Source organism: Streptomyces sp. NPDC002088 (assembly GCF_040296605.1).
GTDB lineage: Bacteria > Actinomycetota > Actinomycetes > Streptomycetales > Streptomycetaceae > Streptomyces.
Map to the genome: position 1 here is coordinate 284,501 of NZ_JBEOXO010000009.1, position 56,880 is coordinate 341,380.

50 protein-coding genes and 1 pseudogene (2 of these 51 only partly in view) are annotated in these 56,880 nt (G+C 71.2%); 25 read left to right on the plus strand and 26 right to left on the minus strand.

The genetic code is table 11. The features are described from left to right. A protein-coding gene (locus ABT114_RS21815; protein ID WP_351144461.1) for a D-alanyl-D-alanine carboxypeptidase crosses the window boundary here: on the plus strand, positions 1-167 show its 3' end. Its footprint begins 2,431 nt before the window's first position; only the last 167 of its 2,598 coding nucleotides appear in the window; its start codon lies off the left edge, out of view; the stop codon is at positions 165-167. A gap of 194 nt (positions 168-361) precedes the next feature. Then, entirely contained in the window at positions 362-2,266 is a 1,905-nt protein-coding gene (locus ABT114_RS21820) for a DUF8823 domain-containing protein (protein WP_351144462.1), read from the plus strand. 41 nt (positions 2,267-2,307) lie between these two features. On the opposite strand, the gene ABT114_RS21825 is transcribed toward ABT114_RS21820, so the two are convergent. After that, positions 2,308-3,147 carry a hypothetical protein gene (locus ABT114_RS21825; RefSeq protein ID WP_351144463.1) on the minus strand — a complete coding sequence of 280 codons (840 nt, stop codon included), beginning with the start codon at positions 3,145-3,147 and terminating at the stop codon, positions 2,308-2,310. Between the two features lie 77 nt (positions 3,148-3,224). Between ABT114_RS21825 and ABT114_RS21830 the strand changes: the two genes are divergently transcribed. Together ABT114_RS21830 and ABT114_RS21835 are read left to right on the plus strand one after the other, a co-directional pair. Further along, on the plus strand, positions 3,225-4,016 hold the full coding sequence (locus ABT114_RS21830) for an SDR family oxidoreductase (protein ID WP_351144464.1): 792 nt from the start codon (positions 3,225-3,227) through the stop codon (positions 4,014-4,016). Between the two features lie 159 nt (positions 4,017-4,175). After that, positions 4,176-5,756, plus strand: coding sequence for a sodium:solute symporter family protein (locus ABT114_RS21835; RefSeq protein WP_351144465.1), 1,581 nt, complete (start codon positions 4,176-4,178; stop codon positions 5,754-5,756). A gap of 27 nt (positions 5,757-5,783) precedes the next feature. Here ABT114_RS21835 and ABT114_RS21840 read toward each other — a convergent pair whose 3' ends face one another. Further along, positions 5,784-6,902, minus strand: coding sequence for an ADP-ribosylglycohydrolase family protein (locus tag ABT114_RS21840; protein ID WP_351144466.1), 1,119 nt, complete (start codon positions 6,900-6,902; stop codon positions 5,784-5,786). Between the two features lie 245 nt (positions 6,903-7,147). On the opposite strand from ABT114_RS21840, the gene ABT114_RS21845 reads away from it, so the two are divergent. Beyond that, a complete protein-coding gene (locus ABT114_RS21845; protein ID WP_351144467.1) occupies positions 7,148-7,678 on the plus strand; it encodes a DUF2165 domain-containing protein in 531 nt (176 codons plus the stop codon). 20 nt (positions 7,679-7,698) lie between these two features. Here the strand turns inward: ABT114_RS21845 and ABT114_RS21850 are convergent, their stop codons facing one another. The 3 genes from ABT114_RS21850 to ABT114_RS21860 form a co-directional block, all read right to left on the minus strand. Then, the gene (locus tag ABT114_RS21850; RefSeq protein ID WP_502988357.1) at positions 7,699-8,268 is read right to left on the minus strand and encodes a hypothetical protein; all 570 of its coding nucleotides are present in this window, start codon (positions 8,266-8,268) and stop codon (positions 7,699-7,701) included. A gap of 66 nt (positions 8,269-8,334) precedes the next feature. Continuing rightward, positions 8,335-10,929, minus strand: a complete 2,595-nt coding sequence (locus ABT114_RS21855; protein WP_351144469.1) for a bifunctional FO biosynthesis protein CofGH — start codon at positions 10,927-10,929, stop codon at positions 8,335-8,337. Positions 10,930-10,998: 69 nt separating this feature from the next. Beyond that, positions 10,999-11,874, minus strand: a complete 876-nt coding sequence (locus tag ABT114_RS21860) for an LLM class F420-dependent oxidoreductase (RefSeq protein WP_351144470.1) — start codon at positions 11,872-11,874, stop codon at positions 10,999-11,001. A 90-nt stretch (positions 11,875-11,964) separates the two neighbouring features. On the opposite strand from ABT114_RS21860, the gene ABT114_RS21865 reads away from it, so the two are divergent. Beyond that, positions 11,965-13,485, plus strand: a complete 1,521-nt coding sequence (locus ABT114_RS21865; protein WP_351144471.1) for a CehA/McbA family metallohydrolase — start codon at positions 11,965-11,967, stop codon at positions 13,483-13,485. Here ABT114_RS21865 and ABT114_RS21870 read toward each other — a convergent pair. Further along, positions 13,479-14,309, minus strand: coding sequence for an endonuclease/exonuclease/phosphatase family protein (locus tag ABT114_RS21870; protein ID WP_351144472.1), 831 nt, complete (start codon positions 14,307-14,309; stop codon positions 13,479-13,481). The genes ABT114_RS21865 and ABT114_RS21870 overlap by 7 nt on opposite strands. Positions 14,310-14,396: 87 nt before the next feature. Between ABT114_RS21870 and ABT114_RS21875 the strand changes: the two genes are divergently transcribed. Beyond that, positions 14,397-14,792, plus strand: coding sequence for a nitroreductase family deazaflavin-dependent oxidoreductase (locus ABT114_RS21875; protein WP_351144473.1), 396 nt, complete (start codon positions 14,397-14,399; stop codon positions 14,790-14,792). Positions 14,793-14,934: 142 nt separating this feature from the next. Here ABT114_RS21875 and ABT114_RS21880 read toward each other — a convergent pair whose 3' ends face one another. The 6 genes from ABT114_RS21880 to ABT114_RS21905 all read right to left on the minus strand — a co-directional run bounded on the left by ABT114_RS21880 (position 14,935) and on the right by ABT114_RS21905 (position 22,365). Then, positions 14,935-16,422 carry an aldehyde dehydrogenase family protein gene (locus ABT114_RS21880; RefSeq protein WP_351144474.1) on the minus strand — a complete coding sequence of 496 codons (1,488 nt, stop codon included), beginning with the start codon at positions 16,420-16,422 and terminating at the stop codon, positions 14,935-14,937. Continuing rightward, positions 16,422-18,152 carry an N-acyl-D-amino-acid deacylase family protein gene (locus ABT114_RS21885; RefSeq protein ID WP_351144475.1) on the minus strand — a complete coding sequence of 577 codons (1,731 nt, stop codon included), beginning with the start codon at positions 18,150-18,152 and terminating at the stop codon, positions 16,422-16,424. Before ABT114_RS21885 ends, ABT114_RS21880 begins: the two co-directional genes overlap by 1 nt. 13 nt (positions 18,153-18,165) lie before the next feature. Next, a complete protein-coding gene (locus ABT114_RS21890) occupies positions 18,166-19,284 on the minus strand; it encodes an LLM class flavin-dependent oxidoreductase (RefSeq protein WP_351144476.1) in 1,119 nt (372 codons plus the stop codon). Between the two features lie 109 nt (positions 19,285-19,393). Further along, complete coding sequence (locus tag ABT114_RS21895) at positions 19,394-20,164, minus strand: SDR family NAD(P)-dependent oxidoreductase (RefSeq protein ID WP_351144477.1); 771 nt, start codon at positions 20,162-20,164, stop codon at positions 19,394-19,396. Positions 20,165-20,200: 36 nt separating this feature from the next. Beyond that, entirely contained in the window at positions 20,201-21,127 is a 927-nt protein-coding gene (locus ABT114_RS21900) for an LLM class F420-dependent oxidoreductase (RefSeq protein ID WP_351144478.1), read from the minus strand. Further along, complete coding sequence (locus ABT114_RS21905) at positions 21,124-22,365, minus strand: amidohydrolase family protein (RefSeq protein ID WP_351144479.1); 1,242 nt, start codon at positions 22,363-22,365, stop codon at positions 21,124-21,126. Before ABT114_RS21905 ends, ABT114_RS21900 begins: the two co-directional genes overlap by 4 nt. Before the next feature lie 219 nt (positions 22,366-22,584). Between ABT114_RS21905 and afsR the strand changes: the two genes are divergently transcribed. From afsR to ABT114_RS50600, 4 genes and pseudogenes are all read left to right on the plus strand, one after another. Further along, positions 22,585-25,536: an SARP-family global regulator AfsR gene (gene afsR, locus ABT114_RS21910; protein ID WP_351144480.1), complete on the plus strand. Its 2,952-nt coding sequence runs from the start codon at positions 22,585-22,587 to the stop codon at positions 25,534-25,536. 207 nt (positions 25,537-25,743) lie between these two features. Next, positions 25,744-25,932 (plus strand): regulatory protein AfsS, encoded by a 189-nt coding sequence (gene afsS / locus ABT114_RS21915; RefSeq protein WP_351144481.1) that lies wholly within the window; start codon positions 25,744-25,746, stop codon positions 25,930-25,932. Positions 25,933-26,113: 181 nt separating this feature from the next. Then, a complete protein-coding gene (locus ABT114_RS21920; protein ID WP_351144482.1) occupies positions 26,114-26,269 on the plus strand; it encodes a hypothetical protein in 156 nt (51 codons plus the stop codon). An 86-nt stretch (positions 26,270-26,355) separates the two neighbouring features. After that, positions 26,356-26,637, plus strand: a pseudogene (locus ABT114_RS50600) (helix-turn-helix domain-containing protein); the annotation flags it as partial. A gap of 138 nt (positions 26,638-26,775) precedes the next feature. Here the strand turns inward: ABT114_RS50600 and ABT114_RS21925 are convergent. After that, the gene (locus ABT114_RS21925) at positions 26,776-28,374 is read right to left on the minus strand and encodes a FadD3 family acyl-CoA ligase (RefSeq protein WP_351144540.1); all 1,599 of its coding nucleotides are present in this window, start codon (positions 28,372-28,374) and stop codon (positions 26,776-26,778) included. Positions 28,375-28,474: 100 nt separating this feature from the next. Between ABT114_RS21925 and ABT114_RS21930 the strand changes: the two genes are divergently transcribed. The 3 genes from ABT114_RS21930 to ABT114_RS21940 are packed head-to-tail and all read left to right on the plus strand — an operon-like array spanning position 28,475 to position 30,873. Further along, positions 28,475-29,653, plus strand: a complete 1,179-nt coding sequence (locus ABT114_RS21930) for a lipid-transfer protein (RefSeq protein ID WP_351144483.1) — start codon at positions 28,475-28,477, stop codon at positions 29,651-29,653. A gap of 24 nt (positions 29,654-29,677) precedes the next feature. Next, positions 29,678-30,094 carry a Zn-ribbon domain-containing OB-fold protein gene (locus ABT114_RS21935; protein ID WP_351144484.1) on the plus strand — a complete coding sequence of 139 codons (417 nt, stop codon included), beginning with the start codon at positions 29,678-29,680 and terminating at the stop codon, positions 30,092-30,094. Beyond that, positions 30,091-30,873, plus strand: a complete 783-nt coding sequence (locus ABT114_RS21940; RefSeq protein WP_351144485.1) for an enoyl-CoA hydratase/isomerase family protein — start codon at positions 30,091-30,093, stop codon at positions 30,871-30,873. The genes ABT114_RS21935 and ABT114_RS21940 overlap by 4 nt, the downstream gene beginning before the upstream one ends. 230 nt (positions 30,874-31,103) lie before the next feature. Here the strand turns inward: ABT114_RS21940 and ABT114_RS21945 are convergent, their stop codons facing one another. Further along, complete coding sequence (locus ABT114_RS21945) at positions 31,104-33,449, minus strand: outer membrane protein assembly factor BamB family protein (RefSeq protein ID WP_351144486.1); 2,346 nt, start codon at positions 33,447-33,449, stop codon at positions 31,104-31,106. Positions 33,450-33,628: 179 nt separating this feature from the next. Next, positions 33,629-34,363 (minus strand): AfsK-binding protein KbpA, encoded by a 735-nt coding sequence (gene kbpA, locus ABT114_RS21950; RefSeq protein WP_351144487.1) that lies wholly within the window; start codon positions 34,361-34,363, stop codon positions 33,629-33,631. A 135-nt stretch (positions 34,364-34,498) separates the two neighbouring features. Here kbpA and ABT114_RS21955 point away from each other — a divergent pair, with 135 nt between their 5' ends. Beyond that, on the plus strand, positions 34,499-35,134 hold the full coding sequence (locus ABT114_RS21955) for a TetR family transcriptional regulator (protein ID WP_351144541.1): 636 nt from the start codon (positions 34,499-34,501) through the stop codon (positions 35,132-35,134). A 133-nt stretch (positions 35,135-35,267) separates the two neighbouring features. On the opposite strand, the gene ABT114_RS21960 is transcribed toward ABT114_RS21955, so the two are convergent. Next, complete coding sequence (locus tag ABT114_RS21960) at positions 35,268-35,723, minus strand: nitroreductase family deazaflavin-dependent oxidoreductase (protein WP_351144542.1); 456 nt, start codon at positions 35,721-35,723, stop codon at positions 35,268-35,270. A gap of 17 nt (positions 35,724-35,740) precedes the next feature. Then, entirely contained in the window at positions 35,741-36,931 is a 1,191-nt protein-coding gene (locus ABT114_RS21965) for an acyl-CoA dehydrogenase family protein (RefSeq protein WP_351144488.1), read from the minus strand. A gap of 114 nt (positions 36,932-37,045) precedes the next feature. Here ABT114_RS21965 and ABT114_RS21970 point away from each other — a divergent pair, with 114 nt between their 5' ends. Continuing rightward, positions 37,046-38,221, plus strand: coding sequence for a thiolase C-terminal domain-containing protein (locus ABT114_RS21970; RefSeq protein WP_351144489.1), 1,176 nt, complete (start codon positions 37,046-37,048; stop codon positions 38,219-38,221). A 190-nt stretch (positions 38,222-38,411) separates the two neighbouring features. Here the strand turns inward: ABT114_RS21970 and ABT114_RS21975 are convergent, their stop codons facing one another. From ABT114_RS21975 to ABT114_RS21985, 3 genes are read right to left on the minus strand one after another with little or no spacing between them, the layout of a single operon-like run. Beyond that, positions 38,412-39,740, minus strand: coding sequence for a hypothetical protein (locus ABT114_RS21975; RefSeq protein WP_351144490.1), 1,329 nt, complete (start codon positions 39,738-39,740; stop codon positions 38,412-38,414). Beyond that, entirely contained in the window at positions 39,737-39,922 is a 186-nt protein-coding gene (locus ABT114_RS21980) for a DUF397 domain-containing protein (RefSeq protein WP_351144491.1), read from the minus strand. The genes ABT114_RS21975 and ABT114_RS21980 overlap by 4 nt, the downstream gene beginning before the upstream one ends. Continuing rightward, the gene (locus ABT114_RS21985) at positions 39,919-40,146 is read right to left on the minus strand and encodes a Scr1 family TA system antitoxin-like transcriptional regulator (RefSeq protein WP_351144492.1); all 228 of its coding nucleotides are present in this window, start codon (positions 40,144-40,146) and stop codon (positions 39,919-39,921) included. The genes ABT114_RS21980 and ABT114_RS21985 overlap by 4 nt, the downstream gene beginning before the upstream one ends. 117 nt (positions 40,147-40,263) lie before the next feature. Between ABT114_RS21985 and ABT114_RS21990 the strand changes: the two genes are divergently transcribed. Next, positions 40,264-40,935 (plus strand): pyridoxine/pyridoxamine 5'-phosphate oxidase, encoded by a 672-nt coding sequence (locus ABT114_RS21990; RefSeq protein WP_351144493.1) that lies wholly within the window; start codon positions 40,264-40,266, stop codon positions 40,933-40,935. A 15-nt stretch (positions 40,936-40,950) separates the two neighbouring features. Here the strand turns inward: ABT114_RS21990 and ABT114_RS21995 are convergent, their stop codons facing one another. From ABT114_RS21995 to ABT114_RS22010, 4 genes are all read right to left on the minus strand, one after another. Further along, positions 40,951-41,817, minus strand: a complete 867-nt coding sequence (locus ABT114_RS21995; protein WP_351144494.1) for a GNAT family N-acetyltransferase — start codon at positions 41,815-41,817, stop codon at positions 40,951-40,953. After that, positions 41,814-42,416, minus strand: coding sequence for a GNAT family N-acetyltransferase (locus tag ABT114_RS22000; RefSeq protein WP_351144495.1), 603 nt, complete (start codon positions 42,414-42,416; stop codon positions 41,814-41,816). The genes ABT114_RS21995 and ABT114_RS22000 overlap by 4 nt, the downstream gene beginning before the upstream one ends. Positions 42,417-42,518: 102 nt before the next feature. After that, positions 42,519-42,929 carry a Zn-ribbon domain-containing OB-fold protein gene (locus ABT114_RS22005; protein ID WP_351144496.1) on the minus strand — a complete coding sequence of 137 codons (411 nt, stop codon included), beginning with the start codon at positions 42,927-42,929 and terminating at the stop codon, positions 42,519-42,521. A gap of 56 nt (positions 42,930-42,985) precedes the next feature. After that, positions 42,986-43,438, minus strand: a complete 453-nt coding sequence (locus ABT114_RS22010; RefSeq protein WP_351144497.1) for a DoxX family protein — start codon at positions 43,436-43,438, stop codon at positions 42,986-42,988. Between the two features lie 287 nt (positions 43,439-43,725). On the opposite strand from ABT114_RS22010, the gene ABT114_RS22015 reads away from it, so the two are divergent. From ABT114_RS22015 to ABT114_RS22045, 7 genes are all read left to right on the plus strand, one after another. Then, positions 43,726-45,333, plus strand: coding sequence for a subtype B tannase (locus ABT114_RS22015; protein ID WP_351144543.1), 1,608 nt, complete (start codon positions 43,726-43,728; stop codon positions 45,331-45,333). 268 nt (positions 45,334-45,601) lie between these two features. Continuing rightward, the gene (locus ABT114_RS22020; RefSeq protein ID WP_351144498.1) at positions 45,602-46,873 is read left to right on the plus strand and encodes a flavin-containing monooxygenase; all 1,272 of its coding nucleotides are present in this window, start codon (positions 45,602-45,604) and stop codon (positions 46,871-46,873) included. A gap of 305 nt (positions 46,874-47,178) precedes the next feature. Then, the gene (locus ABT114_RS22025) at positions 47,179-49,230 is read left to right on the plus strand and encodes a recombinase family protein (protein ID WP_351144499.1); all 2,052 of its coding nucleotides are present in this window, start codon (positions 47,179-47,181) and stop codon (positions 49,228-49,230) included. Positions 49,231-49,232: 2 nt separating this feature from the next. Then, a complete protein-coding gene (locus ABT114_RS22030) occupies positions 49,233-49,553 on the plus strand; it encodes an FAD-dependent oxidoreductase (RefSeq protein WP_351144544.1) in 321 nt (106 codons plus the stop codon). Positions 49,554-49,662: 109 nt separating this feature from the next. Continuing rightward, entirely contained in the window at positions 49,663-51,888 is a 2,226-nt protein-coding gene (locus tag ABT114_RS22035) for an acetate--CoA ligase family protein (RefSeq protein WP_351144500.1), read from the plus strand. Position 51,889: 1 nt separating this feature from the next. Further along, positions 51,890-52,681, plus strand: a complete 792-nt coding sequence (locus tag ABT114_RS22040; RefSeq protein ID WP_351144501.1) for an enoyl-CoA hydratase/isomerase family protein — start codon at positions 51,890-51,892, stop codon at positions 52,679-52,681. 100 nt (positions 52,682-52,781) lie between these two features. Next, complete coding sequence (locus ABT114_RS22045) at positions 52,782-53,417, plus strand: flavin reductase family protein (RefSeq protein ID WP_351144545.1); 636 nt, start codon at positions 52,782-52,784, stop codon at positions 53,415-53,417. A 3-nt stretch (positions 53,418-53,420) separates the two neighbouring features. Here the strand turns inward: ABT114_RS22045 and ABT114_RS22050 are convergent, their stop codons facing one another. Beyond that, positions 53,421-54,731 carry an MFS transporter gene (locus tag ABT114_RS22050; RefSeq protein WP_351144502.1) on the minus strand — a complete coding sequence of 437 codons (1,311 nt, stop codon included), beginning with the start codon at positions 54,729-54,731 and terminating at the stop codon, positions 53,421-53,423. 71 nt (positions 54,732-54,802) lie between these two features. Here ABT114_RS22050 and ABT114_RS22055 point away from each other — a divergent pair, with 71 nt between their 5' ends. Then, positions 54,803-55,840: a GlxA family transcriptional regulator gene (locus tag ABT114_RS22055; RefSeq protein ID WP_351144503.1), complete on the plus strand. Its 1,038-nt coding sequence runs from the start codon at positions 54,803-54,805 to the stop codon at positions 55,838-55,840. Here ABT114_RS22055 and ABT114_RS22060 read toward each other — a convergent pair. Beyond that, on the minus strand, positions 55,730-56,880 hold the 3' portion of the coding sequence (locus tag ABT114_RS22060; protein ID WP_351144504.1) for an MFS transporter. The gene runs 130 nt beyond the window's last position; 1,151 of the gene's 1,281 nt are visible here — the last part of the coding sequence; the start codon falls outside the window, past its right edge — the gene reads right to left on this strand; its stop codon occupies positions 55,730-55,732. The two genes, ABT114_RS22055 and ABT114_RS22060, sit on opposite strands and share 111 nt — an antisense overlap.

A 56,880-nucleotide genomic window follows, 5' to 3' on the forward strand; every position in this document is an offset into this window, starting at 1 on the left:
AGCTGACCTTCGACTCCGGTGACGTACCGCATGCCGCGAAGGCCGGCACCCAGGTGGGCACGCTCACCGTCGGCGACGGCTCGGGCGACGCGGTCGAGGTTCCCGTGGCCCTGCAGACGGACCTGGCCGAACCGGGCTTCACGAGCAAGCTGACACGTCTCGGCTGATCGCGCCCGTCGCGCGCCCCTCAACTCCGTACCAGCGCACCCCGTCGTGTGGCACCCGCCCGGGAGCCCACCGGCGGGGTGCGTGCTAGCGTCACGAAACAGGACAGGTCGCCTGTCGCGGGAACGCCGCCGTGAAGCCGGGGAGAACGGGTCGCGGCCGGGAACAGAAGACGGGACACGGGGAGTGCCTTCAGGTGACCACAGCGGAGCCGACACGCGCCGACGACACCGGTCCGGGAACGGACGGCCGGAGAGCGGACGGCCCGGGAGCGGACGCCGCTCCGGGAACGGACGCCGGCCCGCGAATACCACTGCCTGAACCCAGGACGAGCGACCTCCGCGGCAACGGCGGCAACGGCGGGGGCACCCGGATACGCACCGCCGCCCACGCCCTCCAGCAGCGTCTGCTCCAGCACCCCGTCCTGTCCGTCACCGCCCTCGCCGGCGTCCTGCACATCGTCTGGTTCTTCACGTTCGCGAACAGCGGCGGGGACCTCGCGGCGCAGGACGCGTGGGCCGAGTTCGTCGGCCGTCATCCGGACTCGGCGTACAACCTCGCCTGGTACGGCGGGATGCACGCGGTGTCGTACAGCGTGGTGTCGCCGTATCTGATGTCGGTGCTCGGCGTCCGTACGACGATGATGATCGCCGGGACGTTGTCGGCCGGGCTGCTGACCCTGGTCCTCCTGCGCAGCCGGTCGGTCCGCAACCCCCTGTGGGCCTCGCTGGCCGGTGTCTTCGCTCTCCTCTGCAACGCGGCTTCCGGGCGCGTGACGTTCGGGCTCGGCAACATGTTCGCGCTGGCCGCGGTCGCCGTCGTGTTCTGCTGGCCGTACCGATGGCGCTACAAGCGGTGGGCGAAGGCGCTGTGCGCGGCGCCCCTCGCCGCGCTCGCCACGATGGGCTCGCCGGTGGCGGGGCTCTTCGTGGGCATCGTCGCCGTCGCGCTGTTCCTGCAGAAGCGGCGGCCGGGCGCGTGGGCGCTGGGCCTCGCCCCGACGGCGGTCGTCGCCCTCTCCGCCTGGCTGTTCCCCTTCTCCGGCACCCAGCCGATGTCCTTCGGCTCGGCGTCCCTGCCGCTGCTGTTCTCGGCGATCATCTTCGCCGTCGTTCCGCGCGAGTGGAAGACCGTCCGGATCACGGCCGCGGTGTACGGGCTCGCAGTGCTGCTGGTGTGGCTGATCAGCTCGCAGATCGGCTCCAACATCACCCGTTTGGCGATGCTGTTCGCGGGCGTGACCCTGGTGGCGGCCCTGCCCTTCGCGGTCCCGCGCTCACGCAAGTGGTACGCGATCGTGGTGGCGTTCGTCGGCTTCGTCGGCTGGATCGGCTTCAAGTCGGTCGACGACATCATCCACACGACCCCGGCGGCGTCCTGGGCGCGCGAGCTGGCGCCCCTGGTGAACCAGCTCCAGGAGGTCGGCGCCGAGAAGGGCCGGGTGGAGGTCGTACCGGCCCGCTCCCACCGCGAGGCCTCCGCCCTCGCCCCGTACGTCAACCTGGCCCGCGGCTGGAACCGTCAGGCCGACATGGAGCGCAACCCCCTCTTCTACGACGACACGCTCAACTCCGCGAACTACCACGAGTGGCTCCAGCGGTGGGCCGTGCACTTCGTCGTCGTACCCAAGGACGAGCCCGACGGTGACGGCGGGCAGCGCGAGCGTGAGCTGGTGCAGCGCGGGCTGCCGTATCTGAAGCAGGTCTGGGGCGACGCCAACTGGCAGCTGTTCCAGGTGACCGACCCGGCGCCGCTCGCCGAGCCGAACGCCGTCGTCGACAAGGCCGAGCAGGTCGAGCTGACGATCGAGGTGGAGAAGGCGGGCCGCATCCTCATCCGCATCCCGTACTCGCCGTGGCTGAGCATCGTCGACGCCGACGGCAAGAAGCTCAAGCCGCCGCAGGAGACGGAGGCGTCCAAGCACCGGGCCGAGGACACGCCGAAGACGTACGACAACGTCAACGGCTGCCTGATGGAGACGGAGGAGGACGCGGAGGGCGACAGGTGGACGGCGCTGCTGGCGCCGAAGCCGGGGACGTACCGGTTGGCGGCGCCGTATCAGCTGCCGCGGGGCACTCCGTGTCCGGACGAGTTGAAGTGACCGTGCCGTGGATCGGCGTGGATCGGCGTGGATCGGCGTGATCAACGCAGTTGGTCGACGTACCGGTCCGTGCCCGGCACCGTGGGGATGAAGGGTGCCACCAGCTCCACCGTCCCCAGCCCCGACTCGCTGACCGCCGCGTCGAGGTCGGTGAAGTGGTCCTCCCAGCACTCCCGTGGATCCGTCTCCAGGAACCACAGCAGGGTCAGCCGGGTGTCGACGCCCTCGACCTGCTTGACGTAGGTCATGCGGTCGCCGGGGAGGGGGGTCGGGCGGAAGACGGTCACCATGGCGGCCGGGGAGCCCGCGATCCGCCTGGGCAGGTGGCGGGTGCGGAGCCAGTCCACCAGTTCGGCGCGCCGCTCCGCCGCCCCGGTGTCGACCACCTGCACCACCAGGCCCGCGTAGGGGTGGTCGAGGGCGTGGTAGTTCCTGGGACCGGCCGCTCCGTCGCGGTACACCGTCGTCTCGTGGTCCTGGAACGCCGTGAAGACGTGCGTACGGTCGTGGTAGACGCGGGCGTCCCGGTTGAGACGCTTGTTGATCGCGACGGTCCACTTCATGTGCTCGTCGTAGCGGCCGGAGGTGATCCAGTACGTCGAGAGGTAGCAGCCGGCGGTCACCGGCTGGGCGATCGCCGACTTCTCGGGGTAGCGCAGGAGTTGCAGATCCCGGGTCGCGACCCAGCGGCGGCCGGCGTACATCCAGGGCATGGCCATCGCGCCGGCGTAGTAGTGGTCGTCCTCGTACCAGCGGTTGTAGGCGTATTCGTGGCCCGGGTGCGGCTCGACCATGGTGATCAGGGCGTGGCCGGGGCGGACGCCGTACGGTCCTACGGCGGCCAGTTCGGCGTACGTCTCGCTGCGGGTCTCCTCGCTCATGCTCTTCCCCTTCCTGGGCGGCTCGCCCATACTCTGACGCTCCGTCAGTTAATGCGCCAGGGTCAGGGAGGGCTCTCATGTCACTGCTCGCGGGCAAGACCGTCGTCGTGTCGGGGGTGGGGGCCGGTCTCGGCCATCAGGTCGCCGCCGCCGTGGTACGGGACGGCGGGAACGCGGTCCTCGGGGCGCGCACCGAGGCGAACCTCGCCAAGAGCGCCGCCGAGATCGATCCGGACGGAGCGCACACGGTGTACCGGGCCACCGACATCACCGACGAGGGACAGTGCGAGGCGCTGGCCGAGCTGGCGTCGGAGCGGTTCGGGGGGATCGACGCCGTGGTGCACGTGGCGGCCTGGGACTCCTACTTCGGCGGCCTCGAGGATGCGGACTTCGCGACCTGGCAGTCGGTGCTCGACGTGAACCTGCTGGGCTCGCTGCGGATGACGCGGGCGTGTCTGCCGGGGCTGAAGGCGGGCAGGGGTGGCGGCTCGGTGGTGTTCATCGGGACGCAGTCGGCGGTGGCGGCCCCGTCGCAGGTGCGGCAGGCCGCGTACGCCGCCTCGAAGGGGGCGCTGACGAGCGCGATGTACTCGCTGGCGCGGGAGCTGGGGCCCTACCGAATCCGGGTCAACACCGTACTGCCGGGCTGGATGTGGGGGCCGCCGGTGCAGGCGTACGTGCAGTTCACCGCGCAGACGGAGGGCGTGCCGGAGGGCGAGGTGCTCGCGCGGCTGACCGGGCGGATGGCGCTGCCGGAGCTGGCGTCGGACGGGGACGTGGCAAACGCGGCGGTGTTCCTGGCGTCCGACCGGGCGCGGGCGATCACAGGGCAGTCGCTGCTGGTCAACGCGGGGGAGCTGATGCGCTGAGGGCCCCCTTCCAGCAACGAGAGGTTCACATACATAAATCCAGGTCATCCGAAAGAACGAATTTACTTCCCCTTGACCTACCCCATCCTTGCCGTGCACATGCCCGCGAACCCAGAGTTCACATGCCTGACCCTGGCGACGGACTCTGGAAGGGGGCACATGAACGGTTTCGACTGGGCCGTGCTCGTCGGCTATTTCGGCGTGATGGTCGCGATCGGCATCTGGTCGCACAAGCGCGTGGACAACGTCAGCGACTTCTTCACCGCCGGCGGGAAGATGCCCTGGTGGCTCTCCGGCATCTCGCACCACATGTCGGGCTACAGCGCGGTGATGTTCACCGGGTACGCGGGCATCGCCTACACCTACGGCGTGACGTCCTTCGTGACGTGGTCCTTCCCGATCGCGCTCGGCATCGCCATCGGGTCGAAGCTGTTCGCGCCGCGCATCAACCGGCTGCGGTCGCGGCTGCATGTGGCCTCTCCGCTGGAGTACCTGAAGAACCGTTACAACCTGCCCACGCAGCAGGCGCTGGCCTGGTCCGGCATGCTGCTGAAGATCGTGGACGTGGGCGCGAAGTGGGCGGCGATCGCGACCCTGCTGTCCGTCTTCACCGGGGTGTCGCTGAACCAGGGCATCCTGATCACCGGTGCGATCACGGCCGTGTACTGCACGATCGGCGGCCTGTGGGCGGACGCGCTGACCGAACTGGGGCAGTTCATCATCCAGTTGCTGGCCGGCGTGTCGATGTTCGTCGCGGTGGTGCTGAAGCTGAACGACAAGGGGATCGGGTTCTTCGGCGCCTGGGACGAGCCGGCGCTGCACGGCCACGGCAAGCCGCTGGTCGGCCCGTACGGCACGGTGTTCCTGCTCGCCTTCCTCTTCATCAAGCTCTTCGAGTACAACGGCGGCATGCTCAACCAGGCCCAGCGTTACATGGCCACGGCCGGCCCGCGGGAGGCCGAACGCTCGGCCCGCCTGTCCGCCGTCCTGTGGCTGGTGTGGCCGGTCGTCCTCTTCTTCCCCATGTGGATGTCACCGCTGCTGGTCACCGCGCAGAAGCCGGACGGCTCCGACTCCTACGGCCTGATGACCGAACAGCTGCTGCCACACGGCTTGTTGGGCCTGGTCATCGTCGGCTTCTTCTCGCACACGATGGCCATGTGCTCGTCCGACGCCAACGCGATCGCGGCCGTGTTCACGCGGGACGTGGCGCCGGTGCTGTCGTCGAGGGCACGGGAGTGGGGCGAGCGGTCGGGCCTGATCGCCGCGCGGGTCACGACGGTGGTGTTCCTCGGCCTGTCGATGGCGGTGGCCACACAGGTCAACTCCCCCACCTTCAAGGACATCATCACGGTCGTCATCAAGTGGGTGGCCGGCCTGATGGGACCGATCGCGATCCCGATGATGCTCGGCCTGCTGCGCCCGTTCCGCCGCTCCGGCCCGACGGCCGCGCTCACCAGCTGGGCGATGGGCCTGCTGGCCTTCTGGCTGGTCAACTACCCGATCAGCTGGAACGTCGACGGCGGGGTGCCGTTGCAGTACCAGGTGTCGGTCCCGCTGGTGGTGTCCCTGGTCCTCTACATCCTGATCGGCTTCGTGAAGCCGGAGGACACCCCGGAGCGGCTGGCCATCATCGAGCGGGTCAACTCGGACGGGGACGGTGCGGCGGCCGCGGCACCGGTGCCGGCTCCGGCGAGCGGAGGTGTCGGTACGGCGGTGAAGGACGACGCCGGCCTGTGAGGTCGAGGTGAGATGACAGCCGGGGGCTCAGGCCCCTCGCGGGTACCGCGCCAGCCACCCCGGGGACGCCCCCGCCGGGCCGTGCAGCGCGGGCCCCTGGGTCATCTCCATCGCGAAGTCGTCGGCGAGTTCCAGGATCGTGGGACGGCCCTCCAGCTCGGCCAGCCAGGCCGGGGGGAGGGCCGTTTCGCCGTGCAGGGCACCGAGGATCCCGCCGGCCAGGGCGCCCGCGGACCCGGACGGACCGCCCTGGTTCACGGCAAGGCGCAGCCCGTGCCGGACGTCCTCCCCGACCAGCGCACAGTAGACGGCGACAGCCAGCAGCCCCTCCGCCGTACCGTCGCCCGCCAGCTCCTCCACCCTCCCCGGTGTCGGAATCCCCTGCCGCACCGCGCCCAGCGCATGCTGCAACGCGCTGGAGACCGACTGGTGTCCGGGGCGTGCGGCGAGCAGCGCGAGCGCATGCTGCACGGCCCCGTCGAGGCTCTCGCCCCGGGCGAGCCCGTGCACGATCACGGCGTACGCGCCGGCCGAGAGGCAGGCGGCGGGATGCCCATGGGTCTGCGCCGCGCACTCCACGGCAAGCTGCACGACCAACTGCGGCTCCCAGCCCACCAGCAGCCCGAAGGGCGCCGAACGGGCGGCCGCCTCCGGACCGGACTCGCCGGGGTTCTTGGGCGCCTCCAGTGTGCCCATGGTCTCGTCGCCGAGGCCCAGCAGCAGGGCCCGGGCGGGGTCTCGTCGCGCATACAGCCACTCCTCGCGCGCGAGCCACCCGTCGTCCTTGCGGCGCTCGTCGGGCCCCCAGTCGCGCTGGGTCGCGGCCCAGCGCAGATACGCCCGGTGCAGGTCGGTCGGCGGATGCCAGGCCCCGGTGTCGCGCCGTACCTGCGCCCGTATCAGCCCGTCCACCGTGAACAGCGTGAGCTGCGTGAGATGCGTGACGGCACCGCGCCGCCCGTAGGCAGGCGCCAGATCGACGACGCCCTCCGCCCCGTGGGCCTCCCGGATCCCGTCGATCCCGAGCCCGTCGACCGGCGCCCCCAGCGCGTCCCCGAGGGCCGCGCCGAGCAACGTGCCCCGCACCCGCCCACGAAAGTCCTGCTGCTCGGCACGGCCCCAGACAGCGCCGGTCGTCGCACCCACCAAGACCTCCCGCAGCACCGTCCGTATGTACGACAGCTCAGCACTGTAATCGACCTGGAACGGGCGGATCAGGGGCGGATCGGTATGCGGGGAGTGACCTGAGTGGTCCTTTGCGGTCAGTTTTCGGCTGGAACAGGTGACATGACGGACAGGGCACACATGGCGCGAATGCCGGGGCGTGCAGGGCGCGAATCTGGCTCAATGGCGACGCGAGGCGGCTGCCCCGGACGGGAAGAATCATGAGCATGACCACCCCCACCTCTCACACCCCCACCTCCCGCACCCTCGCCCTCACCGCCACCCTCCTCACCGCCACCGTCGCCCTCTACACCGCCCTGGTCGCCTTCGGGAACATCACCGACTTCGGGACCAACCAGCAGTTCGTACGGCATGTTCTGGCCATGGACACGACGTTCAAGGACGACGACCTGATGTGGCGGGCCGTCACCAGCAAGGGGCTTCAGGACGCGGCGTATGTCGCGATCATCGCGTGGGAGACGGCCGCGGCACTCGTACTCGTCGCCGGGACCTGGTTCTGGGGGCGACGGGACTACGGCCGGGCGCGGCGCTTCTCCACGTACGGGCTGCTGATGCTCATGCTGCTCTTCGGCGCCGGGTTCATCGCGATCGGCGGGGAGTGGTTCGCGATGTGGCAGTCGGAGGACTGGAACGGGCTGGACGCCGCGACCCGCGCCTTCCTGTTCAGCGGGGTCGTGCTGCTCGTCGTCCAGCTGCCGTTGCGTGAGCACGGGCAGGAGACGGACGGCGCTCTCTGACCGGCGCTATGTGACCGGCGCTATGTGACGACGGTCACCTTCGTGCCCGTCGCCCCGAACGCCCACAGCGCCGTGCCGTCGGCCTTCGGCATGCGGATGCCGCCCGTCTGGGTGCCCGAGGCGGGCGGCGGCGAGGAGCCGTCCACGGCGTTGGAGAAGGCGACGTTGACGCCGGACGCGGCGGCGAAGTAGATGATGTGCTCGATCTGGACGCCGTCGGAGCCGGTGGTGGCGTCCTTGCGGACCGAGACGGTGTAGGTACCCGTGGCGGGGCTGACCGTGCCCGGCCAGACCGTGAAGGTGCGGCTCGTGGTGTTGCTCGCGTCGACCAGCCAGACGCGCCGCTGCCCGAGGGAGTAGACGATCCGGCGCCCGGTGCCCGAGCCGTCGGGCACCGCGGCGGTCTTCGTGGGCTTGGGCGTGGGGTGCGCGCTCGCCGACGCCGAGGCGCTCGGGCGGGACGACGCCTTGGCCACGGGGCGCGAACCCTGGTCCGCCTGCATGGCCAGGACGGTGACCACGGCGATCGCCCCGGCCGTCAGGCCGGTGACCCAGGCCCACGAGGGAAGCCGTCGGGCAGGCACGGGCACGCATCTCCTCAGTCTCCGACCCCCGACGCCGGGGGTCGGATCATCGTACTGCGGGCTCTCCGGAGGTCAGTCCAGTACCGGCAGCAGCTCCGGCAGATGCCCGTCCGACGCGCGCGCCGCCCGCTGCCGTTCCTCCGGCACCTCCCCGTACAGGGTGGTGCGCGGCTTCGCCGGCCGGCCGGCCGCCTCCGCCACCGCGATCAGGTCCTTGACCGACTTGTAGGAGCCGTAGGAGGAGCCCGCCATGCGCGAGATCGTCTCCTCCATCAGCGTGCCGCCGAGGTCGTTCGCCCCGGAGCGGAGCATCTCCGCCGCACCCTCCGTGCCCAGCTTCACCCAGCTGGTCTGGATGTTCGGGATGTGCGGGTGCAGCAGCAGCCTCGCCATCGCCGTCACCGCGCGGTTGTCCCGCATGGACGGACCCGGGCGGGCGATTCCGGCCAGGTACACCGGTGCGTTCGTGTGGATGAACGGGAGCGTCACGAACTCCGTGAAACCGCCCGTCCGCTGCTGCATCCCCGCCAGCGTGCGCAGGTGGCCCAGCCAGTGCCGGGGCTGGTCCACATGGCCGTACATCATCGTCGAGGAAGAGCGGATGCCCAGCTCGTGCGCCGTGGACACCACCTCGATCCACGTCGCCGTCGGCAGCTTGCCCTTCGTCAGGACCCAGCGGACCTCGTCGTCGAGGATCTCCGCCGCCGTGCCGGGGATGGAGTCCAGACCGGCTTCCTTCGCCGCGCTCAGCCACTCCCGGATCGACATCCCCGTACGCGTCGCGCCGTTCACCACCTCCATGGGCGAGAAGGCGTGGACGTGCATGCCGGGGACGCGCTCCTTGACCGCCTTCGCGATGTCGAAGTACGCCGTGCCCGGGAGGTCGGGGTGGATGCCACCCTGCATGCAGACCTCCACCGCGCCCACCTCCCACGCCTGCTGCGCGCGGTCCGCGACCTGGTCGAGGGAGAGCGTGTAGGCGTCGGCGTCCGTGCGGCGCTGGGCGAAGGCGCAGAAGCGGCAGCCGGTGTAGCAGACGTTGGTGAAGTTGATGTTCCTCGTCACGATGTACGTGACGTCGTCGCCGACCATCGACTTGCGGACGTCGTCCGCCACCCCGCACAGCGCGTCCAGCGCCGGGCCGTCCGCGTGCAGCAGGGCCAGCGCCTCGTCGTCCGTCAGCTTCGTCGGGTCGTCGGCCGCCGTCGCCAGGGCCGCGCGTACGTCCGTGTCGATGCGCTCCGGTGCCATGCCGGGCGCGGCCGCCTCGCGCAGGGCGCCCCAGTCGCCGTAGACCTCGTCGAAGTCGTCGCGCCGGTCGGACGTACGGCCGTCGGTGTCGATGGTGTGGTGCAGATCCGTACGGCCGGACGCGACGAATGCCTCCTCCGGCTCCTGCCAGGGGTGCCCCTCGACCACCGCGTCCGGCAGGGCGAGGCCCGTCTCCGGGTCCGCCAGCGCCCGTACGTGCGGCAGCAGCCGCGGGTCCAGCCAGGGCTCGCCGCGCCGCACGAACTCCGGGTAGACACAGAGGCGTTCGCGCAGTTCGAAACCGGCCGCCGCGGACTTCTCGGCGAGTTCCTCGATCTGCGGCCAGGGGCGTTCGGGGTTGACGTGGTCGATGGTGAGCGGGGAGACCCCGCCCCAGTCGTCGATGCCGGCGCCGATGAGCCGCTCGTACTCCGAGTCGACGAGGTTCGGCGGGGCCTGGAGGCAGGCGGACGGGCCCATGATGTGGCGGGCGACGGCCACCGTGGCGATGAGTTCGTCCAGTTCCGCGTCCGGCATGCCGCGCATCGCCGTGTCCGGCTTGGCGCGGAAGTTCTGGATGATCAGTTCCTGGATGCCGTGGTAGGCCCGCGAGATCCTGCGGAGCGCGAACAGGGACTCCGCGCGCTCCTCGTACGTCTCGCCGATCCCGATCAGGAGCCCTGACGTGAAGGGGACGGAGGAGCGGCCCGCATCTTCCAGGACGCGCAGCCGGACGGCCGGTTCCTTGTCCGGGGAGCCGTGGTGCGGGCCGCCGGGCTCGGACCACAGGCGGGTCGCGGTGGTCTCCAGCATCATGCCCATGCTGGGCGCGACGGGCTTGAGGCGCTGGAAGTCGGTCCAGGTCATGACGCCCGGGTTGAGGTGCGGGAGCAGGCCCGTCTCCTCCAGGATGCGGATCGAGATCGCCCGGACGTACGCGATGGTGTCGTCGTAGCCGTGCGCGTCGAGCCACTCGCGCGCCTCCGGCCAGCGGTCCTCGGGCTTGTCGCCGAGGGTGATGAGGGCTTCCTTGCAGCCGAGGGCGGCGCCGCGACGGGCCACGTCGAGCACCTCGTCGGGCGACATGAACATTCCGTGGCCGGCGCGGCGCAGCTTGCCGGGGACGGTGACGAAGGTGCAGTAGTGGCACTTGTCCCGGCACAGCCGGGTGAGGGGGATGAAGACGCTCTTCGAGTAGGTGATGACGCCGGCCCGGCCGGCCGCTTCGAGGCCCGCGTCCCGCACCCGGGCGGCGGACGCGGCGAGGTCCTCGAGGGCCTCGCCGCGGGCCTGGAGCAGCACCGCCGCCTCGCCGACATCGAGGGCGACGCCGTCCCGGGCCCGTTTGAGGGCGCGACGCATGGAGTTCTCGGTGGGGCCGGTGGGGCCGGTTCCGGAGGTCGCGGGAGTCGTCATCCTTCGAGCATACGATCGCGTTGATCAGGCCGGACAAGCGATGCCCGAATCGCCGCCGGCCGCCGATCGTTACACGGTGTCACTTGAAGCGCGGGTTCCGGCCACGTGGTCCGCGTACCCGTCGAGCAGCCGCAGCACCTCCGCCTCCCCGGCCGACGGCAGCTGCACCACGACCTCCTCGATGCCGAGTTCGGCGTAGTGCGCGAGCTTGCCCGGGCTGGGGTGGACGGCGTACGGCACGACCTGGAGCGCGGCCGGGTCGCGGCCCGCGTCGGCCCAGGCGGCGCGCAGCAGCGGGAGATTCTCGGTCAGGCCGCGGCCGCCGATCGGCAGCCAGCCGTCGGCGAACTCGCTGATGTGCGCGAACAGCTTCGGCCCGGCCGCCCCGCCGACGAGCGTGCGGGGCCCGACGACCGGCCCGCGCGGCTTCTGTACCGGCTTGGGGTGGGCGTGGCTGGCCCGCACACTCCCGAACTGTCCTTCGTAGGCCGTCGGTTCCTCCGCCCACAGCGCCCGCATCAGCGCCATCCGGTCCCGCACCAGCTCGCGACGCGTCCGCCACTCCACTCCATGGTCGGCGGCCTCCTCGACGTTCCAGCCGTAGCCGAGGCCGAGGGTGAGGCGCCCGCCGGAGAGGTGGTCGACGGTCGCGATCTGCTTGGCGAGATCGATCGGGTCGTGCTGGGCGACGAGCGTGATACCCGTGCCCAGCCCCAGGCGCTCGGTGACGGCGGCCGCCTGCCCGAGCGCGACGAAGGCGTCGAGGGTACGGCCGTACTCGCGGGGCAGCTCGCCGCCCGCCGGGTACGGGGTGACCCGCTCGACCGGGATGTGCGTGTGCTCGGGCAGATAGAGCCCGGCGAACCCGCGCTGCTCCAGCTCACGGGCGAGCCGGGTGGGGGTGATGGTCTCGTCGGTGAGGAAGATCGTGACGGCGATACGCATGTCCGAATCTCTACCCCGCCCCGGCCCGAATGTCCATACCGACCGGTCGGGATCATGCCGTGTCACTCACGACACCTTGGGAGCAGCAGCATGTGCGAGGACAGCCACAGCCAAACCGCCGGAATCGGAAGACGCGCCCTGTTCGTGACGGGCGCGGCCGCCGCGCTTACGTTGGGAAGCGTGAGCTTCGCTTCAGCGGACGGCCAGGACCAGGAGACGAGGACGGTGCGCGGCACGCTGCCCACCGGCTCCCCCGACTTCGTGTACGTCCCCCTCGAAGTCCCCTCCGGGGTACGGGAGCTCAGGGTCGCGTACACCTACGACAGGCCGTCCGTGCCGGCCGGCACCGCGGGCAACGCCCTCGACATCGGCGTCTTCGACGAGCACGGCACCGAGCTCGGCGGCCGGGGCTTCCGGGGCTGGTCGGGCGGCGCGCGCACGGAGTTCTTCATCCGGGCGGACGACGCGACGCCGGGCTACCTGCCGGGGCCGGTCCGCGAGGGCACCTGGCACCTCGCGCTCGGCCCCTACACGGTGGCGCCGCAGGGCCTGTCGTACGAGATCACGGTCACGCTGACGTACGGGGAGCCGGGCGCGACGCCGGAGCCGGTGTATCCGCCCGCGCGTGCCGAGGGGCGGGGCCGGGCCTGGTACCGGGGCGACTGCCATCTGCACTCCTGGCACTCCGACGGCCGCCGCACCCCCGCGGAGATCGCGGCGCTGGCGCGGGCGGCGGGCCTGGACTTCATCAACTCCTCGGAGCACAACACGCACGCGGCGCACGCGCACTGGGCGGCCGTGGCCGGCGACGACCTGCTGGTCATGGTGGGGGAAGAGGTCACGACGAGGAACGGCCACGTGCTGGCCCTCGGCACGGAGCCCGGCACCTTCGTCGACTGGCGCTACCGGGCCCGCGACAACCGCTTCGGCCGGTTCGCCCGCCAGATCCGCCGCGACGGTGGCCTGGTCGTCCCCGCCCACCCGCACGCCACCTGCATCGGCTGCAGCTGGAAGTTCGGCTTCGGTGAAGCGGACGCGGTCGAGGTGTGGAACGGCCCGTACACGCCGGACGACGAGGTGGCGCTCGCGGACTGGGACGGGATGCTGGTCGCGTCGGTGCGGTCGGGCGGCCGGGACTGGATCCCGGCGATGGGCAACAGCGACGCGCACCGGGACCCGGACGTGGTGGGCCTCCCCCAGACGGTGGTCCTGGCCGACGACCTGACCCGCGAGGCCGTCCAGGAGGGCATCCGCGCGGGCCGCTCCTACGTCGCCGAGTCGAGCAAGCTGTCCCTGTCCTTCACGGCGACCGGCTCCCGCGGCGAACACGCGGGCATCGGCGAGCGCCTGGAGGTGTCCGGCGACACCCCGGTCACGGTCCGGCTCGAAGTGACGGGTGCCCCGCGCTGCACGGTCCGCTTCGTCACCGACCAGGGGGTGCTGTTCACCAGCGCCCCGCTGCCGGTGTCCGGCGCCGGGACGGTCGAGTGGCGTACGACGCCGTCGTACGCGGCGTACGTCCGTGCGGAGCTGCGGCACGAGACGGCGGCGGGGCCGCTGCCGGGGGCGCTGGCGGCGTTCACCAACCCGGTCTTCCTGGGGCGTCAGTGAGGTGACGGACCGGGCGGGTCGGCGACGAGGTCGGCGACGACCGCCGCGTGGTCGGAGGGCCACACCCCGTCGACCGGCCCGTCACCGGCGCGCCGTATCGCCCGCACGTCTCCCAGGCCGCCGGGGCCGGTTCCCACGTGGATGTAGTCGATCCGCACGGCCGGGCTCCGGCCGACGTAGGGGTTCGCCGGGTCCCAGGTGGCGGAGGGGGCCGCCGGATCGGCGTACTCCCAGGCGTCGAGGAGGACCTGGCCGGGCACGACGGGTGCTGTCTTGTATCCCCCGAACAGCCGTACCTCGTCGGAGTCGGGCCAGGCGTTGAAGTCGCCCGTGACGACGGGGGGAAAGTCGGTGCCGCCCCGGTGCGCGGCGACGAATTCCGCGAGGGCGGTGACCTGTTCACGGCGTACGGCCGAGGCGTGGATGGCCGAGGTCAGGTGGGTGGTGAAGAAGGGGATGGGGTGGGTGGGCGCGGCGAGGCGGGTGTAGAGGGCGAGCCGTCCGTCGTCCAGTTCCTCGGGGACGGGCAGCCGCAGCACGTCCTGCTCGACGACCGGCCAGCGGCTCAGCACGGCGTTGCCGACGTCGACCGTCGCATCCCCTATCCGCCGCTGCCACCGGTCCGACGCGTCGGAAGCGGCCCAGGTCCAGTGCATCCCGAGCTCGGCCGCCAGCCACTCCGCGAGGTTCTCACCGCCGCACTCCCACACCTCCTGCAACCCGACGACATCGGGCCGCAGCTCCCGCAGTGTGGCCAGGATCGCCTTCTGCCGCGTCTCCCAGGGCCCGAACCGCCACCACAGGTTCCAGGTCACGACTCGCATCCGCAGCCACCTGCTTTCCTCGCGCGCCATCAGGGACCATTGAAGCAACTCCCTTGTGTCACGCACCAGACAGGAGCCCCACGGACGATGTCCCGCCTCGCCGACCTCAGATTCCGCACCGCCACCACGTTCCAGCGCCACATCGGCAACCCGGTCCTGCGCCGCCTCCCCCTCCAGACCGTCCTGGAGACCACGGGCCGCGTCTCCGGCCTGCCCCGTCAGACCCCGGTCGGCGGCCGCCGCGTCGGCGACTCCTTCTGGCTGGTCTCGGAGTTCGGGGAGCGATCGCAGTACGTCCGCAACATCAAGGCGAACCCGCGGGTGCGGGTCCGCATCCGGGGCCGCTGGCACGAGGGCACGGCCCACCTCCTGCCCGACGACGACCCGGTGGCCCGCCTGCGCAGCCTGCCTCGCATGAACAGCGCGGCGGTACGGGTGCTGGGGACGGGGTTGCTGACGGTGCGGGTGGATCTGCGGGGGTGAGGGTGCTCCCGCCCGGCTCAGGGGCGCCTTGAACCTGTGCCGGTGGCCCGGGGTGTGCCGTCGGCGAGTGTGACACATTCCCGAAAAGTGTCACAGTGCGCGGACGGGTACCGCGGTGACAGCCGTCGACCTGGTTTTGTCGCTACCCCGGCCACACGATTGCCTGCACCTCGCTGTACGCGTGCAGCGCGTACGAGCCGACGTCCCGTCCGACCCCGCTCCTCTTGAACCCCCCGAACGGCGCCTCCATGTTCCGCCCGACGGTGTTCACGCCCACCCCGCCGGCTTGCAGACGCCGTGCCACGCGGAAGGCACGAGCCACGTCTGCCGACCAGACGTAGTCGATCAGGCCGTAGTCGGAGTCGTTGGCGAGGGCCACGCCCTCGTCCTCCTCGTCGAAGGGGATGACGACGATCACCGGGCCGAAGATTTCCTCCCGGGCGACGCGCATGTCGTTCGTGCAGTCGGCCAGCAGGGTCGGCGAGACGTAGAAACCCCGGTCGAGCGCCGGGCGTTCGCCGCCGACGACCACCGTGGCGCCCTCCTTGCGGGCCAGTTCGACGTACGACTCCACCCGCGCCCGGTGCTCCGCCGAGATCACCGGTCCCACGACCGTCTCCGGCGCCCGGGGATCTCCGACCCTCAACCGCCCGGCGTACACACCGAGTTGCTCGACAAGACGGTCGTACAGTCCCCGCTGCACCAGCACCCGCGTCGGGGCCGTGCAGATCTGCCCGCTGTAGAAGGAGAAGGTGGTGCCGATCCCGGCCACCGCCGACCCCACGTCCGCGTCGTCGAAGACGACCGCCGCGCCCTTGCCGCCCAGCTCCATCAGCTGGCGCTTCATGGACCGCCCGCACACCTCGGCGATGCGCTGCCCCACCGCCGTGGACCCGGTGAAGCTCACCATGTCGACGTCGTCGCAGTCCACGGCCGCCTCGCCGACCTCCACCGACCGCCCGGAGACCACGTTCACCACACCGGGCGGCAGGCCCGCCGCCGCCAGCGCCTCGGCCATCCGGTAGACGGACAGGGGGTCCTGCGGGGCCGGTTTCACGACCACCGTGTTGCCCATCGCGAGCGCCGGGGCAATCTTGCCGGCCGGGTTCGCCCACGGGTTGTTGTACGACGTGATGCAGGTGACGACCCCGACCGGCTGGCGCACGGCCAGCGCGCCCATCACACCGGCCTTCCCCATCGGCCCGGCCTCGTTGATCTGCGGCGGGATCGCCCACTCGGCGGGCTCCACGCGCGCGTACCGCCGGAACCGGGCCACGCCCACCCCGACCTGCATCGCCCGCGCGGTCCCCGTGGTGGCACCGGTCTCCGCCTGCGCCAGTTCGGCGTACGGCACGAAGTGACTGCCGATGATCTCCGCCGCCCGGCCGAGCACCGCCGCCCGCTCCTCCGCCGGCCTACGCGACCACGGACCGAAGGCCTCTCGGGCCGCGGCGCACGCCGCATGCACCTGATCCCGCGAGGCCTCCGGCGCCCACCCGACGGGCTCCTCGGTCGCCGGATCGGTCACCTCGTAGTGGCCGCCGTCCGGCTCGACCCACGCACCACCGATGAACAGCTTCCCGCCGGCTGCCGCCGGGTGTCCTCCGCCGGACACCGTCGCCCCGTCCATCACCTGGTGCTCACCGTCCTCGTGTCCCGCCCGGACCGCAGCACCTTCCCCGGTACGGCGCCCGTCACCACGTCGTCCCGGATCGTCGCCGCCCCGTTGACCCAGACCGCCCGCACTCCGATCGCCCTGGAGTCCAGCCGCGGGCTGTCTCCCGGCAGGTCGTGCACCAGGGTGGCCTTGCCCGCATCGATCCGCTCCGGGTCGAAGAGGACCAGGTCCGCATGCCAGCCCTCCCGGATCCGGCCCCGTTCGCGCAGGCCGAACAGCCGTGCCGGATCGTCGGTCAGCATCTTCACCGCCTGCTCCAGGCCGACCAGTTTCCGGCCGCGCAGGCAGTCCCCGAGGAAGCGGGTGGTGTACGGGGCTCCGCACATACGGTCCAGGTGCGCGCCCGCGTCGGAGCCGCCGAGCAGGACGTCCTCGTGCTGCCAGGTCTCGGCCCGCAGGGACCAGGACGCGGGGTCGTTGTCGGTGGGCATGGGCCACAGGACCGTACGGAGGCCGTCGGCGGCGCAGATCTCCACCAGGCAGGTGAAGGGGTCCTGGCCGCGTTCCGCCGCGATGTCCCGGACGACCCGGCCGGTGAGGCCCTCGTTCGCCGCGCTGTACGTGTCGCCGATGACGTACCGCCCGAAGTTCACCAGCCGCCGGAAGACGCCCGCCTCCTTGGAGTTGGCGTGCCGGAGCATCTCGGCCCGCACCCCCGGCTCCCGCAGCCGGGCGATCCGCTCCGGCACGGGCAGGCTCAGGATCGGGCCCCACCCCGGGATCAGGTTCAGCGCGCAGAAGGTGCCCAGCGACATGTTCATCGGCGTGAGGATCGGCATGGTCAGGGCCACCACCCGGCCGCCCGCCTTCCGGGCCCGCTCACTCGCCGACAGCTGCCTCGGCACCCGCTCGGGCACGGCCGCGTCGACCGTCAGGACGTTCCAGTTCAGGGGGCGTCCGGCCGCCGCGCTCAGCTCCACGAACAGGTCGATCTCGGCGTCGCTGAACTGGTCCAGGCAGCCGGCGACGATCGCCTCGATCTGGGTGCCCTCGTGCTCGCCGACGGCCCGGGACAGGGCCAGCAACTCGTCCGGGCGCGCGTGGCGGGAGGCCACCGGCTGTCCGTCGCCGTCGGAGTGGGTCGTCGACTGGGTGGTGGAGAAGCCCCAGGCGCCGGCCTCCATCGCCTCGTGGAAGAGGCGGAGCATCGCGTCGAGCTGCTCTTGCGTCGGTTGCCCCCCGACCGCCTCCGGGCCCATCACGTACCGCCTCAGCGCGCAGTGCCCCACCATGAAGCCCGCGTTGACGGCGATCCGGCCCTCGAGCGCGTCCAGGTACTCCCCGAAGGAGTTCCAGCTCCAGGGCGCCCCCTCCTCCAGCGCCACCAGGGACATGCCCTCCACCTTGGACATCATCCGACGGGTGTAGTCGGCGTCCTCGGGGCGGCCCGGGTTGAGGGGCGCGAGGGTGAAGCCGCAGTTGCCGGCCGCGACCGTGGTCACCCCGTGGTTGAGGGACGGGGTCGCGTACGGGTCCCAGAACAGCTGGGCGTCGTAGTGCGTGTGCGGGTCGACGAAGCCGGGGGCCAGGACCAGGCCGGACGCGTCCTCCTCCGTCCTGGCCCCCTCGGTCACCGACCCGATGACGGCGATACGGCCGTCCCGCAGACCCACGTCCGCGGTGTACGCCGGCGCGCCCGTCCCGTCGACGACGGTCGCGCCCTTGATCAGGTGGTCGAGCATGACCGAGTACCCCCTACGCGGACTGGCGGAACCGGGTCGTCCGGTGCACCGGATCCGTGTCGATCTTCGGGATCACGTGCTCGCCGATCAGCCGGATCGTCTGGAGCGTCTCCTCCTTCGGCACCCCGACCGGCAGCCCGAAGCTCAGCTGATCCGCGCCCGCCTGCTCCCAGCGCTTGCACTGGCGCAGCACCTCGTCCGGGTCGCCGCAGATCAACAGCTCCTCCTCGACGAGGAGTTCGACGAACTCGGGCGTGTACTCGGGCAGCGTTTCCGGCCAGACCGGGAAGCCCTCGGGGCGCGGGAAGGTGTCGTGGTAGCGGAAGACGAGGGAGGGGAGGTAGTGCAGCCCGCCGTTGGTCGCGATCCGGATCGCCTCGTCGTGCGTGGGCGCGCAGATCGCCGTCGTCGTCACCATCACGTTGTCGTTGACGAAGTCGCCGATCGGCTCGGCGTTCACGACCGCCGTCTTGTACTGCTCCAGCACCCATTCCATGTCGGAGACCTTCTGGATGCTGAAGCCGAGGACGCCGAGTCCCTTCTTCGCGGCCATGGCGTACGACGGCGGCGACCCGGCCGCGTACCACATCGCCGGGTGCGACTTCCCGTACGGCTTGGGGAGGACCTTGCGCGGCGGCAGCTGCCAGTGCTTGCCCTGGAAGCCGACGTACTCGTCCTGGAGCCACATCTTGGGGAACTCGGCGATCGTCTCCTCCCAGATCTCCTTGGTGTAGTTCATGTCCGTGATGCCGGGGAGGAAGCCGAGGATCTCGTGCGAGCCGGCCCCGCGTCCGCTGCCGAACTCGAAGCGGTTCTCGCTGAGGTGGTCGAGCATGGCGACCTTCTCGGCGACCTTCACCGGGTGGTTGACCTGGGCGAGCGGGTTGAAGATGCCGGAGCCGAGGTGGATGCGCTCGGTGGCGTGGGCGAGGTAGCCGAGGAAGACGTCGTTGGCGGAGAGGTGCGAGTACTCGTCCAGGAAGTGGTGCTCGGACGCCCAGGCGTACTTGAAGCCGGACTTGTCCGCCTGGATGACGTACTCGGTCTCCTCCATCAGCGCCTTGTGCTCGGCGAGCGGGTCGGTCTCGGCGCGCTTGCCCACGTATCCCTGTACAAAGAGCCCGAATTCCAAGGCAGGTCACCATCCCTACATTCCTGACGCTCCGTCAGATTGTCTGCCGCCCGACTGTTGCACCGCCCGCATGCACCGTCAATAGCTGACGGGCAGTCAGATACGGGGGTCAGACAACCGCCACCCCCGCCAGCCAACCCCCGTCGATCACGAACGGCTGCCCGGTGATGTACGAGGAGTCGTCGGAGGTGAGGAAGAGGGCCAGCCGGGCCACCTCCTCCGGCTTCCCGATGCGCCCGAGCGGCACGAGCTTGCGGTACAGCTCGTCCAGCGCCCGGCTCATCCCCTCCGCGTCCGCCGTCGGGTCCAGTTGGGCCGGGTTGGACATCGCCGTGTCGATGGCGCCGGGGCACATGGCGTTGACCCGGATGCGCCGGTCCGCGAGCTCCAGGGCGGCGACGCGGGTGAGGCCGAGGATGGCGTGCTTGGTGGCGGCGTACGCGCCCACGGCCGCCATGCCGGTCACGGCCGTGTAGGAGGCGGTGTTGACGATCGTGCCGCCGTCCTCCAGTACCGGCGCGACGGTCTTGATGCCGAGGAAGCAGCCGACCTGGTTGACCTGCACGACCTGCATGAACTCGTCGAGGGGCGTGTCGAGGAGGGAGTTGAAGCGCAGGATGCCGGCGTTGTTGACCAGGCCGTCGATCCGGCCGTACGCGTTCTTGACGGCACTCACGGCGGACCGCCACTGGTCCTCCTGGCTCACGTCCAGGTGGACGTACCGCGCGCCCAGCTCCTTCGCGAGGGCCTCGCCCTGGTCGTCGAGGACGTCGGCGACCACGACGTCGGCCCCCTCCGCTCTGAACAGGCGGGCCTCCTGCTCCCCCTGCCCGCGCGCCGCACCGGTGACGATCACGACGCGTCCGTCCAGCTTGCCCATTCCGTTCTCCTTGGGAGTCTCGGAGGTGTTGGAGTCTCAGAGGTGGGGCGCCACATCGGCACCGAACGCGGCCATCTGGTCGGTGAGTTCGGTGCGGCTCCGGCAGCGGAACCGCACCTGGACCTGGTGCACGCCCATCGCGCGGTACGCCCGCAGGGACTCGGCGAGCGCGTCCGGGGAGCCGGTGAGGGTCCGCCGCCCGACGTCCCAGGCGGGCGTGCCGACGTACAGGGGCTCGGTGATGGCGCCGACGGTGAGCGGATCCTCGACGCCGGCCTCGGCGCGCAGCCGCTTCAGCCTGCCGATCTGCGCGGGCAGCCGGTCGCGCGGGTCGCCCTGCGGCAACCAGCCGTCGCCCTTGAGCGCGGCCCGGCGCACGGCGGCGGGCGAGGAGCCGCCGACCCAGAGGGGGATGCGGGCTTGGGCGGGGCGGGGACGCTGGCCGAGCCCCTCGAAGTCGTAGAGCTTGCCGTGGTGTTCGGGAAACTCGTCCGGGCCGAGAGCGGCGCGCAGGGCGTCGACGGACTCGTCGAGCACGGCCCCGCGCCGGTCGAAGTCCACCCCGAGCGCCTCGAACTCCTCCCGCACATGCCCGGCCCCGACGCCGAGGATCAGCCGCCCTCCGCTGAGGTGATCGAGGGTGGCGTACTGCTTCGCGGTGAGGAGGGGGTGCCGTAGCCCCACGACGGCGACGTGGCTGAGCAGCCGCACCCGCCGGGTCACCCCCGCCAGGAAGGCGAGGGTGGCGACGGGGTCGTACCAGACCGTGCTCATGGCGGAGGCCAGCCGGCGCGGGATGGCGACGTGGTCGCAGCCCGCGAGGTAGTCGAAGCCTGCGCGGTCGGCGGTGCGGGCGATGTCGAGGAGGTCGTCGGGGCCGGCGGCGGCCTCCCAGGGTTCGGCGTAGATCGTGCTCTGGGACTGGACGGGGAGTTGTATCCCGTAGCGGAGGGCGGCGCTCATTGCGGCCCGCTCCACAGTCCGTCGTCCGTGAGCCCCAGCAGCTCGATCGCGTTGCGCCGTACGATCCGCTCGACGACGTCCGCGTCCAGGTGCCCCATCTGGGCCTCGCCGACCTCCCGCGACTTCGGCCAGGTGGAGTCGGAGTGGGGGTAGTCGGTCTCGTAGAGGACGTTGCCGACGCCGATGGCGTCCAGGTTCCGCAGCCCGAAGGCGTCGTCGAAGAAGCAGCCGTAGACGTGCTCGGCGAACAGCTCGGAGGGCGGCCGGTGCACCTTGTCGGCGACGCCGCCCCACCCACGGTTCTCCTCCCACACGACGTCGGCGCGCTCGAGGATGTACGGAATCCAGCCGATCTGACCTTCCGCATACATCACCTTGAGGTGGGGGAAGCGTTCGAACTTGCCGCTCATCAGCCAGTCGACCATCGAGAAGCAGCAGTTGGCGAAGGTGATGGTGGAGCCGACGGCGGGCGGGGCGTCGGCGGAGGTGGACGGCATGCGGCTCGACGACCCGATGTGCATGGCGATGACGGTGCCCGTCTCGTCGCAGGCGGCGAGGAGGGGGTCCCAGTCGTCGGTGTGGACGGAGGGCAGGCCGAGGTGCGGGGGTATCTCGGAGAACGCGACGGCACGGACCCCGCGGGCGGCGTTGCGCCGTACTTCCGCGGCGGCGAGCTCGGCGTCCCAGAGGGGGATGAGGGTGAGGGGGATGAGCCGTCCCCGCGCCTGGGGCCCGCACCACTCCTCCACCATCCAGTCGTTGTAGGCGCGCACACAGAGCAGCCCCAGTTCGTGGTCCTGGGCCTCGGTGAAGGTCTGACCGCAGAAGCGGGGGAAGGTGGGGAAGCAGAGGGCGGACTGGACGTGGTTGACGTCCATGTCGGCGAGGCGCTGGGGGACGTCGTACGACCCGGGCCGCATCTGCTCGTACGTGATCACCTCCAGCTTGATGTCGTCCCTGCTGTAGCCGACGGCGGTGTCGAGGCGGGTGAGGGGACGGTGCAGGTCCTCGTAGATCCACCAGTCGCCGAGCGGGCCGTCGTCACCTGGGCTTCCCATGACGGGCTTGAAGCGGCCGCCGAGGAAGGACATCTCCTTCAGCGGGGCGCGGACTATCCGCGGGCCGGTGTCCAGGAACTTCTTCGGGAGGCGGTCCTGCCAGACGTCGGCGGGTTCGACGGTGTGGTCGTCGACGGAGATGATCAGCGGGAAGGTCGGATGGGGCTCCTTGGTCTCCATGGCGCCCACGGTAGCGCCGATCTGACGACCCGTCAGCTAGGCGACCGCGCCTCTCGGTGATCGGGTGTGTGCGGAACTGTGCGGAGAGGGCGTGAGGGCCTTGTGATATCCCGTGCGCCCAGCTGTGCCATGCCTGTGATCGGCGTCTCGCCCGGCTGACGCATCCGCCATGAACAAGGCAAACTGGCGTAGTTGTTGAGGATGCCTAGGGGGACCCCGATGGACGACGGTGTACCGCGCGTGCCGGAGCAGAGGCGTCCCGGCTCCTCCAAGGAGCCGGCGGCGCTGCGCTTCAGCGTGCTCGGTCCGGTGCGCGCCTGGCGCGGCGAGGAGCCCCTGACCACGGGCTCTCCCCAGCAGCGCGCGCTGCTCGCCGCCCTGCTGCTGCGCGAGGGCCGTACGGCGACGGCGGCCGAGCTGATCGACGCGCTGTGGGGCGAGGAACCGCCTTCGCAGGCGCTGGCGGCGCTGCGGACGTACGCCTCCCGGTTGCGGAAGGTGCTCGACGCCGGCGTCCTGGTGAGCGAGTCGGGTGGCTACGCGATCCGTTCGCCTGGCGAGGGCGCCCTGGACCTGGCGGTGGCGCAGGACCTGGCGACGGAGGCGGAGAAGGCACGGAACGCCGGCGACCTGTGCCATGCGCGGGAGGTGCTGGGGCGGGCGCTGGCACTGTGGGACGGAGAGACGCTGGCCGGGGTGCCGGGCCCGTACGCGGAGGCCCAACGGGTCCGCCTGCAGGAATGGCGCCTGCAGCTCCTCGAATCCCGCCTCGACATGGACCTGGAGCAGGGCTGCCACGCGGAGGCGGTCTCGGAACTGACCGCCCTGACGGCGGCGCACCCCCTGCGGGAGCGGTTGCGCGAGCTGCTGATGCTGGCGCTGTACCGCAGCGGCCGTCAGGCGGAGGCGCTCGCGGTGTACGCGGACACGCGCCGCCTGCTCGCCGAGGAACTGGGCGTCGACCCCCGCCCCGGCCTCCGCGACCTCCAGCAGCGCATCCTCCAGGCGGACCCGACCCTCGCCGAACCGTCGGCCCCGGTGACGGAGCCCGCCGCGGCGCCGATCCGCCCGGCCCAGCTCCCCGCGACCGTCCCGGACTTCACGGGCCGGGCGTCTTTCGTCGCGGAGCTCGGCGAGGTACTGGCCTCGGCCGAGGGCCGGGTGATGGCGGTGTCGGCGCTGGCGGGAATCGGGGGCGTCGGCAAGACGACCCTCGCCGTGCACGTGGCCCACCAGGCCCGGTCGTCCTTCCCGGACGGGCAGTTGTACGTCGACCTCCAGGGCGCGGGTGCGCGGGCGGCGGAGCCGGAGACGGTGCTGGGCTCGTTCCTGCGCGCGCTGGGCACGGCCGACTCCGCGATCCCGGACTCCCTGGAGGAACGCTCGGCCCTGTACCGCTCGGTCCTCGACGGCCGCCGGGTCCTGGTCCTGCTGGACAACGCGCGCGACGCGGCCCAGGTACGTCCCCTGCTGCCGGGCACGGAGGGCTGCGCGGCCCTCGTGACCTCCCGGGTCCGCATGGTGGACCTGGCCGGGGCCCACCTGGTCGACCTGGACGTCATGTCCCCCGACGAGGCGCTGTCCCTGTTCACGAAGATCGTGGGCGGGGAGCGGGTGGCGTCGGAGCGGGAAGCGGCCCTGGACGTGGTGGCGGCGTGCGGCTTCCTGCCCCTGGCCATCCGCATCGCGGCCTCCCGCCTGGCGGCACGCCGCACCTGGACGGTCTCGGTGCTGGCGGCGAAGCTCGCGGACGAGCGCCGCCGGCTGGACGAGCTCCAGGCCGGCGACCTGGCGGTGAAGGCCACCTTCGAACTGGGCTACGGCCAGCTGGAGCCGGCCCAGGCCCGGGCGTTCCGGCTGCTGGGGCTTGCGGATGGGCCGGACATCTCGCTGGCCGCGGCGGCCGCGGTGCTGGACCTGCCGCCGGAGGAGACGGAGGACCTGCTGGAGTCGCTCGTCGACACGTCCCTCCTGGAGTCGGCGGCTCCCGGCCGCTATCGGTACCACGACCTGGTCCGGCTCTACGCGCGTGCCTGCGCGGAGCGGGACGAGCAGCCTGCCAGCGAGCGGGAAGCTGCCATGTCGCGGTTGCTGGACTTTTATCTGGGAACGGCTGCCGGAGTTTATGCGATCGAGCGGCCGGGGGACCGGACTGTCGCGCACCTAGAGCAGAGCCGGTATGAGGGACAGCTGTTCTCCGACGCTTCGGAGGCAACGGACTGGCTGCACACGGAGGCCGAGCCCCTTCTCGCGTGCGTCCAGCAATCGCTGCGGCCCGCAACGCTGCGACGGGCCATCGACCTCCTCTTGGCCACCATAGATCTGGCGGAGTCCGGGGCCGGCTCACGCCGATACGAGACGACGGCCATGGCCGCGTGTGACGCAGCGGCGGCCCAGGGAGATCCGCACGCCGAAATGCGCTCGCGCATCACGTTGGCCCAAGTCCTCAGCCAGTCGGGCCGATTCGAGGAGGCAGAGCGGGAAGCCAAGCGCGCCGACTTGCTCAATGAGGCCGCCGACGACGCCTGGACCAGCAGCACCGCTCCCAATCAGCTGGGCATCATCGCCATCTGCCGGTCCATGTACGCCGACGCCGAGGGCTATCTCCTCAGGGCGATACGGGCCTTCCAGGACGATGAGAACAAGCCCGGCGAAGCGAGCGCGGTCTGCAATCTCTCGCGCACTCTGGCGTCAATGGGCTGCAGTTCGCGGGCCATTGAACTGGCCCAACGAGGTATCAACATCTACGACGAGCTGGGGATGTCCGTACGTCTGGCGAATGCGCGCTACGCCTCAGGGACCGTCCTCATGCAGGCTGGCAGGCTGCCGGAAGCTCTGGAACAGCTCGAGAGAGCACTGCAGATCTTCACCGAGAGCCGCCAGCGTCTCTGGGAAGGCACCACCCACTTCCGCATCGCACAGGTGCACCTGGCGGCTCATCGCCGGGCCCAGGCTGCCCAACACGCCGAACAGGCTTTGGCGATCGGCTGCATCGGCGGCGACTGGATGCGGGCGAACACCCTGACCATTCTGGGCAAGGCGCTGGAGGCTCTGGGCCAACCGGATCGAGCCCGCGCTTGCTGGTTGGACGCGCTCAGGTTCTACGAAGCGACGGATTCATCCGAGGCAGGCGAGGTGCGCAGTCTGCTCGCTCCAGTCGCCGCAGCCTGAAAGCCTCCCCGCAAGGCCGTTCATCGAACGTTTATGGGCTGCTGCGACTATCGTCCCATCGATCCGTCGCGGTCTGGGGGCAGACGGATCTCCGGGGCCTCACGGCTACTCTGAGGCCTCCGGAACTCCTGTTCGGCAGTCCTCGGGGGAGCTGCCGGACGGGTGCTTCCGCCACAGTGCGTCATTTATCTACCGGGGAGTCCCGCCATGACCGAAGCCAAGAAGGCCGAGGAGATCACCACGCTGGACCAGCACGCACCAGCCCCGCCCAAGGCGGTCGAGGAGATCACCACGCTGGACCAGCACGCACCAGCCCCGCCCAAGGCGGTCGAGGAGATCACCACGCTGGACCAGCACGCACCAGCCCCGCCGGCCCTGGATCTCGGCAACAAGTAAAGACCTCCATCCAGACGGGGATCGGCCGCGGCGGCGCGGAGGGGGAGCCGTCGCGGCCGAGGTGTGCCCAGGGACAGGACCCAGCCAATCCAAGGCGGGAATTGTTCGATCCACTCGAACATTCGCCCCCTGGAGCTAGCGTGGCTCGCGCCCGGATCTCCCCTCCTCGACAGGAGCTGAAGTGAGCCGTACCAAGAAGATTGTTGCCACCATCGCCCTCGTGCTCGGCGCCACCGCCTCCGCCGCGAGCCCGGCTCTGGCCGACAGCCACATGCCCGTGAGCCCGCAGGACCAGAGCGCCACGGTTGTCACCCCGCTGGACAGCCACATGCCGTGACATGGCAACGCTCTTCCGACAGGGGCCGAACGTAAGCTCGACCCCTGTCGTGCGACCTCGCCGGCACAGCACCACCCACGCTGGCCCTGCCCCTCCTTACGCCCCAACGCAAAGATCCCGACGCATCGGCGAACGCCCCCTCCTTCTACGGCTCCGAGTTGCGCTACCAAAAGGGAGCTTGCGGGCCTCACGCTGGAACAACTGGCCGAGGCAGGCTTCCGGCGCGTTCCCTTCCTGAGCGGATCGAGCGGGGCGAGCGGAACACGCCCTTGGATCTGGCCCGCCACGTCGACAAGGTGCTGAAGACGGACGGCTTTTCTGCGCGGCGTTGTGAAGATGCGCGCGGGGCAGAGCAGTCGGAGCATGCGGTGGTTGCCGCCGGAGACGGTCGACAAGCAGGTCCAGGGCGCGATTGAAGCGCGCAAGGCGTTCTACGGATCCTCCCGGAAACGGCGCAAGCCCATCCGTTCAAGAAGATGAACGTCGCACCCTGACCGCGCCAGCGATCAAGGCTGACGGCCCGCCCGCCCCCGCAACTTCCCCTTGACCACCTTCCCGCTCGCATTCCGCGGCAGCTCCGCCACGAACTCCACCACCCTCGGCACCTTGTAGTTCGCCATCTCGCGGCGGGCCCAGGCGATCAGGTCGTCGGACGTGAGGACCGCGTTCTTCCGTCGGACCACGAAGGCCTTGGCGACCTCTCCCAGGCGGGTGTCCGGGATGCCGATGACCGCGATGTCCGCGACGTCGGGGTGCAGGGCGAGGAGTTGTTCGATCTCCGCCGGGTACGCGTTGAAGCCGCCGACGATGAACATGTCCTTGAGGCGGTCGGTGATGCGGAGGTTGCCCGCGTCGTCCAGGACGCCCACGTCTCCGGTGCGGAGCCAGCCGTCCGGAGTCAGGACCTCCGCCGTCGCCGCCTTGTCCTCGTAGTAGCCGCGCATGACGTTGAAGCCGCGGACCAGCACCTCGCCCGGTGTGCCCGGGGTCGCGGCGGCGACCCTCACCTCCGTCCCGGGGATCGCGCGGCCGGAGGTCGACGCGATGACCGACGGGTCGTCGCCGCGGCGGCACATCGTGACGATGCCGCTGGCCTCCGACAGCCCGTACGCCGTCAGGACCGTGTCCACCCCCAGCTCCCCCTTCAGGCGTTCCACCAGGCGGAGCGGTACCACCGCCGCGCCGGTCACCACGAGCCGCAGCGCCGACAGGTCGTAGGCGTCGCGGGAGGCGTGGTCCAGGAGGGACTGGTGGAGGGTCGGCGGGCCGGGGAGGACCGAGATCCGCTCCGCCGCGATGTTCGCCAGGACCGTGGCCACGTCGAACACCGGCTGGGGGATCATCGTCGCGCCGCGCGTCAGGCAGGCGATCACGCCCGCCTTGTAGCCGAAGGTGTGGAAGAACGGGTTCACGATGAGGTAGCGGTCGCCCGTCCGCAGCCCCGCCAGGTCGCTCCAGATCTCGTACGCCCGCAGCGTCTGCGCGTGGGTGATCACCGCGCCCTTCGGGCGGCCCGTCGTGCCGGACGTGAAGATGATGTCCGACGGCATGGCCGGAGCGACGGAGTCCGCCCGCGTCCGCACCTCCGCCTCCCCCACTCCCTCCCCGCTCGCCAGGAAGTCCTTCCAGGTGCGGAAGTCGGCGGGCGCGTCGTCCGACAGCACCACCACCTGCTCCAGCGCCGGAAGACCCGGCAGGGGACCGGAGCCCGCCCCCTCCCCCGCCGCCCTGCGCAGCGACGCCACATACGACGTCCCCAGGAACGTTCCCGTCACGAACAGCAGCCGCGCCCCGCTCCGCCGCAGCACGTCCGCCGCCTCCGCGCCCTTGAAGCGCGTGTTCAGCGGGACCAGTACCGCGCCCGCGGACACCGCGCCCAGCGCCGAGACGATCCAGTCGAGGGTGTTGGGGGCCCAGATGGCGACGCGGTCGCCAAGGCCGACCCCGTTCGCCACGCACGCCGCCGCCGCGCGTTCGACGCGGGCGCCCAGTTCGACGTACGAGATCCTCGTACGGCCCTCCACCACCGCCTCGGCGTCCGCGTACCGCTCGGCCGCCGCACGGACCAGGCCCGGGATGCTGCCCCACTCCGCGTCACCGTGCATCACCACCACCAGCCTCCCACCTCGTAGCTGACTACCCGTCAGATTAGTTGTAGCCTGACGACCTGTCAGCAGTTCAGTCCCGTACGGAGGTGCGTGCAGCATGGCCGACATAGGTGTGGGCAGCGGTGCAGGACCGGGACTCAAGGACGCCACCGCCATCGTCGGAATCGGCCAGACCGCCTTCGCCAAACACCTTCCCGAGGACGAGCGGACCCTCGCCTGCCGTGCCGTTCTCGCCGCCCTGGACGACGCCGGGATCTCCCCGGGCGAGGTCGACGCGCTCGCCTCCTACACCATGGAGGAGACCGACGAGGTGGAGCTGGCGAAGGCGGTCGGGTTCGGCGACCTCACCTTCTTCAGCAAGGTCGGCTACGGAGGCGGGGGTTCGTGTGCCACCGTCGCGCATCTCGCCGCCGCCATCGCCTCCGGGCAGGCGACGGTCGGGGTGGCCTGGCGGTCGCGGAAGCGGGGCTCAGGGCCCCGGCCGTGGAAGAACACGACCGCCCAGCTTCCCACCCCCGCCCAGTGGACCCGGCCCTTTGGGCTTCTCCGGCCGGCCGACGAGATAGCCATGCTCACCCGCCGGTACCTGCACGAGTACGGGGCCGGCCGGGACCACCTCTTCAACGTCGCCCTCGCCTGCCGGAACCGCGCCAACCAGAACCCGGCCGCCGTCATGTACGAACGGCCCCTCACCCGCGAGATGTACATGACCTCCCGGTGGATCAGCGAGCCCCTCTGCCTCTTCGACAACTGCCTGGAGACGGACGGGGCACTGGCCTGTGTGGTCGTGTCGAGTGAGCGCGCGCGTGACTGCCGACGGCCGCCCGTCTACATCCACTCCGCCGCCCAGGGCCTGCCCGCCCAGCACCACGGCATGGTCAACTACTGGAACGACGACCCGCTCACGGGCCCCGCCTGGACCGCCGCCCGGCACCTGTGGAAGCACGCCGACCTCACCCCGCAGGACGTGGACGTCGCCCAGATCTACGACGCGTTCACCCCCCTGATCCTCCTCTCCCTGGAGGGGTACGGCTTCTGCGGGCGCGGAGAGGGCGGGGCGTTCACGGAAGGGGGCGCGCTGGAGATCGGCGGGCGGCTCCCCCTCAACACCGGCGGCGGCGGGCTCAGCGAGGCCTACGTGCACGGCTTCAACCTCATCAACGAGGGCGTGAAGCAGCTGCGCGGAACCAGTACCGCGCAGGTCCCGGGCGCCGCCACCTGCCTGGTCACCGCCGGTGAAGGCGTACCCACCTCCGCCCTGCTCCTGCGGAACTGACGGCAAGCTGAGGAGTTGAGAACCATGCTCACCCCCGTCATCGACCCCGACGGCGCCCCCTTCTGGCAGTACGCCGCGCAGGGCGAGCTGAGGATCCAGGCCTGCGCCGACTGCGGTGAACTCCGCTTCCCGCCCCGCCCCTGCTGCCCCCACTGCCAGTCCTTCGGCACGACCTGGCGCAAGGTCGAGGGACGCGGACGCGTCTGGTCCTACGTCGTTCCCCATCCGCCGCTGCTGCCCGACTACGCGGAGCAGGCGCCGTACAACGTCGTCGTCGTCGAACTCGCCGACGCCCCCCGGATACGGCTGGTGGGGAATCTCGTCAGCCGGCCCGGCGCGCCGCTGAACTCCCTCTCCCCCGACCGCGTCCGCATCGGCGCCAGGGTGCAGGTCGTCTTCAGCGACGACGGCCTTCCCCAGTGGGTTCTGGAGCGGCCGTGAGCAACGTGCGGGTCAGCACCGACAAGGACACCGGCGTCGCCGTCGTCACCCTCGACCGGCCCACGAAGCTCAACGCCGTCGACCTCGACACCGCCGCCGAACTCGCCGCGGTCTGGCGCGAGTTCCGGTTCGACGACACCGTACGGGCCGTCGTGCTCACCGGGGCCGGCGAGCGGGCGTTCTGCACGGGGCTCGACCGGGACGCGGTCGTGCCGCAGCCCGGGTCGCCGTACATGCAGGACGATCCGCTGCTGCACATCGGGCCGAAGGCGAACGACCTGTGGAAGCCGGTCGTGGCCGCCGTGAGCGGGATGGCCTGCGGAGGGGCCTTCTATCTGCTCGGGGAGAGCGAGTTCGTCGTCGCCGACACGACCGCCACCTTCTTCGACCCGCACACCACCTACGGCATGGTCAGCGCCTACGAGTCGGTACTCATGGCGCATCGGATGCCGTACGGGGAGGTCGCCCGGATGATGCTGATGGGCAGCGCGGAACGGATCGGGGCGCGGCGGGCGTACGAGATCGGGCTCGTCTCCGAACTCACCGCGCCCGGCGAGGCGCCGGCGGCAGCGGTGCGCTGCGCCGCCGTCATCGCCGGGTATCCGACGGAGGGCGTACAGGGGACCGTGCGTGCGCTGTGGGCGGCCAAGGAGGCCGCCCGGGCGCAGGCGTTCGCGCAGGCACCGCACCTGATCGCGCTCGGCAACCTGCCCACGCACCGCCAGGCGGAACTGTTCGCCGCCCGGCGGACCGGGACCGGGGAGTTCCGGACGCGCTGACCGGCGCTGACCGGGTGCCGTCCACGTGCCACCGCCTGTCACGGGCATGCCACGACCTGGCGGCCACCCCGTACCCGGCGTAGCGTCTGGGACGAAGGCGGCGAACGGGCCGCCTCCCAGAGCGGCGGCCGCCGTCCCGGTCCCTTCCGTGCATCTGGGTACGACGGCCGTCCCCGGGCGTGCGCCCCACGCGCAGCGCCCTCACACTCGGCATCCTGCGTACCGCACCCCTACGCCGTGCGTGCCGTCCCCGTCCCCTTCTCCGCGTCCAGCGCGTACACACAGCGGTCCTTGCTGCACGCGTACACGACGCCGTCCTTCACCACCGGCGATCCGGTGATCTCGCCGCCCGTCGCCAGTTTCCACCGCAGTCGGCCGTCGTCGGCCTTCAGGGTGTAGAGCAGGTGGTCGGTGGAGCCGAAGTGGATACGGCCCTCGGCCACCGCGGGGGCGCCCACGATGTCGCCGCCCGCCTGGAAGCGCCACTTGGGCGTGCCGGTGACGGCGTCCAGGGTGTAGAGGCCCTTGCCGCTGCCGACGTGGACGTGGCCCGCGGCCACCAGCACCGGCTCGACGGACGACCGGGCCTCGGTGGCGATGCGCCAGCGGTCGCGGCCGTCGGCGGCGTCGAGGGCGTACACCGTGCCGAGGTAGTCGGCCAGGTACACCCCGCCGCCCGTCACCGCGGGGCCCGGCACGAAGGTGGGCGGGGAGAGGAAGACGGCCGGGGCCTCGAAGTGCCAGCGCACCATCCCGGTGGACACGTCGACGGCCAGGACGCGGGTGCCCGCGGAGAGGTACACGTAGCCGTCCTGGGCGCGGGTGACGCGGACCGGCACTCCGCCGCAGGAGGCGGCGTCGCCGATCGGGTACGACCAGCGCTCGTCGCCCGTGCGGGCGTCCAGGGCGCGCAGCCGGGCGTCCTGCCAGACGTACACCGTGCCGTCGTGGACGGCGGGGCCCGCCTCCGGGGACTCGAAGTCGCTCTGGCAGCCGCTGATCTCCCACAGCTTCTGGCCGTTGGAGGCCTCCCAGGCCTGGACGCCGCCGCCGCGCGTACCGGTGACGACCGTGCCCCGGTCGGCCTTCAGGGAGTACACCCAGGCATCCGTGGACAGCCGCCACAGGTCGCCGCCCTCGCGGGCCTCCAGCGCGAACAGGGTGGGCCCGTCGGAGGCGTGGATACGGCCGTCCGCGACCGCCATCGACCAGGCCACGTCCCGGGTCTTGAAGCGGCGGCGGCCGGTCGCCACGTCCAGGGCGTGCACCTCGAACGAGGTGACGTAGACGAGGTCGCCGTCGACCGCCGGGGTGCCCCACACGTCGTTCGACATGCGGAACCGCCAGGGGCGCCAGCCGGCCGCCGCCTCCGGGGGTGCCGGGGGCGGCGCGGGTACGGCGGGGTCGGCGCCGTTGACGCCGGGGCGGGGCTTGGCCCAGGAGGCGACCAGGCCGGCCTCCGGCGGGGGCGCCTTGACGGCGGCGGCGCGGGCGTCGGCGACGCGCGGGCCGGGCCCGATCGGCACCGCCGCGCCGGCCAGCCGCACGGGTCCGGTGTCGGGGGCGCCCATGGGGGCCGGCACGGGCGGCGGCGGGATGACGGGGTCGTGGGAAGGCGGGGGCGGCACGGGGGCCCGGGCGCCGCTGCGGGGACCGGTCGACGCCGGTTTCACCGGCGGGCGGCTGCCGCGGCGGGACTCGATGAGCGCCACCGCCTTCTCGGGCAGCCACGCGGACGCGGTACCGCTGTCGTCGGAGCCGGAGCCGAAGAGGTGCGGGGCCAGCTGGGCCTGGAGGTCGGCGGGGTTCGGGCGGCCCGTCGCCTCCATCTGCATGCAGGACTCGATGAGCGGGCGCAGCTCCTCCGGGAGGCCTTCGAGGTCGGGGCCCTCGCGCAGCAGCATGAACACGGTCTCGACGGGGTTGGCACCGTGGAAGGGCGGATGTCCGGTGGCGGCGAAGACCAGCATCGAGCCCAGCGAGAACACGTCGCTGGCGCCGGTGACGCTGCGGGAGTCCTTCGCCTGCTCGGGGGACATGTAGGCGGGCGTGCCGACAGCCACGTTCGTCATCGTCAAACGTGTGTTCGATACGCCGGAGGCGATACCGAAGTCGATCACCCGGGGGCCGTCCTCGACCACAAGGACGTTCGAGGGCTTGAGGTCGCGGTGGACGAGCCCGGCGCCGTGGATGGACTGGAGCGCCTCCGCGACACCCGCCGCCAGCCAGCGCACCGCCTGGGCCGGGAGCGGCCCGCAGTCGTTCACTATCTCCTCGAGGGAGGGCGCGGGGACGTACGCGGTGGCCAGCCACGGCACCGCGGCGCGCGGGTCGGCGTCGACGACCGCGGCCGTGTAGAAGCCGGAGACGGCCCGGGCCGCCTCCACCTCGCGCGTGAAGCGGACGCGGAAAAGCTGGTCCTCGGCGAGCTCCGTACGGACCGTCTTGATCGCCACGCGCCGGCCGGACGCCGAGCGGGCGAGATAGACCAGCCCCATGCCGCCGGCACCCAGCCGCCCCAGCACCTCGAACGGCCCGATACGCCGCGGATCGTGCTGCGTCAGCTGATCCACCACTTGCCCTGCCACCTCCCCGTACGGGCCGCGCCACCCACGTGTGTACGCGACCCCGTGCAGCGTCTCACCACCGCACCGTCATGACGGCACGCACCCTGATTCTTCCTGGCCGGGCACCAGGTTGCGAACCCGGTGACAATCGGGGTGTCTCGCACGATATCGGGATAAACATGTGGTGATCAGCGCTCCAGTAGCGCGAACGACGCCCCCTGATTGTCGGTGACAACGGCCACGGTGCCGTACGAAGCGGCGAAGGGACCCGCCTGGATCCGGCCGCCGAGCCGGTTGACGGCGGCGAGTGCGGCCGCGCAGTCCTCGACCCGGAAGTGGACGAGGAAGTGGGGCGGCATCTCGGCCGGGAAGAGGTCGGTGACGGGGGCGCGGCCGAAGTCGGGCTCGGCGTCCCGGCCGAAGAGGGCGTCGTGGAAGAGGCCGCCGTAGAAGGCGTTGGCGGCAGCGGTGTCGCGGGCGTAGAGCTGGGCCCAGGCGAAGGTGCCGGGCTCGTGGCGCGTTGCGAAACCCGGGTGGGTGCCGGGTTGCCAGAGGCCGAAGACCGCACCCTCGGGGTCGGCGACGAGGGCGGCGACGCCCAGGCCGTCGACCGGCTCGGGCGGCGTGACGACCTGCCCGTCGGCATCCCGGACGCGCCGGACCAGCGCCTCGGCGTCCGGGGTCGCGAAGTAGACCGTCCAGACGGTGGGCATACGGCCGTCCGTCTTGTGCGCGAGCGCGGCGACGGTCTCACCGTCCTTGCGGGCCCATACGGAGGTGCCGTACGCCTCCTCGAACGTCCACCCGAAGAGCTCACCGTAGAACCGCCTGCCCGCCTCCACGTCGGGAAGCTGCGCGTCCACCCAGCAGGGGACGCCCTCCCGGACGTCCTCTCCGTACCCCGATGCCCTGTTTTCGGCCATACCGCCAAAGTAACGGCGCCTCGGGCACCCCGCAGGACCAGGCACACCGCCCTCTCCACCCCCGTGCACCCCATTTGCAGTCGGCCGAATCGCGCTCCGATCACCCCTCGGTAAGCTGACGGCATGACAGGACAAGTGCGTACCGTCGACGGCCGCGTGGCCGGCCGGCGTGGGCAGGCGACCCGGCAGAAGCTGCTCGACTGCCTCAGCGAGATGCTCAGCTCCTCCCCGTATCGGGACGTCAAAGTCATCGATGTCGCCCGGAAGGCGGGCACTTCGCCCGCCACCTTCTACCAGTACTTCCCGGACGTCGAGGGCGCCGTCCTGGAGATCGCCGAACAAATGGCCGCCGAGGGTGCCGAGTTGACCGATCTGGTCGCCGGACGCTCCTGGGTCGGCAAGGCGGGCTGGCAGACCGCGCAGGAACTCGTCGACGGGTTCCTGGAGTTCTGGCGCCGCAACGACGCGATCCTCAGGGTCGTCGACCTCGGGGCCGCCGAGGGCGACAAGCGGTTCTACAAGCTCCGCATGAAGATCCTGAACTCGGTGAACAACTCCATCTCGGACGCCGTCGCCGAGTTGCAGTCCAAGGGCAGGGTCGACAAGGACGTGAACCCTGCCGCGGTCGCCGGCTCGCTGGTCGCGATGCTCGCGGCGGTCGCCGCCCACCAGAAGGGCTTCCAGACCTGGGGCGTCAAGCAGGCCGAACTCAAGCCGAACCTCGCCCTGTTGGTGCACCTGGGCGTGACCGGCAAGAAGCCGACGAAATAGCCCGGGCGCGTTTTGGATCCCCGTAAATACCCGTAGATCCCCTTAGACCCCAAGTCCTGTCAGGCAGGCGGTGGTTCACCCGGTCCGCCCGGGTGAACCACCGCCTGCCGCCATGTCCGCACGCTCTCGACGATCACTTCCGTACGATCCTGAAGAGCCGTATCTCCCGTTCCACCCGCGCCTGGTAGGTCGCGTACGGCGGCCAGAACGCCAGTGCCGACTGCCAGGCCGCCGCCCGCTCCTCGCCCTCCAGCAGCCGGGCCGTGACCGGGAGGTCCTCGCCCTTCCAGCTGACCTCGGCGTCGGGGTGGGCGAGGAGGTTGTGGGTCCAGGACGGGTGGCCGGACCGGCCGAAGTTGGAGCCGATCAGAAGCCAGCCGCGGCCGCCGTCCTCCGGCATGCACGCCAGCGGGGTGCGCCGGGGCAGTCCACTGCGCGCGCCGGTCGAGGTCAGGATCACGCCCGGCAGCATCTGTGCGCTGAGCAGCACCTTTCCGCGGGTGAGGCGGTGGACGGCACGGTCCAGCGCGGGGATGACGTGCGGGGCGACCTTCGCGAAGCCCCGGGTGGAGGACACCCTCTGCACCATGCGCACACCGACGGTGATCACACCGCCACCTCCCTCTCCTCGAAGAGACGCGCCGTTTCCGCGGCGTGCGCCCGCAGGCGGTGCACCGGACCGAACAGCAGTTCGTCACCGGCGGCCCGCTTGAAATACAGGTGAGCCTCGTGCTCCCAGGTGAAACCGATGCCGCCGTGCAGCTGAATGCCCTCGGCGGCGGCGGTCCGCAGCGCCTCCAGGGCCTGCGCGAGGGCGAGGCCGCCCACCCGCTCCCCGTGGCCAGCCGCCCCCCAGGCGGCGTAGTACGCGGCCGAGCGCGCCGCCTGCACCTGGACGTACACGTCGGCCAGCCGGTGCTTCACCGCCTGGAAGGAGCCGATCGCCCGTCCGAACTGTTCACGCCGGCCGACGTACTCCACGGTCCGTTCCAGCGCCCGGTCGGCGGCCCCGACGGCCTCGCAGGCGAGGACGGCGGCGGCGGTGTCGCCGACGGCAGCGAGGGCGGCGAGGACGTCCGCCCGGTCGTCGTCACCGAGCAACGCGGCTTCGGTGTCCCGCAGTTGGAGGCGCGCCCGCGGCCTCGTGGCGTCCACCGCGGTCTGCCGCACGCGCACCAGCCCGGACGCGTCGCCGGGCACGAGGAACAGCAGGGTGCGCGAGCGGGCGAACCCGCCGGTGTGGGCGGCGACGACGAGGAGTGCGGCGCTGTGCCCGTCGAGGACCTGGTCGACCTGCCCGTACAACCGCCACCGCCCGTCGGCGCGCCGGGCCTGCACTCCGCCGGCCCGGCCGCCCCCGGCCCAGTCGCCGCCGTTTGTGCCGGTCAGCGCGAGGGCGGTGGCGAGGCCGGCGCCGGGTACGGCGAGGGCGGCGGTCAGGGTGCCGGCGGCGATCCGGGGCAGCAGCTCGGCGCGCTGGGCGTCGGTGCCGAGGGCGAGCAGGAGCGGGGCGGCGAGGGCGGCGGTGGCCAGCAGCGGGGAGGGGGCCAGGAAGCGACCCGTCTCCTCGCAGGCGAGCGCGAGGTCGGTGACGGGGCAGCCGACACCGCCGTACCGCTCCGGGAGGGCGAGCCCGGGCAGACCGAGCCGGGCGGCCAGGGCGGTCCAGAGGCCGGGGTCGTGCCCGGCGGGACTGTCGACGGCGGCCCGCACCTCCTCCGGTCCGCAGCGTTTGCGCAGCAGCTCGCGGAGGGTGCGGCGGATGTCGTCCTGTTCTGCGGTGAAGCCGGCGTCCATGGGGGCACCCCTCGTTTCCCGATCTGACGGCCCGTCATGTTAGGGCGGGTGCGTACGGATGCCCAGAGGCGGGACGCCTGACGCCCGCACCGAATCTGATATACCGTCAGATTCATGTCATCACCAGGGACCCGGAAAGCAGCCGTCGTCGGTGTGGCGCTCTCTTCCTGCGGCCGCGTGGACGACGCGACCCCGTACACCCTGCACGCCCAGGCGGCCCGCCGCGCCCTCGCCGACGCGGGCCTGGACCGCTCGCTCGTCGACGGCTTCGCGTCGGCGGGCACGGGCACCCTCGCCCCCGTGGAGGTGGCCGAGTACCTGGGCCTGCGCCCCACCTGGGTCGACTCCACCGCCGTGGGCGGCTCCACCTGGGAGGTCATGGCGGCCCACGCGGCGGACGCGATCGCCGCGGGCCACGCCAAGGCCGTCCTCCTCGTCTACGGCTCGACCGCCCGCGCCGACATCAGGGCCGGCCGCCGCACCGGCGACCTCTCCTTCGGCGCGCGCGGCCCGCTCCAGTTCGAGGTGCCCTACGGCCACACCCTCATCGCCAAGTACGCCATGGCCGCCCGCCGTCACATGCTCGAACACGGCACGACGATCGAACAGTTGGCGGAGATCGCGGTCCAGGCCCGGGCGAACGCCGCCCTGAACCCGGAGGCGATGTTCCGCGACCCGATCACCGTGGACGACGTCCTGTCCGGCCCGATGATCGCCGACCCGTTCACCAAGCTGCACTGCTGCATACGGTCCGACGGCGGGGCGGCGGTCCTGCTCGCCGCCGAGGAGTACGTACGGGACTGCCGTACGACCCCCGTGTGGATCCTCGGCACCGGGGAGCACGTCTCCCACGCCGCCATGTCGGAATGGCCCGACTTCACGGTGTCCCCGGCGGCGGTGAGCGGACGGCTCGCCTTCGAACGGGCGGGGGTGCGGCCGGAGGAGATCGACTTCGCGGAGATCTACGACGCCTTCACCTACATGACGCTGGTGACCCTGGAGGACCTCGGCTTCTGCGGGAAGGGCGAGGGCGGGGCGTTCGTGGAGAAGGGGCGGTTGCTGGTGGAGGGCGGTGGGCTGCCGGTGAACACGGACGGGGGTGGACTGTCGGCTCAGCATCCGGGGATGCGGGGGCTGTTTCTGCTGGTGGAGGCGGTACGGCAGCTGCGGGGGGAGGCAGGAGCGCGCCAAGTACGACGGCGGGACGGCGAACTGCCGCGGCTGGCAGTCGCCTCCGGCACGGGGGGCTGGTTCTGTTCGTCGGGGACGGTGGTGCTGGGACGGGGGTGAGGCGGCGCGGGCGCTAGGGCGTGTTTCGAAAGTAGCGTCGTCCGCCCGAAGGGCGGGGCCCGCGGCGTCTGGTGCGGTGCATCGCAAGGCGGAGGGTCGTCCGCGTACTGGGCGTACGCGGACGATCCCGACAACGCGGCGAGGCGCCGTGCCAGGCGTCACGGGCCAGACGGGACTTTCGAAACACGCCCTAGGGGCCGACCGTGACGGACGCCGTGTCGTTGAGCGGGTTCGGGTCGCGGCTGACGGTGCCCAGCTTGGTTGCCTGCTCGGTGTCCTGGAGGGTCACACTCCCCTCCCCCGGCTCGCCGAGGCGCAGGGTGAACTCGAAGGTGCGGGACTTTCCCGGGGCCAGTTCACCCACGTCACAGGTGTACGCGAAGCCGTTCGACTTGCAGTAGGGCTCGTAGGCGCCGTCGTCGTACTCGTCCATGGGCTGCTTGAGCACGCCCACGTCCAAGGGGGGACTGAACACCAGCTGTGTGGAGCGGCCCGGGTTGCCGGGGCCGTCGTTGCGTACGGTCAGGCGCAGGGTGCGCTTGGTGCCGGGGGAGCCGTGCAGATCGGCCCCGGAGACCTCGAAGTCGGCGTGGGTGTCGAGGTGCACGGCACTGGAAATGTTGTTGCCCTCGGCCCAGGTGCCGCCCTTCAGATCAGTCGGCTGAGCCGGAAACGCCTCGAGGGCCGGACCGTCGCCGGAGTCACCGCCCTCGAAGGCCACGCTGTGCGGGCCCGTCCCCGCGTCCAGCGCCCACGCCCCCCGGTAGAAGGTGTCGTACATCTCCGTCTTCGAAGCACGCAGCCGCACGGCCGGACGGATCACGACCGCCTCCCCCGGATCGATCCGCACGTCCGGGAAGCGGCACACGGCACTGCGGGTGCTCATCAGCGTCGGATAGCGGCAGTTGGAGTACCGCTCCCGGAACTCCAGGTTGCCGCGGTCGAACAGCAGCCCCAGGCCTTTGACGGGCATCTCCCCGACGTTGCGGACGACCACCGGGGCGGTCACGTCGGATCCCGGCTGAACATCCTTGAACGTGAGGGTGCGCAGCTGCACGATGGGCGAACCGACGACGACCCGCGTTCGGGCGGTGAGCTTCTTTCCATCCTCGCGGACGTACGTGAGGTGGACGTAGCCCACGTCACCCACCGAGCTGCCCTTCGCGGCGACCGGGACGATCTGCTCCGAGCCGTCCCAGTTGATCGACCTGCTCGCCACATCGCAGGTGACGTGCGTGGTGCTCCCCTTGCAGTCCACGTTGCCGGCCCGCAGCCGGATGGCGTCCTGCGAGCCCCGCGGCACGTCCACGGTCAGCCGGTGGGCTTTCCCGGTCCCGGCCGGCGCACCGCCCTTGACACTGAGGCGGTAGGTCGCCACGTCCTTGGGGCCGGACTTGGCGCCGTACGGGTTGACGTAGAAGGCCTCGGGCGCGGAGATCGACTCATCACTGCCGCTGCACGCGACGAGCGCGCCGAGCAGCAGGGCGAGGGTGAGGAACGCGCCGGGTACGCGTCTCAACGGACGGTGCGGAGGAAGGCGGTCCAGGTGGTGCGGGTTACGGCGAGGGTGGGGCTGTCTGACTCCGGGTTCTTGGAATCGCGGATGTGGACCGCTTCCGGGCGGGGGGCTATTTCGAGGCAGGCTTCGCCTTCGGCGTTGCTGTAGCTCGACTTGAGCCAGGCCAGTTCGGTCGTGTTCACCGTTGTCCCGCCTTCCTCTCGATGCGCTCCACGGACTCCTCTGGGTCGAGCGCCTGGGCACGCAGCATCCCGAAGAGGTCGACCAGATCACTCACCTGCTCCGGCTTGTGGATCAACCTACCGCCGCCCTGCGCGTCCGCGTATACCAGATTGCGCCCCTCCTCCGAGATCATCAGCTGCATCGGTCCCACCAGCCCCGCATGGACGCGCCTCGCGGTCGGCATCACCTGGATCGTCAGTGCGCTGCGGCGCGCCCGAGGTCGGTGAGTTCATGGACGCGGAGCTGCAGCACGGCGTGCTGATGGCGCAGCTCTGTCAGAGCGCGGAGTGATACTCGGGGCATGGGAACGGATCTTCACGAGCTGCTGAGGTCACTGCGGGTGTGGGACCCGGAGGTGACCGAGCTGCCACCGCTCGACCCGGCCGCCGCGCCCGCCGAGCCCCTCGCCCTGTTCACGGCGTGGTTCGCGGAGGTGGTGGCGGCCGGACAGACCGAGCCGCACACCATGTCGCTGGCGACCTCCGACGAGGAGGGCCGCCCGGACGTACGGACCGTGATGCTGCACGGCGCCGACGCGGACGGCTGGGCCTTCGCGACGCACGCGAGCAGCCGCAAGGGCCGCCAGCTCGCCGCCCGCCCGTATGCCGCGCTCGGCTTCTACTGGCCCGCCCAGGGCCGCCAGGTGCGCGTGCGCGGCCCGGTCGCCGTCGCCCCGCCCGCCGCGGCGCGGGCCGACCTGCACGCCCGCTCCACCGGCGCCCTGGCCGCCGCGCTGACCGGGCGGCAGAGCGAAGTCCTGGGGTCGGTGGAGGAGTTGAGGCGGGCCTCGGAGGACGCCTGGGAGCTGGCCCGGCGTGAACCGGACACCGAATCCCCGACCTGGACGCTCTACCGTCTGCGTCCGGAGGAGGTGGAGTTCTTCCAGGGGGACGAGCGGCGGCGGCATGTGCGGCTGCGGTACCGGCGGGAGGACGGGGGCACGGGCTGGGTCAGGGAGCTGCTGTGGCCCTAGGGCCACGTCCGGCCCTCACCCCTCGAAGTCGTACACCGCGAAGTCCCGCACCGGCTCGTACCCGATCCGCTGGTAGAGGCCGTTGCTGGTCGGGTTCGCGAGGTCGGTGAAGAGCAGCACCTCACCGGCGCCCCCTGTCTGCGCGACCCGGCTGACCTCGGCCGTCACGGCGCCCGCGTAACCCCGGCCGCGCAGTGGCGCCGGGGTGTAGACGGGGGCCACGCGCACCTGGCCGGCGACCCGCGGGGTCACGCCCGCCAGAGAGACGGGGGTGCCGTCGGGGGTCTCCCAGAGGGTGAGGCCGTCGTGGGCGAGGCGGGCGTCCACCCAGGCGCCCGGGTCGCGCTGGGGCTCCGCGCCGACCGACTCGGCGAACTCGACGTGCCGGCGGGCGAGGTGGTCGCGGTCGCGGGCCGTGGCGATCCTGGCGCGGCCGGGCGGGGCGGGCCTCGGGGGCGTGAGGGTGCCGAGGCGGTAGAGGCGTTTGCTCTGATGGAGCATGGCGGTGGCGCCGGTGGCGTGCTGCCACGCCTCCGTGAAGGCGGCTGCGGTGGCCTGGTCCGCGGAGACGCCGGGTAGTGCCGGGTGGCCGGCCCCTGCGAACCACCGCGCGAGTGTCCCGGCCTGCTCTTTCGTGAGCGGGGTGAGGGTCAGGCGTTGCGGTGGCGTGCGGAAGAACGCGGCCCCGACCTCCCCCTTCTCCCCCTCCAGGACGCCGAAGACGGGTGCTTCGTCCCCGTAGACGTACGGTCCCCGCGTGCGCAGTGCCTCGGTCACCGTCAGGAAGACCGTGTGCAGGGCGGGCCGTGCGTGCAGGAAGGTTCCGGCGCGGTCGAGGAAGGCGTCCACGCCGTCGACGTACCGCCATGTGTGTCCCGTCATGACAGTTCCGCCTCCGGGTCGGTCGACAGGCGGGCGTGCAGGTGCGTGTCGCGGAAGGCGTCGTGGCGGCCCTCGTCGAACGTCGCGCCCCGCAGCGTGCCCTCGTAGCGGAAGCCGCACCGCTCGGCGATCCGGCAGGAGGCGTCGTGGCCCAGGACGTGGCCGAGTTCCAGTCGGTGCAGGTCGAGGTCGGTGTGGGCCCAGTGGGCGGCGAGGGCGAGGGCGCGGGTGGCGATGCCCTGGCCGCGGGCCTCGGGCAGGACCCAGTAGCCGACCCGGGCGGAGCGGAAGGTGGGGTTGATCGCGTTGACGCCGACGTGCCCCAGCGTCGTACCGCTCGCCGCGTCCGTGATGCGGAACGACGCGCTGGTGCCGTCCGCCGCGTACGCCTCCTTGGCCCGCAGCGAGGCCCGGGCGCTGTCGAGGTCCGTGACGAACCTGAGCGGGGTGTTCCAGCGCCGGAACTCCGGGTCGGACATGCCGCGCAGCCAGGCCGCGACGTCGGCGGCGTACGCCGCGCGCCAGTGGGTCAGGCGCAGTCCGTGGCCTTGGAGTTCGGGAAGGGGGGAGCCGAGGGGGCGCTCGCTTATGTGGGTCATCGAGCCATTGAAGCCGGTGGGCCGGGGCGTCGGCAGCTCGTCAATCGACCTTTGAGCCCCTGATGGGCCTTTAAACCTAATGGATTGGGCATGTAAACCTACTTAATGGGCCTTCGAGCGTCTGGTCCGGAACACCGGCACCCCATCCCGGAAGGCGACCTCCAGCTCCGTCCCCGCCCGCAGTTCACTCTCCCCGCACTCCACGACCTCGGTCATCATCCGCGGGCCCTCGGCGAGGTCGACGACGGCGGCGACGTACGGTGTGCGCTCCCTGAAGGGCGGGAGGTCGTTGCGGTGGACGACGGACCAGGTGTAGAGCGTGGCCCGGCCGCTCGCCTCATGCCAGGTGACGTCGTCGCTCCAGCAGTGCGGGCAGAACTCGCGGGGGTAGTGGTGGGCCCGCGCGCACGCCCCGCAGCGGCGGATCAGCAGGCGCCCCTGTGCGGCCGCCTCCCAGTAGGTGCGCGTGAAGGCGTCCGGCTCGGGGAGGTCGTAGGGCGGGGCGCCGCTCACTGGAACCAACCCCGCGTCATTGGAACCATCCCCTCGTCACTGGAGCCATCCCCGCGTCATTGGAACCATCCGAGCGCTCCGTCCAGTGACCACGTCTGCCACGACATCCCGAACAGGGCCACCACCGAGATCAGCCCCATCATCGAGTTCTGCCCCTGCTCGGCCCAGTCATGGATCATGAGGATGAAGTAGAGAGCGTTGAGCAGCAGCCCGCCGACCAGGGCGACGGGGGTCAGGAAGCCCGCGATCAGGCCGAGGCCCAGGGCGAGTTCCGCGTAGACGACGACGTATGCCATCGTGCGTGGTCTGGGCGCGACCACGGTCTCGAAGCCGGAGCGGACCGCGTGCCATCGGTGCTTCGCCGCGACGCCCGCCGCCCACTCGATCCCGGTACCGCGCTCGAACCAGTCCTTGCGGTCCTTGTGCCGCCAGCTCTCCAGCCACCACAGCCCGAGCCCGATCCGCAGTACCGCCAGCCATTCCGCCCCGCTGAGCCAGATCGTGTCCATGTCCCGGATCCACTCTCCCGCCGACGCGTGCCACGCCACCGCCATCTGACGGTATGTCAGTTCAGCGGACGGCCGATGCTTCCGCAAGACGTCGGCCGAAGGGATCCCCGAAAAATCCTGTGCGGTCGCCCTGAAGCTGTGCGTCAACGATGAATGCCGCGAAATTGTTGACGATTTCGTTGGCACCCAATTACGTTCGCAAGCGCAAGGCGAGATACCGAGCAGCCGCTGACAGTGGAAGAGGCATCAAGGTGAAGCACAGGGCAGTGAAGCGCAGGACGGTCGTCATGGGCATCGGCGCGACCGCAGGTGTCGCAGCAGTCGGTGGCATCGCTCTGACCGCCCAGGCGTCGGACGACACCTCATCGAACTCGTCGGACTCCCTGGCCTTCGACCCGGACGGCTACACCGAGCTCACGACCACCATCACGGACGCCGACGGCACCGACCACAGCGTGACGTACCACTTCTGGAAGGCGATCACGTACGTCGCCAAGCCGGTCGACGCCACCTACCAGTCGCTGAACGTCAGCGTGCCGGTCGAGATCGACGGTACGGCCGTGGACGCCACCAACGCGCCGATCGTGTTCGCCAACTCGGTCGGCGGTTACATGCCGTCGACCGTGGCCGAGGCCACCGGCGTCGGCGGTGGCGAGATGACCGGCGCGCCCACCGGCGGCACCAGCGCGAGCGCCTCCCCCAGCGCCTCGGCCTCCAGCAGCACCGGCACGGGCGAGGTGCAGTCCGGCGGCAACGCGATGGTCAACGGCATGGGCGCGATGGTCAACCTCGGCAAGCTGGGCCTGGCGGCGGGTTACGTCGTCGTGGAGCCGGGCGCCCGCGGCCGCACCCTGAAGAACTCCGCCGGCGAGTACTACGGCGTCGCCCCGGCCGCGATCGTCGACCTCAAGGCCGCCGTCCGGTACGTGCGCGCCAACAAGGGCCGCATCCCCGGCAACACCGACCGGATCTTCTCCACCGGCACCAGCGCGGGCGGCGCCCTGTCCTCGCTGCTCGGCGCGTCCGGCGACAGCCCGATCTACGACAAGTACCTCAAGGAGCTCGGCGCGGCCGACGCGTCCGACGCGATCTTCGCGACCGGCGCCTGGTGCCCGATCACCGACCTCGAACACGCCGACGGCGCCTACGAGTGGAACTGGGGCACGAACGTCACGGCGAGCACCAGCAAGGTCGTCGACCAGACGGTGTCGAAGGAGCTGCAGTCGCAGTTCGCCGAGTACCAGGCCTCCCTGAAGCTGCGCGGCCTGAACGGCTTCGGCCCGCTCAACGCCCGCAACTACGACGAGTACCTGGTCAAGCAGTACCTGGAGCCGTCGGCCACCACCTACCTCGCAGCCCTGTCGGACGCCGACCGCGCCACCTACCTGGCCGCGAACACCTTCATCACCTGGTCCGGCGGCAAGGCCACCTTCTCCTGGGCCGACTTCCTCACCCACGTGGGCGCCCGCAAGAAGACCACGCCGGCCTTCGACGCCTTCGACCTGTCGGCGGGCGAAAACAATGAGTTCGGCAAGGGCACCACCATTGCCCGCCACTTCACGGCGTACAGCCTGAAGAATGACACCACGGGCGTCACCAGCAAGCGGCTCGACAGCGACATCCCGGAGATGCTGCGGCTGATGAACCCGATGTACCACCTGGTCGAGAAGGCCAACCCGAACCGCAGCAAGCACTGGTGGATCCGCCTCGGCACCAAGGACTCCGACACCTCGCTGACGGTGGCAGCCAACATCGCCGCCGCCGCGAACGGCCTCGGCGACGACGTCAGCCACCTCTACTACTGGGACGAGGGCCACGGCTCGAACACCGACCCGGGCGACTTCATCAAGTGGATCGCCAAGGTGGCGGGTACCGGCAAGAAGCGCGGCAAGTAGCCGGTAGACGGCAGGCGGTTCCCGCCTGCCTCCCCTGAGCGCGGCGTCCGATCTTCCCGTCTGTCTGATCGGGCGCCGCTTACCCGCGACGCCGGGCCCACACGCACCTGGGCCCGGCGTCGCGAGCTTTCCGCCCACACCCCGTCTCCACCATCGGGCGGCCTACGCCACAAGCCCCACCCACCCCTCCTACAGGCGTGATCAATCCGCAACCAATTCCGGTCTTGACCGAGACCCATCAACCCCCTGCGTGATTACGCTCGCGCTCATGGCCGACTCCACCGACTCCACTGCCAGCGCCGACTCCACCGACAGCGCGGACTCCGCCAGCGCGGACTCCGCACCGGCCGCGACCCCCGCGGCGGACCAGGCGGCGGTCCCCACCGACCGCCCCGTGTACGTCGTCGGCGGCGGCCCGGGTGGCCTCGCCGCCGCATACGCGCTGCGCGCCCAGGGCCTGCGCGCCGTCGTCCTGGAGAAGTCCGACCGGGTCGGGGCGTCCTGGCGGCGCCACTACGACCGGCTGCACCTGCACACCACCCGGCGCCTGTCCGCCCTGCCGGGGCTGCCGATGCCGCGCCGGTTCGGGCGCTGGGTGTCGCGCGACAACGTGGTGCGCTACCTGGAGAAGTACGCCGAGCACCACGAGCTGGAGATCGTCACCGGAGTCGAGGTCTCCCGCATCGAGCGCTCGCCCGACGGCACCGGCTGGCTGCTGCACGCCACCGGCGGCCGCGAGCTGACCGGCGCCGCGGTGGTCGTCGCCACCGGCTACAACCACACGCCCCGCGTCCCCGACTGGCCGGGCCGCGACACCTACACCGGCGAGCTCCTGCACGCCGGCGAGTACCGCAACGCCAAGCCCTACGCCGGCCGGGACGTCCTCGTCGTCGGGGTCGGCAACACCGGCGCCGAGATCGCCGTTGACCTGGTGGAGGGCGGGGCGTCGCGGGTGCGGCTGTCCGTCCGCACGGCCCCGCACATCGTGCGCCGCTCCACCGCCGGATGGGCCGCGCAGTACACGGGCGTGCTGGTACGGCGCCTGCCGGTCGGGCTCGTCGACCGGCTGGCGAAGCCGATGGCCAGGCTCAGCGTGCCGGACCTGTCGGCCCACGGGCTGCCCCGCCCCGACACCGGCCTCTACAGCCGGGTCACCGCGGGGGCGATCCCGGTCCAGGACGTCGGCCTCATCGACGCCGTACGCAAGGGACAGGTCGAGATCGTGGCCGCCGTCGACGGCTTCGAGGACGGCAAGGTCGCCCTCGCCGACGGCAGCCGGGTCTCGCCGGACGCCGTCGTCGCCGCCACCGGCTACGTCCGCGCCCTCGAAGACCTGGTCGGTCACCTCGACGTGCTCGACGCCCGCGGCAAGCCGGTCGTCCACGGCGCCCGCTGCCCTGCCAACGCCCCAGGCCTCTTTTTCAGCGGCTACGTCAATCCCATCAGCGGCATGTTCCGCGAACTGTCGATCGACGCGGTGAAGATCGCGAAGGCGATCTTCAGGGACACCGGACGACAGGTCTCGCGACTCCCCTCCTGACGAGGATCTCCGAAGTTCCCTCTGACGTAGCCCCTCCCTGGGCCGTAACCGAAACCCGCCCGTAGCGAGAACCCGTGCAGGACGGGCGGCCGAGAGCACCTCTCAAGACGACCGGGCGCCAAGAATCGATATCGCGATGACCTGGAACGTGGTGGCCGAACCCCACGACGTATCGGGGCGGAGGCTGCTGAAAATCCCGTTCGGTCCGCTCGCTGTCAGTGCCACCCCATAATCTCTGCGCCAGATGGATGACCCCGGCGGTACGCCACATACCCCGGGGTCTGGCCAGTCACGGAGGGACTGACATGACTGAGCTTATGCGCGACCCCAACCCCGCCACGACAGGGACGGAGATCATCGCCCTTGCCTACAAGCGGGCCTCTACGGAGGAGCAACTCAAGGGCTACGGGCTCGACGTCCAGGACGATGAACTGCGCGCCTGGGAGGCCGAAGACACCAGGCACACCATCCTGGAGGCCTTCTCCGACGACGGTGTCAGCGGCAGTCTGGATCGCCGCCCGGCCATGCTCCGCCTGGAAGAGCGGGCCCTGGAAGGCAAAGCAAACCGCATCGTGGTCCCGAAGGTGGACCGCGTAGGCCGTACGGCCCGCGCTGCCTTCAACTGGGCCTGGCGCATGCAGGACATCGGCGTCCACTTCATCTCCGTTGAGGAGCGCATCGACACCAGCACCGAGCTGGGCTGGACCATGTTCCAGCAGTACGTGTTCTTCTCCGAGATGGAGTGGAACCGCATCCGCCAGCGGACGCTGGACGGCCGGAACAAGAAAGTCGAGTACGGCGGATGGCCCGCTGGCCCAGCCCCGTACGGCTACCGGATCGAAGGCAAGGGCCGGAAGGGCTCCTTCCTCGTCGTCTGTGAGGTCGAGGCCCGCGTCATTCTCAAAGCGGTAGCCCTGCTTGTCGACGACAAGAAGAGCTACGAGGGGGTTGCAGACGAGCTGAACCGGCTGGAGATGTACACCCGCAGCGGCAAGCCGTGGACGGCCACCAACCTCTACCAGCGCATGCACTCGGAGACCTTCGATGGCTACACCACTTACCGCAAGGCCAACCGCGGCCACCGCAAGAAGGCCACAAAGCTCTACGAGGACGGCACACTGGTCTACGGCGAGCCCGTACGTATCGCCGTACCGCAGCTCCTCACCCCCGACCGGGCCGAGGAGCTGAAGGCGGTACTCAAGAAGCGGTCCATCAACAAGCCCCGTAAGCCCGCTCGGATCTACGCCCTCAGCGGCCACATTGCCAGCGACTGCGGACAGGTCTACGTCGGAGGAGGGCGGACGGGGCAGCGTGCCTACCGCTGTCAGGGCAACAGCTCTGACAAGTCGGGCTGCGGTTGCACGAGCCTGGATGCGACCGAGATCGAAAACGCTGTCTGGTCCAAGGTGACCGAGCTCCTTGCGGACGAGGCCCGCCTGAGGGCTCTCGCAGACCGCGAGGTCGTCTCTCTCCCTGGCGACCCAGCCAAGTACCTGGTGCGCCAGGAGCGCCTGGCCACAAGCATCGAGAAGCAAGAGAAGCTGATCGAGGACGCCGTACCTGAGTACATCAAGGCAGGCATGGAGCCAGCCGTGGCTGCGGCAGCGGTCAAGAAGCTGCGGGAGGAAGCCGAGGGCTGGATGAAGCAGCTCGAAGAGGTGCAGCACTGGCTGTCCGTGTATGAGCAGACACGGGCCAGGGCGAACGCCATCATCTTGCTCGCCCGCTCCTCCCGGGAACGGCTGGCGAACTTGGATGCGGCCGAGAAGGCCGAGATCTTCGACATGTTCCGCATCGCCGTGCTCCCCGAGAAGGGTCGCTTCGTCAAGCGGTCCGGATCCCGCTGCACGGTCACTACCTGGCACCACGAAACCGGCACGCTCGTGCCGCCCGACGTCAGCAAGACACGGTGGGAGGCAGCACGGGAAGTCATCGCTCAGTACCACGGCCCCCGGCACTTCTCGATGACCAGCCTAGACCTGCGGCAAGCCCTGAACGGGATGCTCCATCGCCTTCGCCACGGGGCGGAGTGGTCCGAGATTGAGTCCTGGGGTCACGCAGAGGCGATCCGCCGACGGCAGGGAGTCTGGTTCCGCAGCGGCGCGTGGCAGGCCCTCATGAAGCATCTGACCACCGACGAGCGGGGGACCGTGGCGTACCGCCACCCGACCATTCCGCGCCTGCATGTGGTGGGTGAGATCCGTTCGGGTGTCCTGGCCTTGATCGGAGCCACGGAGGATGGCCTCACGGAACTTACAGATGGTGGATCAGGCAACCCCATCAGCGGGATGCTCCGCGAACTGTCGATCGACGCGGAGAAGATCGCGAAGGCCGTCGGCAAGAGCAAGGTGGCGTAAGAATCCTCAACTCTCTTACATACGCGCTCTGTTATGCGCAGCCGGGTGGGCAGCCGAAGGGCTACGCCACCCACTTCGGCGACAAGGCCAAGTCCCCGACCGCCTTCGTGCTGCAGCGCTGGGACAACGAGGGCTTCTCGCGCGGCGGTCCGGTCGCGCACGCCCCACCGGGTGTGCTGACGGAGTACAGGGCCGCCCTGCGCAAGCCGCTCGGCTGGATCCACTGGGCGGGGACGGAGACGGCCGGGTACTGGAACGGGTACACGGACGATGCGGTGCGGTCCGGGAAGCGGGTCGCCAAGGAGGTACTCACGGCGCCGTAAGGCAGGGCATCTGCTTCTTTGCGTGCACAGCGGTTCCTGACGCTCTGTCAGTTCAGTAATCTGACAGAGCGTCAGTTAATTGTGCTGTCACACAGGAGCGGGCGGACCGATGCTTGGATCAACCCACGGCACCCTCACCACCGACTCCCGCCGGGCCCGGGTCATCGCCTGCGGTGAGCAACCCGGACCCGCCGTCCACGGCCGGCCGGCCGACGTCGACGATCTCGACGTCAGCGGGCGGCCGTTGTACGCAGGCGTGCCCGACCTCGACCGGTTCTTCCGGCCCGAGTCCGTCGCAGTGATCGGCGCCTCGGACGCCGAGGGGCGGCCGAACACCGGAATCACCCGGCAGCTGATCGCCTGGGCCGGACGGGTCGAGGCGCGCCTGCACCCCGTCCATCCCACCCGCACGGCCGTCTTCGGCATCCCCTGCTGTCCGTCCGTGGCCGAGCTGCCCGAGCAGGTCGATCTCGCCGTACTGCTGGTCGCCGATCCGCTGCCCGTGATCGAGGAACTCGCCGAGGCCAAGGTGAAGTTCGCGGTCGCGTTCGCCTCCGGGTTCGCGGAGACCGGCGAGGAGGGGGCCCTCGCGCAGGCGCGACTGGCGGCAGCTGTGGGCCGGTCCGGGCTTCGCCTCCTCGGGCCGAACACCAATCTCAACGCCTTCGAGCAGTTCCGGGAGGACCTGGACGGGCCCGCGATCGCCCTCATCACCCAGTCCGGGCACCAGGGCCGCCCCGTCTTCGCACTCCAGGAGCTCGGCATCCGACTCTCGCACTGGGCACCCACCGGCAACGAGGCCGATCTGGAGACCGCCGACTTCATCTCCTACTTCGCCGAGCGGCCCGAGGTCGGGGCCATCGCCTGCTACGTGGAGGGCCTGAAGGACGGCCGCTCCTTCCTCCTCGCCGCCGACCGGGCCGCCCGCCGCAAGGTGCCCGTCGTCGCGGTGAAGGTGGGCCGCACCGAGACCGGTGCCCGCACGGCCGCCTCGCACACCGGCAAGCTGACCGGCGCGGACACGGTGGTCGACGCGGCGATGCGGCAGTACGGGGTGATCCGCGTCGACGGGCTCGACGAACTCCAGGACACCGCAGCGCTGTTGGCCCGGGCGCGGGCTCCGCTCGCCGACGGGGTCGTCGTGTGCTCCATCTCCGGCGGTACGGGCGCGCACTTCGCCGACCTGGCGAGTGAGGCCGGGCTGCGGCTGCCGGTACTGTCGGAGGCCAAGCAGGCCGAGCTGCACGAGTGGATACCGCCATATCTGAGCGTGGCCAATCCCGTCGACAACGGCGGTCATCCGGTGGGCGACTGGCGCGGCCGGAAGATCATCGACGCGATTCTCGACGATCCGGAGGTGGGGGTGCTGGTCTGCCCCATCACGGGGCCCTTTCCGCCGCTCAGCGACAAGCTCGTGCAGGACCTGGTGGAAGCGGCCGAGCGGACGGACAAGCTGGTGTGCGTGGTGTGGGGGTCGCCGGTAGGCACCGAGCCGGCGTACCGCGAGGTACTGCTCGGCTCGTCCCGGGTGGCGACCTTCCGCACGGTCGGCAACTGCATCACCGCCGTCCGCGCCTACCTCGACCACCATCGCTTCGTCCGCGCCTACCGCTCCCCCTTCGACGAGGCCCCGCGCACCGTCTCCCCCTCCTTCCGCAAGGCGCAGGCCCTGATGCGACCCGGCCAGCAGCTGAGCGAGCACGCGGCGAAGCAGCTGCTGCGGGCGTACGGCATCCGGGTGCCGCGCGAGCAGCTGGTGACCAGCGCGGCGGCCGCCGTACGGGCGGCGGGCCTGGTGGGCTACCCCGTGGTGATGAAGGCGTCCGGCGCGCAGATCGCGCACAAGACCGAGTTGGGCCTGGTGAAGATCGGGCTGACTTCGGCCAGTCAAGTCCGCGATTCCTACCGGGAGTTGACCGACATCGCCCGCCATGAGGACGTCACGCTGGACGGTGTCCTGGTGTGCCAGATGGTCGAGCGGGGCGTCGAGATGGTCGTCGGGGTCACGCACGACCAGCTCTTCGGGCCGACGGTGACCGTCGGGCTCGGCGGGGTGCTGGTGGAGGTGCTGCGGGACGCGGCGGTGCGGGTTCCGCCTTTCGGCGAGGACCAGGCGCGGGACATGCTCGCGGAGTTGCGGGGGCGGGCGCTGCTCAACGGGGTGCGGGGACGGCCGCCCGCCGATCTCGACGCGCTCGTGGAGGTCGTACTGCGGGTACAGCGCATGGCGCTCGAACTTGGCGACGTGCTCTCGGAGTTGGACATCAATCCGCTGATGGTGCTGCCCCGGGGGCAGGGCGCGGTGGCGCTGGACGCGCTGGCGGTGTGCCGCTGACATGGAGGAGAACTGGGTTCTGCACACGGTCGAGGGGCATGTCTCGCGCATCGTTCTGAACCGCCCCGAGGCGCTCAACGCCCTCACGCCCGGGCAGCGCGAGCGGGTCATCGGGCTGCTCGGCGATGCCTCCGCCGACCCTGACGTACGGGCCGTCGTCATCACGGGTACCGGGCGGGGCTTCTGCTCGGGTGCGGACCTGCGGGGAGCCGCCACGGCGGGTGAGCGGGTCGCCGGTGACGTGGCTCGTACGATCCGCCTCGGCGCCCAGCGGCTGACCGGCGCCGTACTCGACTGCGAGAAGCCGGTGATCGCCGCCGTGAACGGTACGGCGGCGGGGCTCGGCGCGCATCTCGCGCTCGCCTGCGATCTCGTACTGGCCGCGGAGTCCGCCAGGTTCATCGAGGTGTTCGTACGGCGGGGGCTTGTGCCGGACGGCGGGGGTGCGTATCTGCTGCCCCGGCTGGTCGGGCCGCAACGGGCGAAGGAGCTGATGTTCTTCGGGGACGCGGTGAGCGCCGTGGACGCGGAACGGCTCGGGCTCGTCAACCGGGTCGTACCGGACGAGGAGTTGGACAAGACGTCCCGCGCATGGGCTGAACGCCTCGCCACCGGCCCGACCCGCGCCCTCACCCTCACCAAGCAGCTCGTCAACGCCTCCCTCGACACCGACCGCGCCACCGCCTTCGCGGCGGAGGCCGCCGCGCAGGAGATCAACATGACGGCGGAGGACGCGCGGGAGGGGGTGACGGCGTTCGTGGAGCGCAGGAGTCCCGAGTTCAGGGGCCGGTAGTTCAGGGCCGGCAGTCCAGGGGCCCGTAGTTCAGGGGCCCGCAGTTCAGGGGCCGGCGACCCTTCCAATCTGACGAACCGTCAGCTTCAATGTGAACATGATGGGACACGCAGGGATGGCGGCAGCCGCCGTTCGTTACCTCAGGTCGGCCGGGGCTTCGGCCCCGGCGCCCGTCGAGGCGCTGCCGCGGCCGGAGTTGCGGTGTGTCGGCGAGGACGAGCGCGCGCCGGTCGACCAGGGCGAGTTCCGGCGGGTGCTGGGAAACTTCGCGACGGGCGTGACCGTTGTCACGGCACCACCCGCCGACGGCGAGGGCTCCCCCGCCGGCTTCGCCTGCCAGTCCTTCTCCTCCCTCTCCCTCGACCCGCCCCTCGTCGCCTTCATGGTCGGCCGTACGTCGACGACATGGCCGCGCATCGCCCGGGCCGGCGTCTTCTGCGTCAACGTTCTGGACGAGCGCCAGGGCGAGCTGTGCCGCGCCTTCGCGGTGAGCGGTGCGGACAAGTTCGCGGGGGTCGCGCACGAACCGGCCCCGGTCTCCGGCGCACCGCGCCTCACCGGGGCCCTCGCCTGGATCGACTGCACCATCCACGCCGTGCACACCGGCGGCGACCACCTCATCGTGGTGGGCCGGGTGGACGCCCTCGGCACCGGCGAAGGCGGCAGCGCCGATGCCGGCGGCAGTCCGCTCGTGTTCCATCGGGGGCGCTTCGTGCGGCTCCGGGAGGAACGCTGACGGTCAGGCCGACGCCACCTGCGCCGCCCCCACCGGCCGTCGCCTGATCACCAGCGCCATCAGCGCCGCCACCCCGCACAGCGCTCCCGACGCGACCCAGACCATGTCGTACGAGCCGAAGACGTCCCGGGCGACACCGCCCAGGAAGGCGACGAGCGCGGCGCCGACCTGGTGCGAGGCGAGGACCCAGCCGAAGACGATGGCGCTGTCGTCGCCGTACTGCTCCCGGCACAGGGCCAGGGTGGGCGGCACGGTGGCGACCCAGTCGAGGCCGTAGAAGACGATGAAGAAGATCATCGGGGGGTGCACGGTGGACGCCAGCAGCAGCGGGAGGAAGAGGAGCGAGATGCCGCGCAGCGCGTAGTACACGGCCAGCAGGCGGCGCGGTTCGAAGCGGTCGGTGAACCAGCCCGAGGCCACCGTGCCGGCCACGTCGAACACACCGATGACCGCCAGCAGCGAGGCCGCCGCCGTGATGGGCATGCCGTGGTCGTGGGCCGCGGGCACGAAGTGGGTCTGGATCAGGCCGTTGGTCGAGGCGCCACAGATCGCGAAGGTGCCGGCCAGCAGCCAGAAGGGGCCGGTGCGGACCGCCGAGAGGAGGACGGTCACGGCGCGGCGGGCGGCGCCCGGGACGGGGGCCGGCTTCGGTACGAACTCCGTCGCCCCGTACGGCTTCTGGCCCACGTCCGCCGGATGGTCGCGCAGCAACAGCCAGACGAAGGGGACGACCGTCAGGGCCGCGAGGGCCACGGTGACGGCCGCCGGGCGCCAGTCGTGCTTCTCGACGATCCAGGAGAGCAGCGGCAGGAAGATCAGCTGGCCGGAGGCCGAGGCGGCGGTGAGGATGCCGGTCACCAGGCCCTTGCGCGCCGTGAACCAGCGGTTGGTCACCGTCGCCGCGAACGCCAGCGCCATCGAACCCGAGCCGAGGCCCACCAGTAGGCCCCAGCACAGAAGCAGTTGCCAGGCCGCTGTCATCCACACCGTCAGCCCGGAGCCGACCGCGATCACGGTCAGCGCGACCGCGACCACCCGACGGATGCCGAAGCGGTCCATCAGCGCGGCGGCGAACGGCGCGGTGAGCCCGTAGAGGGCGAGGTTGACGGAGACGGCGGCGCCGACCGTGCCGCGCGACCAGCCGAACTCCTCGTGCAGCGGGTCGATGAGCAGCCCGGGCAGGGAGCGGAAGGCCGCCGCGCCGATGATCGTGACGAAGGTGACGGCGGCGACGAACCACGCACGATGGATGCGGGGCCTTCTCTTGGACGGCGATTCCGCCATGGCGGCTGCGGCTTCGGTTGTCTGGGTCACGACATAGAGCTTCCGATGCGGGAGCCTGACAAACGAGTGGCCCGAAAGACAGCATTCGTTAGGATCGGGCCATGGCCAGTGAGCGTGCGTTCCGTCCACACCGCGTCGTCGTGCTCGCCCTCGACGGGCTGCTCCCCTTCGAGCTGGGCATCCCGCACCGGATCTTCGGGCGCCCCAAGGACGCCGAGGGACGGCACCTGTACGAGGTCGTCACCTGCTCGGTCCGGCCGCCGGGGCCCGTCCAGACCGACGCCGACTTCTCCGTCCAGGTCGCCCACGGCCCGGAGGCCCTGGCCACCGCCGACACGGTCGTCGTCCCGGCGTCGTACGAGCTCGGCCCGGTCTTCGAGGAGGGCGTGCTGACCGACGAGCTGGCCGCCGCGCTCGCGCACATCCGGCCCGGCACCCGGCTCGCCTCCATCTGCACCGGCGTGTACGTCCTCGCCGCCGCCGGCCACCTCGACGGCCGCCCCGCGACCACGCACTGGGCCGACGCCGAACGCCTCCAGCGGCTCTTCCCCCGTATCAAGGTCGACGCGAACGTGCTGTTCGTCGACGACGGCGACGTGCTGACCTCGGCGGGCGTCGCGGCCGGGATCGACCTGTGCCTGCACATCGTGCGCCGCGACCACGGCACGGCGGTCGCCAACGAGGTGGCCCGCCGCACCGTCGTACCGCCGCACCGCGACGGCGGGCAGGCCCAGTACATCGACCGGCCCGTGCCCGACCCGCAGGTGGCCACCACGACCGCCGCCCGCGCCTGGGCCCTCGGCCGCCTCCACGAACCCATCCAGCTGCGTGACATGGCCGCCCAGGAGTCCATGTCCGTACGCACCTTCACCCGCCGTTTCCGCGAGGAGGTCGGCGTCAGCCCGGGCCAGTGGCTCACCCAGCAGCGCGTCGAACGGGCCCGGCACCTGCTGGAGTCCACCGACCTGTCGGTCGACCAGGTGGCCCGGGACGCGGGCTTCGGCACGGCCCAGTCGATGCGGCAGCACCTACAGGCTGCGCTCGGGGTCACCCCCACCACGTATCGGCGGACGTTCCGGGTCAGGAGCGGTGGGCTCGGCGGCAGCGAGTGCTACGGCGATGTCGGCGCCGCGCGCTGAACGCGCGGCGTGACGCGCCTCGCCCCACCAGCCGGCCCCTGTCAGCAGCAGCGTCAGGCCCACCCCGGCGAGGACGGCCGTGGACGGTGCCACCACGTTGAGGAGGGCGCCGGCCAGTGAGCCCGTCGCCGCGTAACCCGCGCCGGCGGCCGCGTACATGATGGAGTAACCGGCGGCCAGGGCGCTCGGCGGCAGGGCCTCGCGCAGGGACAGGTTGCGGATGAGAATCGCGCCCGACTGGAGCGTGCCCGCCACGGTCAGCGCCACCGCGATCCCCGCCGTGTCCGGTATCAGCGCGGCGAGCGTCACACAGAGGGACGTCCCGGCCATCAGCACCACGCTGCGGGTGCGCAGCAGTCCCGGCCAGGTCCGCAGGCCGTAGGCGAACGCGCCGAGCCCTCCGCCCACCGCCATCCCGGTCAGCAGCGGGCCGGACCAGCCGACGCCGATGCCGCGCTGTTCGAGCAGGGCGGGCAGGACCAGTTCGGCCAGCCCCAGCAGGGTCACACTGGCCGCGCCCGTGACGTACACCGGCCAGGCGCCGGTCAGCAGCCGGAACAGCGCCCCGCCCGCCCGGTCCTTCCCGGCCGCGTCGTCCGTACCCCAGCCGGCCGGAAGCAGCCACAGGCCCGCGACCGACGACGTCATCAGGAAGACGGCGAGGAGCAGCGGGGCGCGCGGTGCGACGCCGAGGGCAAGGCCGGCGACCGCGGCCGGGGAGACGGCCCACACCCCGGACATCAGCATCGACTCGATGGACAGCGCCTGCGCCGCCGCACGCTCCGGGACCAGCTTGGTGAGCAGCGTACGCAGGCCACCGGTGGAGGCGGCCGGGGCGGCACCGGCGACGAACACGAACGCGGCGAGGACGACCGGGTGCGCGTCGGGGAACACCCCCGGCCCCGCGAAACCGACGGCTCCCACAGCGAGACCCACGGCCAGGTGGGTGCGGGCCCGCTCCGGCCGCAGCCGCATCCCGAGGACGGGGGCGCCGACGATCTCGCCGATCACATAGGCCGCCGCGAGGATCGCGCCCAAGG

Bases quoted from the DNA above. Each gene is read 5' to 3' on its own strand.
- ABT114_RS22035 (WP_351144500.1), top strand. From the start codon at position 49,663: ATGCTTGGATCAACCCACGGCACCCTCACCACCGACTCCCGCCGGGCC.
- ABT114_RS22040 (WP_351144501.1), top strand. From the start codon at position 51,890: ATGGAGGAGAACTGGGTTCTGCACACGGTCGAGGGGCATGTCTCGCGC.
- ABT114_RS21985 (WP_351144492.1), bottom strand. From the start codon at position 40,146: ATGCCGACCGCGAGGCGCGTCCATGCGGGGCTGGTGGGACCGATGCAG.
- ABT114_RS21930 (WP_351144483.1), top strand. From the start codon at position 28,475: ATGGCCGACATAGGTGTGGGCAGCGGTGCAGGACCGGGACTCAAGGAC.
- ABT114_RS21855 (WP_351144469.1), bottom strand. From the start codon at position 10,929: ATGACGACTCCCGCGACCTCCGGAACCGGCCCCACCGGCCCCACCGAG.
- ABT114_RS21845 (WP_351144467.1), top strand. From the start codon at position 7,148: ATGACCACCCCCACCTCTCACACCCCCACCTCCCGCACCCTCGCCCTC.
- ABT114_RS21875 (WP_351144473.1), top strand. From the start codon at position 14,397: ATGTCCCGCCTCGCCGACCTCAGATTCCGCACCGCCACCACGTTCCAG.
- ABT114_RS22025 (WP_351144499.1), top strand. From the start codon at position 47,179: ATGACTGAGCTTATGCGCGACCCCAACCCCGCCACGACAGGGACGGAG.
- ABT114_RS22015 (WP_351144543.1), top strand. From the start codon at position 43,726: ATGGGCATCGGCGCGACCGCAGGTGTCGCAGCAGTCGGTGGCATCGCT.
- ABT114_RS21825 (WP_351144463.1), bottom strand. From the start codon at position 3,147: ATGAGCGAGGAGACCCGCAGCGAGACGTACGCCGAACTGGCCGCCGTA.
- ABT114_RS21935 (WP_351144484.1), top strand. From the start codon at position 29,678: ATGCTCACCCCCGTCATCGACCCCGACGGCGCCCCCTTCTGGCAGTAC.
- ABT114_RS21925 (WP_351144540.1), bottom strand. From the start codon at position 28,374: ATGCACGGTGACGCGGAGTGGGGCAGCATCCCGGGCCTGGTCCGTGCG.
- ABT114_RS21900 (WP_351144478.1), bottom strand. From the start codon at position 21,127: ATGAGCGCCGCCCTCCGCTACGGGATACAACTCCCCGTCCAGTCCCAG.
- ABT114_RS21860 (WP_351144470.1), bottom strand. From the start codon at position 11,874: ATGCGTATCGCCGTCACGATCTTCCTCACCGACGAGACCATCACCCCC.
- ABT114_RS21835 (WP_351144465.1), top strand. From the start codon at position 4,176: ATGAACGGTTTCGACTGGGCCGTGCTCGTCGGCTATTTCGGCGTGATG.
- ABT114_RS22010 (WP_351144497.1), bottom strand. From the start codon at position 43,438: ATGGACACGATCTGGCTCAGCGGGGCGGAATGGCTGGCGGTACTGCGG.
- ABT114_RS21965 (WP_351144488.1), bottom strand. From the start codon at position 36,931: ATGGACGCCGGCTTCACCGCAGAACAGGACGACATCCGCCGCACCCTC.
- ABT114_RS21970 (WP_351144489.1), top strand. From the start codon at position 37,046: ATGTCATCACCAGGGACCCGGAAAGCAGCCGTCGTCGGTGTGGCGCTC.
- ABT114_RS21960 (WP_351144542.1), bottom strand. From the start codon at position 35,723: ATGGTGCAGAGGGTGTCCTCCACCCGGGGCTTCGCGAAGGTCGCCCCG.
- ABT114_RS22055 (WP_351144503.1), top strand. From the start codon at position 54,803: ATGGCCAGTGAGCGTGCGTTCCGTCCACACCGCGTCGTCGTGCTCGCC.
- ABT114_RS21905 (WP_351144479.1), bottom strand. From the start codon at position 22,365: ATGGAGACCAAGGAGCCCCATCCGACCTTCCCGCTGATCATCTCCGTC.
- ABT114_RS21880 (WP_351144474.1), bottom strand. From the start codon at position 16,422: ATGGACGGGGCGACGGTGTCCGGCGGAGGACACCCGGCGGCAGCCGGC.
- ABT114_RS21995 (WP_351144494.1), bottom strand. From the start codon at position 41,817: ATGACGGGACACACATGGCGGTACGTCGACGGCGTGGACGCCTTCCTC.
- afsR (WP_351144480.1), top strand. From the start codon at position 22,585: ATGGACGACGGTGTACCGCGCGTGCCGGAGCAGAGGCGTCCCGGCTCC.
- ABT114_RS21885 (WP_351144475.1), bottom strand. From the start codon at position 18,152: ATGCTCGACCACCTGATCAAGGGCGCGACCGTCGTCGACGGGACGGGC.
- kbpA (WP_351144487.1), bottom strand. From the start codon at position 34,363: ATGGCCGAAAACAGGGCATCGGGGTACGGAGAGGACGTCCGGGAGGGC.
- ABT114_RS22000 (WP_351144495.1), bottom strand. From the start codon at position 42,416: ATGACCCACATAAGCGAGCGCCCCCTCGGCTCCCCCCTTCCCGAACTC.
- afsS (WP_351144481.1), top strand. From the start codon at position 25,744: ATGACCGAAGCCAAGAAGGCCGAGGAGATCACCACGCTGGACCAGCAC.
- ABT114_RS21830 (WP_351144464.1), top strand. From the start codon at position 3,225: ATGTCACTGCTCGCGGGCAAGACCGTCGTCGTGTCGGGGGTGGGGGCC.
- ABT114_RS22020 (WP_351144498.1), top strand. From the start codon at position 45,602: ATGGCCGACTCCACCGACTCCACTGCCAGCGCCGACTCCACCGACAGC.
- ABT114_RS22045 (WP_351144545.1), top strand. From the start codon at position 52,782: ATGGGACACGCAGGGATGGCGGCAGCCGCCGTTCGTTACCTCAGGTCG.
- ABT114_RS21865 (WP_351144471.1), top strand. From the start codon at position 11,965: ATGTGCGAGGACAGCCACAGCCAAACCGCCGGAATCGGAAGACGCGCC.
- ABT114_RS21870 (WP_351144472.1), bottom strand. From the start codon at position 14,309: ATGCGAGTCGTGACCTGGAACCTGTGGTGGCGGTTCGGGCCCTGGGAG.
- ABT114_RS21990 (WP_351144493.1), top strand. From the start codon at position 40,264: ATGGGAACGGATCTTCACGAGCTGCTGAGGTCACTGCGGGTGTGGGAC.
- ABT114_RS21895 (WP_351144477.1), bottom strand. From the start codon at position 20,164: ATGGGCAAGCTGGACGGACGCGTCGTGATCGTCACCGGTGCGGCGCGC.